Source organism: Candidatus Nitrotoga sp. 1052, assembly GCF_927312905.1.
GTDB lineage: Bacteria > Pseudomonadota > Gammaproteobacteria > Burkholderiales > Gallionellaceae > Nitrotoga.
In genome coordinates, this window is record NZ_CAKMHQ010000067.1 from 1 (window position 1) to 57,671 (window position 57,671).

Sequence of the window (57,671 nt, forward strand, 5' to 3'; positions counted from 1 at the left end):
GGATTTTTGGGTGGATTTGGGTTTTTCTACAGCCTCAACGTGGAGCTAAGGGGCTGCGCGCTTTTGCGCAGTCCCGCTTGAGCGCAGGGTTAGAGCTATAGCACCCCATGCTCAATCTCTTGTAGATAAATAAAGTCAGGAGATTTTACGCCAGCTTTTTTCCTGATTTCCACTAACTCCGGGGACTCGAAGAAGCGCCGGGCATTATCAAGCGAAGACCACTCAGAAAAGTGGACGATGTTGTTTGCGTCATTGTCGTAGCGCAGCAATTGGTAACTGATTTCTCCGGCACGTTTCCTAATGTCCACTGCTTGGTCAAAAACCGCCTTCCATGCCGGATAAGACTCGACTTCATGAATGATTAAAACGTGTGGCATGTAAACACCTTTGATGAATAGCTCTAACGTAAAGTAGACACCCTAAAAAATGCCGATAAAAGCACCTTCGAGGTGTATAATTTAAAAATATCCATGTAATGCGTTGTTTTAATTGGATGTGAAAATTTCGCACACCCTAATTTTTCTGATAAAAACGACATGGTTACATCCCCCAAGTTGCTTGATCAAGTACGCGATAAGTTGCGAGTAAAGCACTATGCTATCCGAACTGAGCAAAGCTATGTGGACTGGATTAAACGTTATATTTACTTCCACGGCAAGACCCACCCGAAAGATTTGGGTGCACAGGATGTCGAGGCGTTTCTGACGCATCTTGCCGTCGCGGGCAAGGTCTCTGCTTCAACCCAAAACCAAGCGAAATCGGCGTTGTTATTTTTATACCGCGAGGTGTTAGAAATCAAATTGCCGTGGCTGGATAACGTCACACAAGCCAAAGCCCCGAAAAAATTACCCATCGTCTTAACGGTGAGCGAGGTGCAGACAGTGTTGTCGCGGTTAAGTGGTTCACATTTGTTGATCGCTTCATTGTTGTATGGTGGCGGGATGCGCTTGATGGAGGCGATGCGGCTGCGGGTGAAGGATGTGGAATTTTCGCGGCATGAGATTATTGTTCGTGAGGGCAAGGGTTTTAAGGATAGGGTAACGATGCTGCCTGAATCAATTGCGGCAATTTTGCGAGCACATTTGGTTAAGGTTAAATCTTTGCATGAAGAAGATTTGGCAGCGGGATTGGGCGAGGTATATTTGCCTTTCGCGCTGGACAAAAAATATCCCAATGCGGGACGTGAGTGGGGCTGGCAATATATTTTTCCGTCCAAAAATTTATCGGTTGACCCGCGCTCTGGCAAAACACGCCGTCATCATCTGGATGAGAAGGGTGTTCAGCGTGCGATGAAGCAGGCGGTGCGCGATGCGGGGTTGGTTAAGCCCGCGACGCCACACACTTTGCGTCATTCGTTCGCCACGCATTTGTTGCAAGCGGGATATGACATTCGTACCGTGCAGGAGTTGCTCGGCCACTCGGATGTATCCACCACGATGATCTACACCCATGTTCTGAACAAAGGTGGCAAGGGTGTGGTGAGTCCGTTGGATAGGTGAAGGGAATTCGCTGCATAAGTGAAGTGCTGATTTATGAAACCGAAAAATGTAAATAGTGAGCAGTCATGAATCGATTTAACAGTATTTTTTTAGGGGTTTCCCTACTGTTGTTGCAAGCATGCGGGGAAACTCCGCCGCTGGGGGCGAGGCATCAGCCCTCTGGCCTCAACACTCAGTTCAATAGCGGCCAATTGTCGTTTTCGGATTACGTGGCAGATAGCCGCGCTATGATTAGAAAAGTGCGTTCCGGAAGTAATGTAGCCGAGCTGGAAAAGGTGGTCAATGGCAATGCTCCTTTTGAGTTGAAGCCGGCAGAGAGTTGCCCAAAAGGACGTGAAAAACCCTATCGACGCGGTGTTCTGCTTACCCATGCCTTGACCGATGCACCTTATTCCATGCACTCACTGGCATCCTTTTTTCAGGAAAATTGTTTCCGTGTCATGGCAATACTATTGCCCGGACATGGCACGCAGCCCGGGGACTTGCTTGATGTAACGTGGCAGGAGTGGGCAAAGGCTGAAGCCTATGGCACCGATAAGCTCGCCGCTGAGGCTGATGAAATCTATCTGGCTGGGTTTTCTACTGGCGGCACACTAAGTGTTTACCAGGCATTGGGAGACAAGCGAGTACGTGGATTGTTCCTTTTTTCTCCAGCGCTGAAAGTTACTCCCAAGGCTTCCTTGGCCACTGTTCATAAAATTTATAGTTGGTTGATGCCATCAGCAAAGTGGGTCAGTATCATGCCTGACAAGGCTATTTACAGATATGAATCGTTCCCCAAAAATGCCGCTGCCCAGATATATGCGTTGACCCAGGCAGTACAAGCTCAATTGAATGAGAACGTGATAAATATCCCCATATTTACCGCTGCAAGTCAGGACGATACTACCGTTTATACTTCGGCCACTTTAGATTTTATGGCCCAAGCGCGCCATGCATCCAATAAATTGGTGCTTTATACTACCGATACCAAAAAAGTTCCGCCAAATATTCCAGTAGGAAAATTGGAGTTAGTAAACAGCGTTTTTCCTGAACAGAAAATATTAAGTTCTGCACACACGTCGATGACCTTGCCTTTAGATGATGCGTACTATGGAATGATGGGAGAGTATTCAAGTTGCATACACTATTACCCAGATGATATTAAACAATATGATGCTTGTAACAAAAATCCAGAACAAGACTTGCAGGGCGAGTTAACTGAAGAAAACTTTAAAGCCGGTACGCTACGGCGTTTAATGGTTAACCCGAATTTTGCAACGCTTAAAATTTCCATGAAAAAGTTTATTGATAGTTTGCCATGATCATTTGTACCGCTGCCAAGTTTAGCAGCAGGTTTGCGGTAAATTAGCTCATGGTTTCCGAGTTCGAGTTGATCCGTCGTTTCTTCACCCGTGTTACGCCCGGCGCGGTGTTGGGCGTGGGCGACGATGCCGCGCTTCTGCACGTTGGGAGTGGTATGGAGCTGGCAGTGTCAACTGACATGCTAGTGAGTGGGACGCATTTTTTTCCGGATACTGATCCTTTTTTTCTTGGTTACAAGGCGCTTGCAGTAAACCTGTCCGACATGGCGGCGATGGCGGCGCAGCCGCGTTGGGCGACTTTGGCTTTGTCACTGCCCGAGGTGGATGAGACGTGGCTGGAAAAGTTCAGCGCGGGGTGGTTTGCGTTGGCAGATGAACATCATGTAGAGCTGATTGGCGGGGATACCACCCGAGGACCGCTTAATCTGTGCGTCACGATCATGGGTGAAGTGCCGCACGGTGCGGCGTTGCGTCGTTCGGGCGCACAGGTTGGTGACGATGTTTGGGTGTCCGGCGTATTGGGCGATGCTGCGCTGGCTTTGGCTCATATGCAAGGGCATGTGCAATTGGCGGCGAAGGATTTTGCGGCCTGTTCTTCGGCGTTGCACCGACCCATGCCGCGTGTGGCACTTGGGCTGGCACTCCGCGGCGTGGCGCATAGTGCAATCGATATTTCGGATGGACTGCTGGCAGATCTCGGTCACATCCTGGAATGCTCTAACGTTGGAGCCGAAATTTCATTCGCCGCTCTGCCTATTTCTGGCGCATTGCAAACTTATCTTGAGCAACCACTGGGCAAGCACTGTGTGCTGGCCGGGGGCGATGATTATGAACTTTGTTTTACCGTATCCGTTGCGCATCGTTCCGAGGTGGAAAAAATTGCCGTCAATCTCGATTTGTTGCTGACGCGCATTGGCTCTATCACGGCGGAAAAAAAGTGCGCAGTGCATGCTGCGGATGGCAGTGTTGTCAACATTGAGGAATCAGGCTATGACCACTTCCGCTGATTCTCGCGTGCAACCTTCATGGCGCTTTATCTTTAGTCACCCCGCACATTTCCTTTCCTTTGGTTTCGGCAGTGGCCTGTTTCCAAAAGCACCCGGCACGGCGGGCACATTGGTCGCTTTTCCGATTTATTGGGTTCTTGCAGAACGCCTAACTGATGCGCTGTTTATCTTGGTGCTGATCGGGGCCTTCGCTGTGGGTGTGTGGGTGTGCGAGAAGACCGGGAAGACGCTGGGCGTGGCGGACCACGGAGGGATGGTGTGGGATGAGATTGTAGCTTTCCTGCTGGTGCTGTTTTTTACACCCGAAGGTTTTTTTTGGCAACTGCTGGCGTTTTTGCTGTTCCGATTTTTCGACATCGTCAAGCCACCGCCCATCCGTCATTTTGACCGGACATGGCACGGTGGTCTCGGCGTGATGTTCGACGATATTCTCGCGGCGGGCTACACCCTACTGGTCTTGGCGCTGGTGAAAAGTGCGTTGCTGTGAAGAGCATTCTTAAAAATGGATTGGTAGTTGTTCTATTTCTACTCGGTACGCTCAATGCTGCTCACGCTGAAGAATTTTCAGCCAAGGTTATCGTCGTGATAGATGGCGATACAGTGCTTATATTGCGCGACAATATGCCGATTAAAGTGAGGCTGGCTGAGATCGATGCGCCGGAAAAAGCGCAGGCGTCCGGTGAAGAGTCCAAGCAATCGCTGGCCGAGTTGGTACTAAATAAACAGGTGCGTGTGGATAGCCGAGCAATAGATGATTATGGCCGATTGGTAGCACTAATCAAGGTAGATGAATTGAACGTTAACTACGAACAAGTGCAACGCGGAATGGCGTGGGTGTATTCTCGTTTTAACAAGAGTGAAGCATTGCTGGATTTGCAAAATGGGGCTAAAAAAGCTAAGCGCGGGTTATGGGCGCAGACCGATCCGATACCGCCGAATAAATGGCGCAAGGACAATACAACGTCTCAGCAACAATATGTTGCGCAGAATGCTATCTGTGGTAGTAAGCGATATTGTTCACAAATGAGCTCTTGCGACGAAGCAAATTTTTATCTGTCCCATTGTAATGTTAAATCCTTGGACAGAGATAATGATGGCGTGCCGTGCGAAAATTTGTGCGGTGCTAAAAAGTAATCGTTTCCCAGCTGCACCCCACGGCATCGCAGCGTAAGGCATTCCCTGTATCGTGCCAATCTCCTAGTACCCAGCGCTCGCAACTATGGCCATCTACCGTATGCAGGTGGCGCTTTAGCCGATGAGTGTGCCCATGGATCATGCGCGGATAATGATACTGACGTAGCATGCTTGCAACTGCATCCAGATTGACGTCCATGATATTTTCATTCTTGTGTTTTTTTGCATTCTCGCTACGTGCACGCAGTTGCGCAATGGCGGCCTTGCGCTGCGCCAGCGGCTGGGCAAGAAAGTTCTGCTGCCATATGGGTTCATGGACTTGTTTACGGAAATCTTGATAAGCAATATCGTCAGTGCACAGGAGGTCGCCATGGGTGAGCAAGGTTGGCGTGCCATATAGGTCGAGCAGCGTAGGGTCAGTTAGCAGTGTGGCACCGCTCGCTTGTGCGAGTTTTTGGCCCATTAGCAGATCGCGGTTGCCATGCATCATGCTGATGGCAGTGCCGCTAACGGAAAGTGTGTGCAAAGCATGGGTAATCTGGCGATTAAATGGGTCGTCGATGTCATCGTCGCCGGCCCAGTATTCGAATAAATCACCAAGTATGTAGAGTGCCTCGGCTCCAGGCGCAATCTGTTGAATGAAGTGCAGAAATACCTGCATGCTGTGCGGTTGTTCCGCGCAAAGATGCAGGTCAGAAATAATTAAACTGTAGGCCACGGAATGGATGGAGCCCTGAAGGACTTAAAGGAAATTTGTTATAAAGCGTTGGGTCGGCCCATGTTTCGCGTCTTTGGTCATTCAATTGAAACACGACGAAATTTGTTCCCGCCCGGCCATTTGTTTGCATCGATATCCCAAGTCCGGCAGGCTGGTTAGTCGCCATTCTTTAAGTTATTGCACAACTTCCGCTTTGGTGAGGATTACGTCCTCCAGCGGCACGTCCTGGTGCCCCGATTTATTGCCCGTCTTGACTTTGCGAATAGCATCCAGCACTTCTGTGCCTGACACCACTTTCCCGAATACGCAATAACCATAGCCCTGGCTATTGGGTGCAGTGTAGTCGAGAAACATGTTGTCCTTTAAGTTAATGAAAAACTGCGCTGTGGCAGAGTGCGGATCGGAGGTGCGAGCCATGGCGATTGTATACTTATCGTTCGTCAAGCCATTAGCTGCCTCGTTTCGAATTGTCGCTTTGGTGGGTTTTTCTTTCATGCCGGGCTCGAAGCCGCCGCCTTGGATCATGAAGCCATCGATTACGCGATGGAACAGCGTATTATCATAAAATCCGCTGTTCACGTAGTCGAGGAAGTTCTTGACGGTGACAGGCGCTTTTTCAGCATCCAGTTCGATAGTGATATTGCCGTGGTTGGTATGCAGTTTGACCATGCTAATTTTTCCTTTTTGTGCTAAATGTTGTTGAGAAATGGGGGCAGCTTGTGCCGAGCACAATAGCAGGCAACTAAGCAGCAGGGTAGCGAATATTTGTTGAAGTTTCATTATATAGTTTCCTCGTAAATGATTTGAAGCGGTTGCCGCACTTAACCCTTTATGGGTAATTCTCATGCGGTTTAAAGATGGTTGCCTATGATTTTGCTCGCAGTTTAATTCTGTAGGTTTCTATTTTTAAGACCGACAAGCTCCCCGGTACCATTTTTCATGGTTGCACTTCTTCCGCTTTTTTGAGGACGACATCCTCTAATGGGACGTTCTCGAGCCCGTAGCGATTGCCGGTCTTTACCTTGCTGATGGCGTCCACAACTTCTGTGCCTCCCACTACCTTGCCAAACACGCAATAGCCATAGCCTTGCTTATCGGGTGCAGTGTAATTTAGGGAATTATTATCCTTCAAGTTAATGAAAAATTGAGATGTGGCGGAATGAGGGGCGGATGAGCGCGCCATGGCGATAGTATATTTGTCGTTCTTCAGGCCATTGGCAGCCTCATTTTTTATGGGCGCATTAGTGGATTTTAGTGCCATTTTTGCAATGCTGCTCATCGAGACTGTTCCCAACGAGTAGTTATAGCCGCCGCCCTGGATTACGAATCCATCGATCACGCGATGGAATAAGGTCTTGTAGTAAAAACCACTGTTAACATATTCGAGGAAATTTTTAACAGTGGCGGGCGCTTTTTCGGCATCCAGTTCGAGAGTGATTATTCCATAATTGGTATGTAGTTTAACCATGCTAGATTCTCCATTTATTGTTGAAGGTTGGGAAGAGTGCCAGCTGGTGCGGTGCAGCATCGCACGCAACTGAGCAGCAGGGCGGGTGATATTTCTGGAGTTTCATTACGCTATTCCTTATATGCTTAATGATATATAACGGCATAGCGTTTCATTTTCCGGTATGTAGAGGATATGGAGTGAATATTGATATTAATGCTAGAGCCAAGGTCCAGTGACTGGGAGGCGCCGGCAGTTAGGCTGAGGAACATGTTAAATTATTTTGCGGCACGCTCTTCTTGGATTAGCCATTTATTGTTTGATTTTACCAGAAGCATGATTTTGTCGAAGGATGTGTTTAGGTAGTCGGAGCGATAGGACTGATGAAAGGTAACGGTGGCATGGTTTTCATCCGGGAAGCTGACCTTTTCATTGCTGACATTGATCTCGATATATTTGGGCGTGCTGATACGTGCCTTGCTTGCGGATTCCCACTGGTCGCGGCTTTCGCCGTTCGGGGTTTTGAAATCTATAGCATAGAAATCTAAATATTTTTTGGTGTTTTGGGACGACCATGCTTCGGCCCATTCATGCAATGTCTTTAGCACTTCAGCGCTATTGTTGGCAGCCAGTTTCTTAATAATTGCGGGCTTGGTGGACGAAGCAGATTCGGGCACGGCGGTGACTGCTTTGGACGGTGCAGGCGTTGTCCCGGGAGCGGCGGCTTGCGGCTTGGCTGCACTAACAATGGCGGCACTGGGTTTATTCTTGGGGAACAGATCATTGATCAGAGCAAGCTTGGTCTGTGTGGTGGCATTGCTCCGGTCCAATTGCAGCGCGCGCTCATAAGCCTGGCTCGCCATTTTAGCGTAGATATCGCCCAAATTTTCCTGTGCGGTGGCATAGTTCGGATGGTTGTGGATCGCCATTTCCAGTGCGACCTTGGCCTTGTCGTATTGGCCTAGCCCAGCGTATAGCACGGCGAGGTTGTTATATGGCTCCGGCAGTTCCGGGTAATCCTCAGTCAGCGATAAGAATATGCTGATAGCGTCATTGGTCTTGTGCTGTGCGGTGAGGATTAGCCCTTTCAAGAAGCGTGCCTGTGCATCCTTGGGCTTGTTGGTGAGATAGGTGTCGACCCGCTTCAGTGCCTGCGCATGCTGATTCTGCTTGTACAGCTTATTGATATCCTGGATTTCATCCGCGCCTGCGGTGAGGCTGAAGCACAGTAACAGCGCGCCTCCGTATAGTGCTGCGCGTAGGCCAAAAGGGTTGAAATTGTCCATTATGTGGTACTTTTCCGAAATGATTTTATGATCGACATGAAAGATTTTGTTCGCTTGGGCGTATAAATAATTACGCCACGTTTTACCAAAATTTCCCTATCAGTCAATTCTGCGTGATCACCACGCGAAATTTATGAAGCATTCAGAATAAATGGGTACCCAAGGGAACCGGATTCTATCAAATCTGCCCATTTTTTTCACAGCTTATCGTATCAGCTGACAAGGTCATCCGTGCTTCATCTGTTTGAGTAAGGAGATTTTCGGGTAAAATCATTGCTCTTGCCTTGAAAGAACCGTCTAATAATGAGCAGCCACACACAAGCACCCATTCCCCACTTCATCCGCAATATTATTGAGGCCGATCTGGCGAGTGGTAAGCATACAGATATTGTCACACGCTTCCCACCGGAGCCGAATGGATATCTGCATATTGGCCATGCCAAGTCTATTTGCCTGAATTTTGGTTTGGCACTCGACTATCGGGGCCACTGCAATTTGCGCTTTGACGACACTAATCCGGAAAAGGAAAGCGAGGAATATGCACGCGCTATTCAGGAGGACGTTCAATGGTTGGGCTTTCAATGGCAGGGTGAGGTGCGATGGGCATCTGATTACTTCGAACAGCTTTACGGCTTTGCGGTCGAGTTGATCAAACAGGGCAAGGCTTACGTGGATGATCTCAGTGCTGAGGAAATGCGCGAATATCGCGGCACGCTTACTCATCCGGGCAAACCCAGTCCGTACCGCGAGCGTTCTGTAGCTGAAAACCTCGACCTGTTTCAGCGCATGCGCGCAGGTGAGTTTGCCGATGGCGCCAAGGTACTTCGCGCTAAGATCGACATGGCTTCTGGCAATATCAACTTGCGCGACCCGGCGATTTATCGCATTCGTCGCGCGCATCACATTCGCACGGGTGATGTTTGGTGCATCTACCCGATGTATGACTACACTCACTGTATTTCCGATGCTCTGGAAGGTATTACTCACTCGCTATGTACGCTGGAGTTTGAAGACCACCGGCCCTTATATGACTGGGTACTGGATCAATTGGCCATACCGTCTCACCCCCGACAAATTGAATTCTCGCGCTTGGAATTACGCTACACCATAACCAGCAAGCGCAAGCTATTGCAACTTGTCACCGAGCGACATGTATCCGGCTGGGATGATCCACGTATGCCGACCATTATCGGTATGCGTAGACGCGGATACACACCGCAAGGCATCCGCGAATTTACTCGCAGGATCGGTATTTCCAAGAGCGAAAACGTGGTTGACATGGCTGTGCTGGAGGCCTGCATCCGCGAAGATTTAGAGGCGCGTGCGGCACGCGTGATGGCGGTGGTTAAACCGCTGAAGGTCACCATCAGCAATTTTGTAGCGGGCGAGAGCCAATCCCGCGAAGCTGGCTTTCATCCAGAACATCCAGAATTCGGTAGCCGCATGGTGCCGTTCAGCAAAGAGATTTGGATTGAGATCGACGACTTTACCGAGAACCCGCCTACTGGCTGGCAGCGTTTGACACCCGGTGGTGAAGTGCGCTTGCGCTACAGTTATGTGATGCGCTGTGATGAAGTAGTAAAAGATGTTGTCGGTAATGTAATCGAACTTCGCTGCTCTATTGATCAAGATACGCTGGGCAAGAACCCGGTAGGGCGCAAGGTGAAGGGCGTGATCCACTGGCTGTCCGCTGAACATGCACTGCCCGCGGAGATTCGTTTGTATGACCGCCTGTTCACCGTGCCGGAACCGGACAGCGACAAGGCGCGCGATTTCTGTGAATTCATCAACCCAGCGTCGTTGACCGTGGTGCAGGGCTGGGTCGAGCCTGTCGTGCGCGACGCGGCACCTGAAACACATTACCAGTTTGAGCGTCTCGGATATTTTTGCACCGATCGGCATGAGCACCAGCCCGGTGGAAAGCTAACGTTCAATCGCACCGTGACCCTCAAAGATTCGTGGACGAAAGACCAGGGTTAAGCAGGAGGAGGTATTAATGTATAAGCGTATTGTAGTGGCGGTGGATGGCAGCGAGACTTCCGGTAAGGCGTTAGACGAAGCAACCAAGCTGGCTCGAGAAATGAGCTCCATAATTTTGCTGCTGCATGTGTGTGAAGAAATGCCCATCATGTGGGAGCCCGACGGTATGAATATGATCCTGATGCAGAATAGCTTGAAAGCGGTTGCTGATGCAGGTAAGGAATTGCTGGATAAGCATAGAAGAAAGCTTGCAGAGCAAGGCATTACGGTCGAAACGAAACTGGTTGAGGCCTATGGTGGCCGCATCGGTAGCGCCATATCAGAGGAGGCTCAGAAATGGCATGCAGATTTGCTGGTAGTGGGCACGCACGGTCGCAAGGGCATTGCGCATTTTCTGATAGGTAGTGTGGCAGAAGATGTAACCCGTACTGCATCCATGCCGGTGCTGTTGGTGCGCAAATAGTTGAGAAAAGTTTGCTCTAAAGGTTTTTGATGCTGAAAATTTACAATACTTTCACCCGCGACAAGCAGGACTTTATTCCCATCGAACCCGGCAAAGTTCGAATGTATGTATGCGGCATGACGGTTTATGACTATTGCCATCTCGGTCATGCGCGGGTGATGGTGGTATTCGACATGGTATATCGCTGGCTTAAGGCGAGCGGGCTGGATGTAACCTATGTGCGTAATATCACCGACATTGACGATAAGATTATCAAGCGTGCGGTGGAGAATGATGAATCTATCCATGTGCTCACGCAGCGTTTCATTGATGCGATGCATGAGGATGAACGTGCACTAAGCATCCTGCCACCAGATTTTGAACCACGAGCTACTCAATACATACCGCAAATGCTGGACATGATCGCCAAGCTGAAAGCTAATGGATTAGCCTATCAAGCCGCTGATGGAGACATGAACTATGCGGTGCGCAAGTTTGCTAATTACGGCAAATTATCTGGCAAAACACTGGCGGATTTACGTGCCGGCGAGCGTGTGGAGGTAAATGATGGCAAGCTTGATCCACTCGATTTCGTACTGTGGAAACATGCCAAAGATAGCGAGCCCGACGAAGTGAAATTGGATTCTCCGTGGGGGAAAGGGCGACCTGGTTGGCATATTGAATGTTCGGCGATGAGCCTGGCAACGCTGGGTAAACATTTCGACATTCACGGTGGGGGTGCCGACTTGCAGTTTCCGCACCACGAAAACGAGATTGCTCAAAGTGAGGGCGCACATCAGTGCAAGTATGTAAATGTCTGGATGCACAATGGCTTCGTGCGCGTAGACAATGAGAAGATGTCGAAAAGCCTCGGTAATTTTTTCACCATCCGCGAGGTGCTGAATAAATATGATGCGGAAGTCGTGCGCTTCTTTATCCTGCGTGCGCACTACCGTAGCCAGCTGAATTATTCCGATGCACATCTGGACGATGCAAAACAGTCATTGAACCGCCTGTACACGGCATTAGGAAAAATTGCTGTGCCTATCGAAACGAGTTCAATCGATTGGAACGAGCCTTACTCACAACGTTTTAAAATGGCAATGGACGATGATTTCAACACGCCTGAAGCGATGGCAGTCCTGTTCGACCTGGCAAATGAGGTGAATCGCAGCCAATCGGTAGAAGCGGCAAAGAACCTTAAGATGTTAGGTGAAGTGCTTGGCTTGTTGCAGTGGAATCCTGACGCTTATCTGCAAGGGCGACATCGTGATGTAATAAATCATGTGGCCACCGGTGCACTGATTTCGGGTTCTGCAAATATCGAGGGTACAGCTGCAATCGACTTTACCCCACCGGGCCTTACTAAGAGTGTCCAGGCTTTAATTGCCGAACGAACTGCCGCCAAACAATCCAAAAATTTCGCTGAATCCGACCGCATCCGTAAGGAGCTATTAGAAGCGGGAATTGTGCTGGAAGACTATGCATCCGGTACCACTTGGCGACGCGCGTAGCCAGGGGTGGGGTGGATATGGCAATATATAAACGTGTCCTTCATAATTGTAAAGAGGCTTTCACAGTAGCTTCCAATGCAAAAATTGTTATGAATGAATGGCTTGTAATAATCAAAAAATATTTCGCCATGTCCAGAACAAACTATTTTGTAATTTATCTCCCTTCAAATTGAACCACTACCTGACTCGAAATAACTTGAAGTCGGAGAGATGATTCAGAGTGTGCGAAAGTGCTGAGCAGTTGCACCCTTCCATCGGGTAAGCCCCATCAAGTGCTATAATTTGCGCTTCTTGTGAAAGTGTTGTGTAATGTTTGCTGTCTTGAATTTCAAATCCCATCTTTCCGAATTGTTCGCGCAGGCTGTGCGAGTTGTTGCACCTGAAGCGACACATATCGACATTCTCATCGAACGGCCCAAGCAGGTGCTGCATGGCGATTACGCTTGTAACCTGGCGATGCAGCTGGCAAAGCCGCTGCGCAAATCCCCACGTGACATCGCGCAAGCACTGGTTGCGGCCTTGCCTGAATCTCTAGTAGTGGAAAAGGTAGAGATTGCGGGAGCGGGTTTCATTAATGTATTTATCACTACTGCAGCCAAACAGAATGTGGTGCGCAGCGTGCTGCAGGCAGGCGCGGGCTATGGTCATATTCATCTGGGCGCGGGTCGCAAGTTGCAGGTGGAATTCGTTTCCGCCAATCCAACGGGGCCGCTGCATGTAGGGCATGGTCGCGGTGCGGCAGTGGGCGATTGTTTGTGTCGAGTGTTGCAGACGGCAGGGTGGAATGTGACGCGGGAGTTTTACTATAACGATGCTGGCGCGCAGATCGACAATCTCACACTATCAGTACAATTGCGCTGTAAGGGTGTGACACCTGGCGATCCGTCGTGGCCTGAAAATGGTTATCGCGGTGATTACATCACCGATGTCGCCCGTGCATATCTGGCGCAAGAAGCGGTGGAAGCCGACGATCGGCACGTGCGGGCATCCGGTGATGTGAATGATGCCACTGCCATCCGAAATTTTGCGGTAGCTTATCTGCGCAGTGAGCAGGATCTCGACTTGCGCGCCTTCGGAGTAAATTTCGATGTGTATTCGCTGGAATCTTCACTCTACACCGAAGGTAAAGTGGAGGAAACTGTCAGCAAGCTTATTGCCAGCGGCCATACGTATGAGCAGGGCAATGCACTATGGCTGCGCACTACAGATTTTGGTGACGACAAAGACCGCGTAATGCGCAAGAGCGATGGCAGCTATACCTATTTTGTTCCGGATGTAGCCTACCACTTGGATAAGTGGCGGCGCGGCTTTACCCGTGTCATTAACGAACAGGGTGCGGATCATCACAGCACCATCACACGCGTGCGCGCGGGGCTGCAAGCTTTGGATGTTGGAATTCCGCAAGGTTGGCCGGATTATGTGCTGCACCAGATGGTGACGGTGCTGCGCAATGGCGAAGAGGTGAAAATATCCAAACGCGCGGGCAGTTACGTCACTCTGCGCGACTTGATTGATGAAGTGGGCTGCGATGCTACGCGCTTCTTCCTCGCGGCGCGCCATCCCGATTCTCAACTGGTGTTCGATATTGATTTGGCAAAATCGCAGAGTAATGAAAACCCTGTGTATTATATTCAGTATGCTCATGCGCGTATTTGTAGCGTGTTGGGGCAGTGGGGTGGCGAAGCTGCGACGCTACGCCAAGCCGATGTCAGTGTGCTGGAGAGTGACTACGAGCGAGCCTTGTTGCAACGCCTGATTGACTACCCGCAGGTGATCGAAAGCGCTGCGGAAGATTTGGCACCGCACCTGATCGCGTTCTACTTGAAAGATTTGGCCGCTGATTTTCACAGTTATTATAATGCTTCACGCTTCCTGGTTGAGGAGGAAGGCATTAAGCAGGCGCGGTTGGCGTTGATTGCTGCGGTGGCACAAGTAATGCACAACGGCTTAGCATTGTTGGGTGTTTCCGCACCGGAAAAAATGTAGGCTGGGTTCCTTTCACTGTAAGAGGAAAATCCGCGAGGTCGAAGCAAATGGAGTTACCAATTCTATTGGGTTGTGCGACGAACTTCACGAGAATGAATAAAATTTTTAAAGATTGATTATATGAGCAAAAACAGTAACACTCGATCCGCAGCACCGCGCCAAGGTAGTTCGCTACTGACCGGCATTTTGGTCGGTATGGTAGTGGGGCTGGTTATTGCGGGCGGAGTGGCATGGTACATTTTAAAGACGCCCAGCTCGTTCGTAAATAATGTACCGCATGAAACAGCTAAGCTTGCGGCGGACTCTGAGAAGCAATTTTCTGCATCTGCAGCAAAAACTGCTCAGCCATTGACTTCTCCGGCGGCTGTATCAGGCGTGGATGAAGGCAAACCGCGCTTTGAATTTTACAAGGTGTTAACCGACAAACAAGATGCAACGGTGCTTATACAAAAAAGCAGCGACAATACGGCAACGACAGAGAATAAAGCTGCATCTGCCCAGCCTGCTGGCAATGCTACTGCGAAAGAAACTTATTTTTTACAGGCGGGTTCGTTTTCCAATGCGGAAGATGCGGATAAATTAAAAGCCAAGTTGGCTATGCTCGGGATAGAAGCCAGTGTGCAAATCGCGACCATTCCTGATAAAGGGGTGTGGCATCGCGTGCACGTCGGCCCCTATAAGGGTAGAGAAGAAATGAATAATGCATTGGCCGTGTTGAAACAAAATGGCGTGACTGCTACTCCAATGCTTGCGAAATAGGCGAAGATATACTTACTGATTAGAAAAGCAGATGTCTCTATTCATTCATTTAGCTACTGAAAGTGTTTAAATTTAGCATTTAGTCAGAAAGTTCCACATTTGCAGGAAACCGTATTGGATCTTGTTTGTGAGGAAGTATTGTGAATAAGCAGTGTAGTGTAGTATTTCATACATCCGGATGCATAAAAATATGCATAACAAACAAATAGTAGAGAGTACGCAACGTCGCATAATGATACTTTATTGTTGGCAGTCCTAACTTTGCATGGAGATAGATATGAAATTCATCAAACAGATTTTTGTGGTTCTAGCTTTGTTATGTGTTAACCAAGCTTTTGCCGAGCCTGAACTGGGCAAGGATTACAAAGTGCTCAATACGGTGCAGCCGACACGTGCAGGCAATAAAATTGAGGTGTTGGAATTTTTCTTCTATGGCTGTTCACACTGTTTCAAGATGCACCCAGCGCTGACCGCGTGGGAAAAAAAGATGGCCAAAGATGTAGAGTTGATCTACGTACCGACCATTTTTAATAACTCGTGGGAGCCGATGGCACGTACTTATTACACGTTGGAATTGCTGGGACAGCAAAAGCGGCTGCACGATGACCTGTTCAACGCTTGGAACGTTAACAATATTGACCTGAGCGACGAGGCCAAGATCACTGAATTTGTTGGCCAGCGTGGCGTAGATCGCAAGAAATTCAGTGAGGCTTATAATTCATTCGCCATGCAAAGCAAGGTAACACGCAGCAAACAATTGGCGCAGATCTATGGCATCCGAGGTACACCGTCGCTGACTGTGGACGGCAAATATCTGATTAGCGGTCTGGGACCGGATGAAAGCATTAAAGTGTTGAACGCTTTGATCGACAAGGCACGCAAGGAGCGCGCGGGCAAGCATTAGTGGCCGTACAACGCGTCGTTATCAGCGGCGCATCCAGCGGCCTGGGTCTGGCGCTGGCGCACCATTATCTTGAGCAAGGCGCGATGGTTGGGGTGCTTGCCCGTCGCGCTGATTGTCTGCAAGGCCTCTCTAAGCAGTTTCCCCAACAAGTTTATTGTTACCCACTGGATGTGCGTGACTCGGCTGCCGTGCAAGCGGCGGCTCAGAGCTTCATTGCGCTCGCAGGTGTGCCGGATATCGTGATTGCTAATGCAGGTATTAGTGTCGGAACGCTTACTGAATATGCCGAGGACATTGATGTTTTCCAGCAGATGATGGATATCAATATGTTGGGTGTAATGAAAACTTTTCAGCCATTTCTTGTACCTATGCGTGAGGCCGGACATGGCTTACTGGTTGGCATCGCCAGTGTGGCAGGATTCCGGGGGTTGCCGGGGGCGGGTGCCTATTCCGCATCCAAGGCGGCGCTAATCTCTTATATGGAAAGTTTACGTGTGGAATTGCGTGGTAGCGGGATGCGTGTAGTTACCATCTGTCCTGGCTACATCAAAACGCCGATGACCGCCATCAATCCATACCCCATGCCTTTCATTTTGCCAGCCGACGAAGCAGCGCGCCGTATTGCGCGCGCGATTGCTTCCGGCAGGTCATTTGCGGTAGTGCCGTGGCAGATGGGATTCGTCGGGCAAGTGCTTAAGCTGCTGCCTAACTGGTTATATGATCTTGTGTTTTCAGGGGTTCCGCGCAAGCCGCGCAAGTTGCTTTAACTTTCCCGATTTTAATTCGGATTTTGGTTGGAATTCTGATGAGTGTTAATCAAGGCCTCACTACCTGTCCTGAAGAGCCATATCTTCGCGTACTCGTATGAAGCGGGCGAACCGAGGGATACCAGTTTTTTCATTCAGTCCGTTATAGCGGTAAGTTACCCATCTCCCCAGCTGGGGCGGATGGCGCCGATCTGCATCAGATAGACCAGTACCCAGACGAAAGCGCAATCCGCCAGCAGACTCCACCTCCAAAGCTCCCAGTGTGCTTGCATACTTACCTTTACCTGGCAGGTGAGCTATTACCTTGGCTTCAGCATCTTCGTAGGGTTTTAATTTTAATAGATCATCGCTGCGGACTGCCCGGTAAAGTGAAGCGCCGCGATGCAGCATGAGGCCTTCACCGCCTTGCTTGACCACCCGCTTAAGCATTGCTTTCAATGCGGCTTGATCGGCCACTTTAAGCTGCTCAATGTGATGCACCCATGGTTGCCCGATCTGCGCGATGACAGACCGTAGTGCGGCATTGCGTTCGGTGTAGCTACCTGGATGCGCTGGCAAATCGAATACCATGAAGTGCAGCGCGCGCCACTGGGTTTCGTCGGGAATTTTTTTCCTGACGGTGGAAACTGCGCGGGAAAACTGGCCGCGGCCAACCCATAATTCCCCGTCGAGAGGAGTTTTGGGCCAGCCGGCGGTGAACCATACTGGGGCTTCGACATTTTCGCCGCTCCGTGTTAATAGTTTTTCGCCATCCCAGTAACCGCGCATGCCATCAAATTTTTCACTCACCCAGTAATCTGCCAGCGTGATATCGCCTCGAAGGACGTTTGCCAGCATCACCTGAGGCGGCGCAAGCTCCGCTGCTCGTATGGGCAGGCAACAAAAAACAAGTGCTAGCGATAAAGTACAAAGCCGCACCAAACAGGAAAGGTTGATTCCTGACCAGCAGCGCATGATCACCTGAACAGGTGTCAAATGTGTCATGTGTCCATCCGAAAATGTATTGCTCGCGGCAAATTTTCAGGCCTTGCGTTCGAGACGTTTTGACGGAGATGGTTTGCTTGTTGCTCCAGAGGAGAGCGCGATTTCCAAGGCTGTTTCCAGCCGGATAATCCGTCCAGTAAGGCTTTCAATTTTTTCCTGTTGAGTTTTCATTGTACCGGCCATGCGCTCCACCTTATCGTTCATCTTGATGATGGTGGTGAGGGCGTCCCACATTTTCTCGGTAACGCCCATCAGATTTTTTTTCCGGAAGTTTCCATTTGAGCTATCCTTTGATTGGATTTTTCGACGAAAGCCAACGCATCATCAATGGCATTTTCTGCCTGAGTGGTTGATTTTTGCATCTGGATGATCATTCCTTCCAAAAGTGTATCGTTTTCTCGTGTTTGATAAGAAGCCGCGGCGCGGCGAAACAGCTCGCCAAGCGAGATGCCTGCCTGTTGCGCCTTTTCGGCAAACAGATTTTTTTCCATTGGAGACATCAGCACGGGAACACGTGCGGTTGCGGTAGCCATGTAAATTTCCTTTTGGTCATGTGCAGGACATGCACATTATAACGAGTGGCATTGAAAGTCAAACATTTGGATGTTGCATATGAGTAATGCAAAGGGGTTGAAATTTTAATTTTTTGCTCATATATTTTTACTGCGGATTCTTACTACAGTCCGTTTGAGCCATTATTTTTTTGTTAAATATAAATATACCGTGTTCATACACCTCCAGCTTTTTCTGTTTTTTGACAATCGTGTGAAAGCTGAGGCGTTATGTTCATTTTTCTAACAGGAGTCATAAATGAAATCGAGGAAATTTTCTGAATATATTAAACCTGCCACCACAGCTGGCATCATTATGGTCGTGCTGGCTATTGGTCATAAGACCTATTTCAATCGGTTCTACTTTCCTATCTCGAATGCCCAGGCTGCTTCTACCGAAATAGCAGCAGTGCAGCAGTCTGCCCGTAAGACAGCCCATGGCTTATATGATTTTTCCGAAATTGCCGCTCAGCAAGGACCAGCCGTGGTGAATATCAGTATCTCGGCTAAGATTAAATCCAGGTTTTCTGGTTTTTCGCAGATGAATCCGAGCGATCCATTTTATGAATTTTTCAGACGATTCAAAATTCCCGTGCCTCAAGGAGGAATTCCGGCTCATGATATGGGTTCTGGTTTTATTATTAGTCCGGATGGGGTGATTCTTACCAATGCACATGTAGTAGCGAACGCGGACGAAGTAACAGTAAAGCTTATCGACAAACGTGAGTTCAAGGCCAAGATATTAGGTCTTGATAAGCCTTCCGACGTTGCGGTATTGAAAATTGAGGCTCAAAACTTGCCCACAGTAAAGATTGGTGATTCCCGGCATGCTCGGGTAGGAGAGTGGGTAATAGCGATAGGCTCGCCCTACGGTCTTGAAAACAGCGTGACTGCAGGAATAATTTCGGCAAAATCCCGCTCCTTGTCCAAGGAAGGGCATGTGCCATTTCTGCAGACTGACGTTGCAGTAAACCCGGGAAATTCGGGCGGACCACTATTTAATATGGATGGAGAGGTGATCGGGATTAACTCTCAGATTTACAGCCATAGCGGCGGCTATCAAGGGCTTTCTTTCGCTATTCCAATAGATGTCGCAATGAACATAGAACGGCAGCTACGTGAGCATGGCAAGGTAAGTCGTGGCCGCCTTGGTATCGTGATTCAGGAGCTGAATCAGCAATTAGCTGATTCTTTCGGTCTGGATAAGCCCTCTGGAGCGTTGGTGAATTCGGTAGAAAAAGGTAGTGCGGCAGAGAAAGCGGGAATCGAGCCGGGTGATATTATTCTTAAGTTCAACGGCAAAGACATTGTCCACTCCGCAGAGTTACCAGCTTTGGTGGCTGATGTGGCCCCCGGGTCACTAGCAAAGATTGAGGTTTGGCATTCAGGCAAACTTAAAATAGTATCTCTGAATGTGGGAGAAATGAAAACTGCTGAGGCCAAAAATAAGGTTGGCAAACAGGGCAGTAATAAACCGGGATTGGCAGTTCGCGCCCTAACCGCAGATGAGCGAAGAAAGATTGAGATAACGGGAGGGCTTCTAGTAGAGAGCGTAGATGACGACGGACCTGTTTCTAGGGCGGGAATCCAGCCTGACGATGTAATTCTTTCCATAAACGGGGAAAAGATTGCCAGCGTTGAGCAGTTTCATTCTTTAGCTGCCAAACACAGCAAGCATATGGCATGGTTGATTTTGCGGGGAGATCAAAAGATATTTGTGCCAATCAACCTTGATTCAATTAACAAGGAATAGTTTTTTTATCGCAACTGCGAAGGGGAATGTGTCCATAATTCTCCTTCGCAGTTTTTAATTGTGGTGATCATCATGTGATTAAAGATGAGCTAATATTTTGTAGCTATACTTTAATACCAATTTTTGCCTGCGCTAGCGAAATACCCATAATTTACTGCCAATATAAGTAAAAAACGTTAAAGCCACTGTTGTTACAATTTGCGCCCTCCACACTGATAAACCAGAGGTCATCAAGGTGCCAAGCAACAGACTGTTTGCCACCATCTGAATAAACAATGCCAGGACAAAGCGAAACATCGCTTTTCTAACACCTGATGTCGGTGAAAAAACGTGAAAATATGATAAAAGAAAGCGGGTGATGGCTCCCGCGCAGAAACCGAGCGTACTAGCCTGAATATTGCATAAACTTTCCGCAGAGCATTTGCCTCGGTCTTGATGAGATTTTTTTGATTTTCAGTCGACACTCCCCCAACCCCCACTGGCAGGGTGAAGCGTGAAGTAGTTATAAAAAAGGGTGGGCGGCATCGTCTCGTGAGCCAAACGTGCCGGGTCATGGGGAAGCCAGCATGGTGCGCACCCTGCTGTTGGGTGGGTAGAGCCGCTTACAGACCGTCGCCAGCATCGCTTTGACCGGGCATGCCGTGGGCAGGTGCAGCAGCACCCGGTCTTTGTACTGTTTGACGCGCACGGCGATCTTGAACAGCGAGAGGATGACTGTCTTGGGCTGAGCGGTAGCCAGCGCGGTGCCTTGCAGACCCAGTTGGCGCAATTGCTGGTGCAACACATATGCCGCCGCCGCAAACAGCAGACGACCAAAGTTGGCGATGAAAGACTGAGCCGAAGTCCGGTCGGCTTTCAGATCGCACTTCACTTGCTTGATCCAGCCCTCCGCTTGCCCGCGCGCACAATATTCCTGCTGGTAGAGTGTGCGGGGTGATGGGCCGCGCATCGATGTCACCACGAAGCGCTCGTTGTCCTTGTCTGGCGCGCCAAAGCTACCCGGTAGGACTTCGGCCTTGAGCACCACGCGGAAGGCTTGCGGCCAAGACTTGGCCGCATACTCGAACTCACCGAACAGGCGCACTGCGGCGACGGCTGGCCCCAAGCCCTGAGCGGCCAGTGACCTGTGCAGGGCGAGATGTCCGCGCGCATTCCTCATCAGGCCCTCGGCGCGGCGCGACAGGACGGCGTTGCCGCCCAGGCCGAAGATGAAATCGGCATTGCCATCGGCAACGATCAACTCCATCAACTCGGGGTTGGCGAAGTGACCGTCGCCGCGCAGCACGATATGGGTCTGCGGCCAGTGCTGCCGCAACAAGCCCAGTACGCGCTTCATGATCATGGCGTTCTCGGCCCCGGTCGGGCGCTTGCCCGGACGCAGCACGGCGGTCACCAAGGCACCCTTGCCCGCTTTGAACACCAGCAAGGGCAGGTAGCAATAATGGCCGTAGTGGGCGTTATAAAAAGACAGCGGCTGTTGCCCGTAGGTGGCATCGTCTGTGTGATCAAGATCGAGTGTGATGCTGGCCGGGGCGCAACTGTAACCGGCGATGAACTGGAGAACCAAGGCACGGGCCATGCGGTAAATATCCCGGCTATTTAACGCACCTTCGAGCCGGGAGTGTGTCGCACCACAAGCCAGCAGGTTGTCGGTATCCAGCGGTGCTCTGTCCGCTGCCAGCTTGAACAGCGGGTCGCCGCGTAAGGTGTTCGCATCATTGCCGTCCTCATAACCCGAGGCGATCTGGAATACGCGCTGTGTCAGCAAATCGCGCAGGGGGTGGGTGATGTAACGAGTGTCACGGGAATCGGCAATGGCAGCCGTCAGGCGATCAATCAGGCCGATACGACGATCCACGGCACCAAGCACCAAGGCCCCCAAGTCAGAGGATATCTCCCCGCCCGTGAAGTCGCCGCGAATCGTGTAGCCCGCAGCAGGCGGAAATCGGAGTTGTTCTGGGGTAAAATCGGCAGCAGGGCGGGTACATGTAGGCATTTTTTACGAATCGGTGTCTAGATAACTCCAATTATATCAAATGCTTGTCGTGTTATTCGCCCTATTTATGCAAAATTCAGGCTAGCAAGCAGCCCTGTCATTCCAAGTCGGATCAACACAAACATTACGAAGTAGTGAGCTGCAGTTGCGATAAATCCCGCTATGACGTGTAAATAAAAACCATAGACCCAGAAAGGCATCTTGCCGGAAAGAAACGCCACTACCGATTTTTTCGAAGAAGCGTCTGGCATAGAGTTGTTTCAATCTGGCTTGCGGAATAAAACGTGACGATAAATTCCGAAGCGGGCTAAAAAACCTAGAGCAGATGTACCGAGAACGCCAAAACCATATCGAACCGAGCGAGAAAAATTAATTGAACTTGCTTCAGCGAAATATTTCGTAGGTACAGAGATTTCGCCGACAGCGAAATTATTGACAATTGCTTGGGCCAATAGCTCATTATCAAACACGAAATCATCAGAATTCTGTTGCCATGGTAAGGATTGCAATAATTTTAACGAATATGCACGATATCCTGTGTGGTACTCGGAGAGTTTTGCGCCTAAAAGCAGATTTTCAACTGCAGTAAGCACGCGATTAGCAATATATTTCCATGCGGGCATCCCTCCCTTGAGTGCACCACCACCAAGAATCCGAGAACCAATCACCATGTCATACACGCCTGACTCGATCATCGCTGCCATCGCGGTGACCAAGCGCGGTTCATATTGATAATCAGGATGCACCATTACAATAATATCTGCCCCATTCTTAATGGCCTCGGAATAGCAGGTTTTCTGATTGGCGCCATAACCTAGGTTGGATGCATGTAGCTTAAGTGGAATCCCCAGCTTCTGCGCAATCGAAATCGTATCATCATCGCTTGCATCATCTACTACCAAGATATGATCAACAATATCATGAGGGAGTCTGCGCCATGTGATTTCAAGCGTTTTACCTGCTCGAAACGCAGGCATAACCACCATTATTTTTTTGTTATTTAACATAGCCCTGCATCTTTGAAGTTGCATCAAAAGAAAAGATGATAATTTTATCATCTTCATACTGTGGCAATCCAAATCGGATGCGTAGGGCTGCTTCACAATTCAAGGTATCTTCACCTACCATATGTTGGGTGTTATTACCCTCCGTTACCATATATGGCTTCTGGTAAGCAATTAGGTCTATCTTGTGTGTAGCAAGACTTGCCTGATCACTCAGGAAAACAGCATTTTTAAACTTGAAACGCTCAATATTTGGAATCTCTCCCAAGCGCCAATCCACACATAGCCCAGTGAGATAAGCGGGAATTATAGTTTGTCCGCTAATGAGCTCCCAGCGTGGAGCATCCCAGTTGTAGCTCTCAAAATAAAAAGGTGCAACCGCAATATGCAAACTATCACGAGGCAGGGCAGCCAATTGCGACCAATAGGAAGAGAGAGGGATATCTTTAATGGATCTGTTCAGAATCAAGTTGTGGTCAGGACGAAAGTCAAAGTAATAAACTGGGTGCGTTAGATTGGTATTGGGGTGTCGTAACATATTAGCCAAAGGCGATTGAAGAGCAAGAAACAGTGGGGGCATGAAAAGGATCGCAGTCCCTATAACCTTACGCATTGGCCATATTTTTTGCTCAAGAGCGTCAGCAAGCCGGACAGAACCAGCGGCCACAAAAAGTAGGAGCAAGGGGATTGCTTGTAATAGATAACGTCCGAAAGTGACTGAGTGATAAACCCATGTTGGTTTTGTCACCAAAATTATCACCAGCGTTAATACCAATCCGAGCAATGCACTACGAATGACCATCATTTCACGCCAAAGTCTTGGCACTCCAATTACCGATAGCACGAGGAAGATCAAGATTGTCATACTCGATGGAGTGCCAAACCATACATACCATACGCCTACAATTGTCTGAAAGTTGGGGCCAATAACACCACTTTTCCCCCCAATTGCTGAAAAATTCGCCATGAGAGGAGGTAATATAAATAGCAACATGCCGATTGCTGTTGGCAACCCAAGCATCAATATCCGGCGAAAGCGGAATTGACGTTCAGAGGCTGGAGCTCGGAGTATTGCAATCCCTTCATAAAGAAATGGGGCAACAACAAACGGCCCTACAATCAAATGCATCCATGTTGCAAGTACAGCCGTTACTCCATATAAGGAGCCAAAAAAAAGCTGATGGGAGGTTTTGCCGAAGTAACGACAAAAAGCAAAATGCGCAACATAGCCAAGCAAAAGAGTAATAGAGTAAGGGCGCGCGGTTTGGCTATAAACAACCAGCATTGGCGATATAGCCAGCATCGAGGCAAACAAAATCGCTTCTCGCTGCCCGACTGTTCGCCAAACGTACCATGGTAACAACACTAACGTTGCAAGCCCGCACAACATCATTGGCCATCGCATACCCAGTTCGCTCAGGCCAATACACGATGCTTCCATCCAATAGAGCAAAGTCAAGGGAATGCTATGGTCGGCGTACCCAAACGACATTAGGATGTCACGAGGGCTATGTAATATTAGTTGATGTATTGCATGCCACTCGTCATCATTTAATGTTTGGACAAGAAACTGGTCAAGTCGTATCCAGACACCCAGAAATAGCACAACGACATAAAGAAATAGCGGGATACGAGCGAAAAAATGTTTATGCATCTTTTGGCTCTTCAACGAAATTTTATTCCCGGGATATCTCATTATCAGCATTCGCAAGTTATTTACTTCGTTGTCATCAATGCTGACAAAAATCACTCCGTCATCCCGCAACATGTTGCGTGAGAGAAAGAGAAGGGGTATTTAATATAGAGTCACTTGGAAGGTTAAGCTTGGCGGCTGCAATCGAGTTAGAAAGTCTGTCAAATGTTTCTCCGCCACCTTTAACCTAGATTGACCATTAGAGCAGCACATCATTGAAAAACAAGGGGAATTTCTAATTGATACCATTAGAAACCCCGTTGATTTTATTGGATTCGTGCTTCCAATGAACAATCCGGGTTTAATGCTCAGAGTTAGAGCATGGAGTCTTCAGGAGCGTGGCTGAACTGATCACCGCCATCGAGGAATACATAACCGTGCATAACAAGAATCCGAAGCCATTTGTCTAAAACGCCAAGGCAAATGATATTCTTTAAAAAGTCATCCGCGCCAACCGCCGCTTAAGTTCCACGAAGAACGAAGTACTACACTAACCCGCCAGTTTGCGCTTTAGAATTTCATTCATCTGTGCAGGGTTGGCTTTGCCTTTGCTGGCCTTCATTGCGAGGCCGACAAAAAAGCCAAACACTTTCTCCTTACCGCAGCGATATTCGGCGACTTGCACTGGGTTGGCGGTGATAATCTCGTCTACCATTGCCTCCATTGCGCCGACATCGGACATCTGTTTTAACCCTTTTGTTTCGATAATGGTATCGGGGTTGCCGCCATTACTCCAGAGTATCTTGAAAACTTCCTTGGCGGCAAAGTTGGAAATGGTTCCATCTGCAATACGTTTAAGCATACCGCCTAGCTGCTGGGGTGAGATCGGACATTGTGTAATATCGCGATCTTCACGGTTAAGTGAGGCGCTTACATCACCCATCAGCCAGTTGGCGCACAGCTTGGCTTCCTTGGGGGCTTCGTTTAGTGTCGCTTCGAAGAAATCCGCCATTTCTCGTGATGAGGTCAAAGTGTCGGCGTCGTAGACAGATAGGCCGAGATCGGCAATATAGCGTGCTTGCTTGGATAGTGGCAACTCGGGGAGCGTGCCGCGCACCTGCTCGATCCACTCATTATCAATCGCTAGCGGCAGCAGATCAGGATCCGGGAAATAACGGTAATCGTTCGCGTCTTCCTTGCTGCGCATGGCGCGGGTTTCACCCTTGTCGGAATCGAACAATACTGTCGCTTGATGGATAGTTCCGCCGTTTTCCAGTGTATCTATCTGCCACTGTGCTTCATATTCGATAGCCTGTTGCAGAAAGCGGAACGAGTTAAGGTTTTTGATCTCGCGGCGTGTGCCTAATTCGGCCCCCGGGCGACGCACGGAGACATTGGCATCGCAGCGGAACGACCCTTCCTGCATGTTGCCATCGCAGATGCCGATCCAGCGCACCAGGGTGTGCAGCATTTTGGCATAGGACACGGCCTCGGCGGCGGAGCGCATGTCCGGTTCCGAGACTATTTCCAGCAGAGGTGTTCCAGCGCGGTTAAGATCGATTCCTGTCATGCCATGAAAATCTTCGTGCAACGATTTTCCTGCATCTTCTTCAAGATGTGCACGGGTCAGGCGCACCACTTTTTTATACGTTTGCCCTGTGGTCGTTGTAGGGACCTGAATAGTCAACGAGCCTTGGCCAATTATTGGTAAATCAAACTGACTGATTTGGTACCCCTTGGGCAGGTCAGGATAGAAATAATTTTTACGTGAAAACACAGAGCGCTGCGCAATATGCGCCCCAACCGCAAGGCCAAACCTGATGGCGCGTTCAACTGCGCCACGGTTCAGCACCGGTAATACGCCAGGCAGCGCCAGATCTACCGCGCAGGCTTGGGTGTTGGGTTCTGCGCCAAATGCGGTCGAAGCGCCAGAAAAAATCTTGCTGCTGGTCGAGAGTTGAGCATGCACTTCCAGTCCGATAACGATTTCCCATTGCATGGTGCGGTTCCTTACACCTCGATATGTTGCGGAGTGCGGGTGTGCCAATCGGTCACCTGCTGATATTGATGTGCCACGTTTAGCATGCGCGCCTCGTCGAAATAATTGCCAATAATTTGCAAGCCAACGGGCAAGCCATTGCCGCCGAAACCTGCCGGGATAGACATGCCGGGCAGGCCTGCGAGATTCACAGCGATGGTATAGATGTCGGAAAGGTACATCTGCACCGGGTCATCGTTTTTCTCGCCCAGATTGAAGGCGGTGGTGGGAGTGGTTGGCCCCATGATGACGTCACATTGCTTGAATGCTTCGACAAAATCCTGCGCGATCAGGCGGCGAATTTTCTGTGCCTGCAAATAATAGGCGTCGTAGTAACCGTGCGATAGCACATAAGTGCCGATCATAATGCGCCGCTTCACTTCTTCACCGAAACCCTGCGCGCGGGATTTTTCATACATGTCCGCAAGATTGGTATATTCCGGCGCGCGGTAGCCGTAACGCACACCGTCGTATCGCGACAGATTGCTGGAAGCTTCCGCCGGAGCCAGCACGTAATACACTGGGATGGACAGGCGCGAGTTGGGCAGGTTGATGTCTACCACGCTGGCACCTAGTTTTTTATATTCGGCAATGGACGCTTCGATCGCTTGGGCGACATCTGCGCTCAAACCTGCGGCGAAGAATTCTTTGGGCAGACCGATGCGCAGACCATTTAGCGGCTTATTTAAATCTCGTGCGTAATCTTCGGTTTCACGTTGCAGGCTAGTGGAATCACGTTCGTCGAAGCCGGCCATTACATTCAACAGCAGCGCCAAATCTTCTGCGCTGTGCGCCATTGGCCCGGCTTGATCCAGACTGGAGGCAAAGGCGATCATGCCGTAGCGGGAGACTACGCCGTAAGTTGGTTTCAGGCCTGAGATGCCACATAGTGCGGCTGGTTGGCGGATAGAGCCGCCAGTGTCAGTGCCGGTGGCTGCTGCACATAAGTGGGCCGACACCGCTGCTGCACTACCGCCGGAGCTGCCGCCGGGTACGGCGTTGTGGCCCCAGGGGTTTTTTACAGTGCCAAAGTAAGAAGTTTCATTGCTGGAACCCATGGCGAACTCGTCCATGTTGGTCTTGCCCAGATTTACCGCGCCGACGCGGTTGAATTGCTCAATCACATGCGCATCGTAGGGAGCAATAAAATTAGACAGCATTTTCGAGCCGCAGGTGGTGCGCCAACCCATTGCACAGAATATATCTTTCTGGGCGATGGGAATGCCAGTGAGAGCGTGGGTTTCGGATTGCGCCAACTGGGCATCGGCTGCGCGTGCCTGTACCAAGCTCATCTCCTCATTTACCGTAATGTAGGCATTGAGTTTTGAGTTGAGTGCGGCAATGCGGTGGAGATACAGTTGCGTTAACTCAACGCTGGAAATTTTCTTGCTGCGCAATGCTGCGCCTAGCTGTAGCAAACTGGAATTAAGCATGGTCTTGGAACTGGATAGTTATTCGATGACTTGTGGTACTAGATACAATCCTTTTTTAATTTGTGGGGCTGCAGCCTGAAATAGCTCGCGTTGATTGTGTTCCGTGACCACATCCTCACGCAAGCGTTGGGTTATGTCCTGAGCGTGCGACATCGGTGCAATCCCATTAGTATCGACTGCCTGCATTTCGGCGATCAAGCTAAAGATAGTCAAAAGCTGGGCGTGCGCTGTTTGCGCTTCCTGCTCGGTCACTCCTAGCCGGGCCAGCCGGGCGACCTTATAGACATCATTAATACTGAGCGACATAGGTTGAATTCTTTATCTTTATTAAAAGTAGCTTAATAGGTTATCATTAAACAATGTTGCCAGACTAATTTTTTACGATATCGGGCGCATTTTTTTCTATTCCGGGATTCATCATGTTTGGATTTTTTGACAGCTATTTTGCTAATGATTTAGCGATAGATTTGGGCACTGCTAACACCCTGATCTGGGCACGCGGCAAAGGCATTGTGCTGGATGAACCTTCGGTGGTGGCAATTCGCCATGGGAGCGGCCCAAACGACAAGAAGGTGATTCAGCAGGTTGGGCTGGCAGCCAAGCAGATGCTTGGGCGCACGCCGGGCAATATTACTGTCATACGCCCGATGAGGGACGGCGTAATTGCTGATTTTACCGTCACCGAACAAATGCTCAAACAATTCATCAAGAGAGTGCATAAGTCTGGCATTTTCAGCCCTAGCCCGCGCATCGTGATTTGCGTGCCGTGCGGCTCCACTCAAGTGGAGCGGCGCGCTATCCGCGAATCCGCTTATGGTGCGGGGGCGCGCCGAGTGGAGTTGATTGAAGAGCCTATGGCAGCAGCAATAGGCGCTGATCTGCCAGTGGAAGAGCCAAACGGCTCGATGGTGGTGGACATCGGCGGTGGTACTACTGAAGTAGGTGTGATTTCGCTTGGCGGCGCGGTGTATTCCGGTTCCATACGCGTCGGTGGCGACAAGTTCGACGAGGCTATTATTAATTACATCCGCCGCAACTATGGCATGTTGATTGGCGAAACCACCGCGGAACAGATCAAGAAAGAAATCGGTTCGGCATTTCCTGGCAGTGAAGTGCGTGAAATGGAGGTGATGGGACGTAATCTAGCGGAAGGTGTGCCGCGTAGCTTTACCATTTCCAGTAATGAAATACTGGAGGCCCTCACTGATCCACTCAATAATATTGTCAGCGCGGTGAAGATCGCGCTAGAGCAGACCCCCCCAGAGCTGGGCTCGGATATTGCCAGAAAGGGTATGGTTCTGACTGGCGGCGGCGCATTGCTGCGTGATATCGACCGCTTATTGATGGAAGAGACTGGCTTACCCGTGTTGATTGCGGATGACCCGCTTACCTGCGTGGTGCGCGGTTCCGGCAAAGCTCTTGACCGGATGGATAAATACAGTGGAATTTTCACCAGCGATTAAGCATCATATTTAACAGTGTGTGGATAATTTTAAATTAATACAGTCCAGTAATTTCCTTCTCTTCCGACTTTACTTCCGTAAACGGAAGAGAGTAGCGTTGGTGTTGTAACTGAGAATTGTAAGCAGAAATGGCTGTTGAAATGCCCTAATGGAACAAAACCAGCCCCTTCGCTTCTTCAATCGAGGCCCCTCTCCTGCCGTCCGGCTGATATTTTTCGCGCTGCTCTCGTTGCTGCTATTGTTTGTGGATGTACGATATCGATATCTGGAATCCATACGTAGCGGCCTTTCAGTCTTGGTATACCCTTTGCAACGGTTAGTCACGGCACCAAGTAATTTATGGTATGAGGTTGATGCTTTTTTTGTCTCCCATAACAGCTTGATTCGCGACAACGCTGAATTACGCAATCAACACGCTTTAGATGCCGCGCAGTTGCTACAGCTAGAGGTACTGAAAGCGGAGAATCAGCACTTGCGTAACCTTCTTATGGTGCAGCAGCGTGCCGATTATCCAATGCAGCTAGCCGAAATCATGTATGTCGAACGCGACATATTTAATCGCAAAATATTATTGGACAAGGGCACGCAGGCCAATGTGCTGGCCGGACAGATAGTGATGGATGATAGCGGTATCGTCGGCCAGGTTACACGCGTTTATCCTTGGATGAGCGAGGTCACGTTAATTACTGATAAGGATCACGCGGTGCCGGTACAGGTGCTGCGCAATGGCTTGCGCGCAGTGGTGTTCGGTTCTGGTGACACTGGTGAGCTGGCGCTGCGCTATATGCCCATTAGTTCTGATATTCAGAATGGCGATGTGTTGGTGACTTCCGGCATTGATGGCACTTATCCGCCCGGTCTGCCGGTGGCCAAGGTAATCCGCGTTGAGCGTGATCCTGCCTATCCTTTTGCGCGCATTCTATGTGCCCCGATTGCGGGGGTGGATAAGCAGCGCCAACTGTTGATCTTGTCCGTGTTGCTGAAGTTACCGGAGCGCCCGGAGGTGGTTGTGGAAGCCGCGACCGGCAAGCCTAAAAATGGCAGACGGGGGAACCGGTGAGAGATCACATTCAGAAAGACCAGGAATTCCAGTTGCCCGTCAGCCGTTCTTTTATCGCAGCTAGCCTGCTTGTTGCGCTGATGCTCGATTGGTTGCCATGGCAAGGTGTCTGGCTTGTGTTCCGTCCAGATTTTGTCGCGCTGGTAGTACTCTACTGGTGCACGCACAAACCGTATCACGTCGGCATAAGCATTGCGTGGACGGTAGGCATACTTGCCGATGTTGCTGATGCAAGTCTCTTTGGGCAGCATGCACTGGCATACTCGGTATTGGCTTTCAGCGGCATCGTGTTGCATCGCCGGGTGCTGATGTTCAATTTGCGCCAGCAGACCCTGCAAATCTTCCCGTTGTTATTGCTTGCATATGCGATTTATGCCGCAGTGCATTGGCAGCTGCGCGGCAATATTTCATGGGAATACTTTATCGGCAGTGTAGTGACGGCCTTGCTGTGGGCACCATTGACCATATTGTTGCAGGCCTTGCGTCGTCCCCGTGCTGCATCTGATCAGTTATGAAGCGTCACATCGAGTTTAAAGACACTCAACGAGAAATACATAATTTTCGGCTGCGTCTGGGGCTAAGTTTAGGGTTTGTGCTGCTTCTGCTGTTAATACTGCTGGCGCGTTTTGTTTATTTGCAGGTAATACAACAGAGTCACTACCAAACTCTCGCGGAGAATAACCGCATTTCCATCGTGCCCATTGCGCCTAGTCGCGGCCTGATACTTGACCGCAATGGCGTGGTTCTGGCTCATAATTATTCTGCTTACACTTTAGAGATAACATTAAACAAGGTGATCGATCTGAAAGCGACGATTGATGAGCTTGCAAAGATAGTTGACATTCAGCCCGGAGATCGCAAGCGCTTTAAGAGACTGCTGGCCGATAACCGTAAATTTGAGAGCCTGCCAATACGCAACCGTCTAACTGATAATGAGGTGGCGCGCTTTTCTGCGCAGCGCTATCGCTTTCCCGGCGTGGAAATTAAGGCGCGCTTGTTCCGTGAATATCCATACCACGAGCAGATTTCTCATTTGGTCGGTTACATCGGTCGTATTAATGAGAGTGAAATTGCGCAGCTCGAGGAGGATGAAATGGCTGCTAATTATCGTGGCTCTGATTACATCGGCAAGACTGGCATCGAGCAGAAGTACGAGGGCGAATTGCATGGTAAAACCGGCTTCCAGCAAGTGGAAGTCGATGCAGGTGGGCGCGAGGTGCGAGTGCTGTCGCGCACCCCACCAGTCTCGGGCAACAACTTGGTATTAACGATAGATGCTAAGTTGCAGGGAATTGCCGAACAGGCGTTCGGTAATTATCGAGGTGCGTTAGTGGCTATAGACCCAAGCAATGGGGAGGTATTGGCCTTTGTCAGCAAGCCGGGCTACGATCCTAACCTGTTCATTGATGGTATTGATGAACAGAGCTGGAATGAGCTGAATAACTCGCCCGATGTGCCACTAAACAATCGTGCATTGCGTGGCCAATATTCACCAGGCTCCACCATCAAGCCGTTCATGGCATTGGCTGGGCTGCATTACAACAAGCGCGCACCCGGTCACACTATTAGTGACCCAGGTTACTTCAGCCTGCCTGGTAGTCGTCACCAATACCGTGATTGGAAAAAAGGTGGGCACGGCAGCGTTGACTTGTTTAAATCTATCGTAGTGTCTTGCGATACTTATTATTATGGATTGGCCACCGAATTGGGCATAGACAACATATTTAGCTTTTTTTCGGAGTTTGGATTCGGTAAGAAAACCGGCATTGATTTGGAAGGTGAGGTTTCCGGCTTGATGCCGTCACAGGAGTGGAAGCAGAAACGTCACAAACAAAAATGGTATGCAGGCGACACGGTTTCGGTTGGTATCGGTCAAGGCTACAATCTGGTTACCCCGCTGCAATTGGCTTACGCCACAGCGATATTGGCCAACGATGGGATAGCCTATCGCCCGCATTTGTTGAAGGAGGTGCAAAGTTCGCGCACTAGCGAAAAAAGCACCTTGAAGACGAATCTGGAATTTAATCTCAAACTCAATGCGGAGCATCTCGCGCTGGTGAAAAGCGCTATGGTGGCGGTGACGCAACCTGGAGGAACGGCTGCAATGGCGGGCGCAGGTGCACCCTATGCTTTTGCCGGTAAAACCGGCACGGCGCAGGTAATAGGCATGAAGCAGGGTGAGAAATACATCGAGAGCAAAATTCAGGAACGGTATCGCGACCACGCTTGGTTCATGGCCTTTGCACCTTCCGATCAGCCCAAGATCGCGCTGGCAGTGCTTGTCGAGAACGGCGGACATGGCAGCTCCACCGCTGCGCCGATTGCGCGTAAGGTGTTGGACTACTTCATTCTGGGTAAGGTCCCTCAGCCCTTGCTGACAGTGGATGAAGCAGAAGGGGTAGAAAATGACTAGACGACGTCTGTGGCAACGCTTCGTCGCGCATCTTGACCCCGTTCTGCTGGCTTCGCTTGGACTGCTTCTGTTGGTTAGTTTGGTGGTGCTATATAGCGCCAGCGGCGGCAATTGGTTCCGAGTGCTGGCGCAGATGACGAATATACTGGTGGCGTGCGCCGCACTATGGATTGTGGCCAACATGCCGCTTCATTATCTGATGCGGGCCGCCGTGCCAGTCTATCTGCTAGGTATGGTGCTGCTGATTGCCGTGGCGTTCTTTGGTGAAATCGCACACGGGGCACGGCGCTGGCTAAACGTCGGGGTGACGACCATTCAGCCTTCCGAGCTAATGAGGATAGCCGTGCCGTTGATGATGGCTTGGTATTTTGAAAAGCACGAAGCCATGTTGACCTTAAAAAATTATTTCGTCGCAACCTTGCTGTTGTTGCTGCCGGTGGCATTAATTGCACGCCAGCCAGATTTGGGTACAGCCATTCTGATCGCCGCTAGCGGATTTTATGTGCTATTTCTTGCCGGTATATCCTGGCGTGTCATGCTGTCCTTCTTGGTAATTTTAATGGCAAGTATGCCATTTGCGTGGTCCACGCTGCACGACTATCAGCGCCACCGCATTATGATGTTGCTTGATCCGGCGCAGGATGCGCTGGGCAGGGGCTATCATACTATCCAAGCCATTATTGCGGTGGGTTCCGGCGGGATATTTGGCAAGGGGTATCTCAATGGCACTCAGACCCACCTCGACTTTCTGCCGGAGCGCACCACTGACTTTATTTTTGCTGTGTACTCGGAAGAATTTGGCCTGATCGGTAATCTTATACTGTTAAGTTTGTACCTGTTCGTCATTGCACGTGGATTCGTTATTACCGCCAATGCTTCAACTTACTTCACACGTCTTATGGCCGGTAGCATTACACTCACTTTTTTCACCTATGCCTTCGTCAACATGGGCATGGTGAGCGGCATTCTGCCAGTTGTGGGCGTACCGTTACCGCTCATTAGCTACGGCGGCACGTCTATGGTCACATTACTGCTTGGTTTTGGCATGCTTATGAGTATTCATACCCATAAAAAGTTGGTCCAAACTTGATGAACCACGTTTGTAGTTAAAGCATAGTGAACTCATGGTTTGATTGGTTTTGTACCCGATCATTTATCAGAAATAACGGCTTTCTCGGTTGTGAAAACTTGAACTATATTATTTAATAAGAATTGTTTTTTTTGTGAAATTTTTCAGAAATAATGAGAATTATTTGTATTTGTCGATAGCAGTGTCATCATTTTATAACAATGAGTATTTAATATGATGAAACTGCCAAGTGGTGGTGACCTGAGCAAAGGGATGAAGATAAAAATGTTGAAATACTACGTTTCTATAGCGCTATGATTGAACTTGTCAAGATTGCTCTGCAGAGACCGTACACTTTTATTGTGTTAGCGCTGCTAATCATCTTGTTCGGCCCACTAGCGGTGCTGAAATCCCCTACCGATATTTTCCCCGATATCAAAATCCCCGTGATTGGCGCAGTATGGTCTTATACGGGGTTGCCGCCGGACGATATGGCCGGACGCGTGATATATAGGTATGAACGGGCGCTTAGCTCGACTGTAAATGACATCGATCATATTGAGTCCCAATCGTTACCTGGCTACGGCATCGTCAAAATATTTTTTCAGCCAAATGTCGATATTAGAACGGCTACGGCTCAGGTTACGTCTATCTCGCAAACAGTTTTAAAGCAGATGCCTCCCGGCATATCGCCGCCGCTAATTTTGAATTACAACGCGTCAACGGTACCGATTCTACAACTGGCACTATCAAGTCCATCAGTACCTGAGCAAAAATTATACGATTTGGCCCAGAATTTTATTCGGCCACAGCTGGCATCGGTTCCCGGCACGACTATTCCCTCTCCTTATGGCGGCAAATCTCGGCAAATTCAAATTGATTTGAACCAAAAGGCGATGCAGGCGAAGCGGATATCCGCCCAGGATGTGCAAAATGCGCTGGCATCGCAGACTCAAATGATTCCAGTTGGGACACAGAAAATCGGTAACTATGAATACAGTATCAGATTAAATAATAGCCCGGATGCAATTGAAGAACTTAACAATTTCCCCATCAAGGTTGTTGGCGATAGTGTAATAACTTTCCGGGATATTGCGAGTGTTCGAGATGGAAACCCGCCGCAGATCAATGTAGTGCGTGTGGATGGTGAACGTGCCGTACTGATGACCATTTTAAAAAATGGTGCTGCCTCGACATTGGATATTGTGGCAAAAGTGCGGCAACTATTGCCAAAGCTGTCTGAGAGTATCCCGTCAGCGGTACGGCTTGATGGCGTTGGAGATCAATCCGTGTTTGTAAAAGCAGCAATTGCAAGTGTAGCGGAAGAAGGGGTGATTGCCGCAGCGTTGACCAGTTTGATGATTTTGCTTTTTCTGGGGAGTTGGCGTTCTACTGTAATTATTGCTATTTCGATCCCGCTTGCAATCTTGAGCTCTATTGTAGGGCTATCAATTGTAGGAGAAACACTTAATATTATGACACTGGGTGGGCTGGCATTGGCGGTTGGGATATTGGTGGATGATGCGACGGTCACTATTGAGAACATTAACTGGCATCTGGAACACGGAAAAGATGTAAAAAGCGCCATCATGGATGGCGCTCACCAAATTGTAACGCCAGCTTTTGTCTCCCTGTTATGTATTTGTATTGTGTTTGTTCCAATGTTTTTCCTGGAAGGGGTGGCACATTACTTGTTTGTTCCCATGGCGGAAGCGGTTATGTTTGCGATGATCGCCTCATTTTTGTTATCCAGGACTTTGGTTCCAACATTGGCGATGTATTTACTGAAACCTCATGCATTGGGAATAGGTCATTCTTTTCATGTTAATCAGGCAGGGACGCACTCTAAAAATCCTCTTGTTAGATTTCAAGAGTGGTTTAATCGCGGATTTAATGAAGTTCGGGACAAATACTATGGGATTCTGGTCGCATTTATGTCCCATAGAAATAAATTCATCGCGGGATTTTTATTTGCGGTGGGCATTTCCTTCGCCTTGATTCCGTGGTTAGGGCGAGATTTTTTCCCCTTGGTGGATGCAGGACAAATAAAAATCCATGTCCGTGCGCCCGTTGGAACAAGGGTTGAAGAAACGGCAAGGTTGTTTGATCGGATTGAAGCAGATATTCGCCGGGCTATTCCGGCAAATGAGCTGGTAAGCGTTATCGATAATATTGGCCTTACCGTAAGCGGGATTAACCTTGTGTACAACAATACGGGAACGATAGGCCCGCAAGACGGGGATATTCTGATAGCCCTGCACAAGGGACATGCGCCGACCGATAGTTATGTGCGCCGCTTACGTGAATTTCTGCCGCAGCAGTATCCGGGATCGACATTTTCTTTCTTGCCCGCGGATATCATTAGTCAAATCTTGAATTTTGGTGCGCCAGCGCCAATTGACGTCCAAGTTATGGGTCCGAATAGTGAGCAAAATCTTATATATGCACAAATCCTTCAGCGTGATATCGCCAAAATTTCTGGAGTCGCAGATCTAAGAATTCAGCAAGCTTATAACTATCCTCAGTTTTTAGTCGATGTGGATCGCATTCGGGCAAAGAAAGTGGGCATTACCGAACGTGATGTCACAAACAGTCTGGTCGTTACCTTGGCCGGTAGCGGGCAGGTGTCCCCGTCATATTGGCTAAATAAATCGAACGGTGTTGCATACTCAATCGTAGCCCAAACCCCGAACTATAGAATTCAAAATTTATCGGATCTTGAAAACATACCGGTTGTGGGGAGCGAGGGACGCGACCCCCAAATTTTGGGAGGGCTCGCGACTATTACCCGAACCAAAACGGCGGCGGTGGCGTCGCATTATGCGGTGCAACCAGTTATCGATATTTATGCGACACCCGACAGGAGAGATTTGGGCGCAATTGCAAGTGATATTGAGAAGGTGCTGCAAGCCCACGAAAAAGAACGGCCAAAAGGCGCAACGATTACGCTCCGTGGGCAGGTGAAAACCATGAATACAGCATTTAGCGGGTTATTGTTTGGTCTGCTAGGGGCAATCGTTTTGATTTATTTGTTGATTGTAGTGAATTTTCAATCCTGGAGTGATCCATTTATCATCGTTGCCGCTCTGCCAGCTGCATTGGCGGGAATAGTATGGATGTTGTTTGCAACTCATACTACCCTATCTGTTCCGGCATTAACCGGTGCGATTATGTGCATGGGTGTGGCCACCGCCAACAGTATTCTGGTCGTGAGTTTTGCTCGCGAACGATTAGCACATACCGGTGATCCAATCAGAGCGGGACTGGAAGCGGGATTTGGCAGGTTTCGTCCGGTATTAATGACCGCGCTGGCCATGATCATTGGCATGGCACCAATGGCATTGGGGCTGGGAGACGGTGGCGAGCAAAATGCGCCTCTTGGCAGGGCAGTCGTTGGTGGGTTAATTACCGCGACTTGTGCCACCTTGTTTTTTGTTCCAGTTTTATTTGGCATGATTCACGGGCGGCAGCCGCGCATAATCAAAACTGAGGGAGCAGTTGTGCATGGATGATATTCATTCCCCGCTAACGGTTCGGCGACCGGCAAAACACCTGTTAACGATTATTATGGTGATAGCTGCTGTTGCTGTTGGGATCTTTGTGGGTGGATTCAAGCAACGTATGGATGATCAGAAAATTCTTGCAGCTGCGAAGACAGAAGGAGCCCTGATTACCGTTGCGACGGTAGCGCTAGAGGGCCAGAGAGATACTGAAAAATTGATATTGCCTGGCAGCTTGCAAGCTTATTATTCGGCGCCTATTTACGCGCGGGTAAGCGGGTATTTGAAGAGTTGGAAATTGGACATCGGAGATGATGTAAAGGCAGGGCAGGTTCTCGCTGAAATTGAAACACCTGATTTAGATCAGCAGCTAAAACAAGCAGTAGCAAACATGGAGTCCGCCAAGGCAAACGCAAAACTGGCTGAAACGACGGCGCATCGTTGGCGTAATTTATTGAAAACTGATTCAGTCTCTGCCCAGGAAGTGGATGAAAAAAATGGCGATTATGCTGCTAAGAGAGCTTTCGTGGTGGCAGCGCAAGCGAATGTGGATCGTTTGCTTGCTTTGGAAGCATTTAAACGGATCACCGCTCCTTTTGATGGGGTCATAACCAGTCGCCATACAGACATTGGTGCATTAATTAACGCAGGTCACCAGTCGGGAAAAGAATTGTTCATGATTTCAGATGTGCACAAATTAAGACTGTATGTCACGCTTCCGCAGAATTATGCAGCCCGCATTAAACCGGATATGGTAGTTCAGGTTGATGTACCAGAATACCCGGGGAAGCATTTTTCAGCGAAACTCTTGGGGACTTCCGAGTCGGTCAATGAAAGCTCTGGCACGATGTTGATGCAGTTCGAAGTGGAAAATTCGTCCCGTGAATTACTCCCGGGTGAATATGGCAGCGTGACCTTTATATTTCCTGCCAATGAAAAATCTTTACGGATTCCTGCGGGTGCGATTCTGTATAAAAAAGAAGGCCCGTTTATTGCTGTCGTAGCGGGCAACAGACGAGTGATGTTTAAGCGCGTTGAAATTCTTAGTGATTTGGGTACCTCGCTTGAAATTGCAGTGGCACTTAATGTAAATGAGCTAGTAATAAATAATCCTCCCGAGTCACTGATGGAAGGAGATCTGGTTAAATTAAAAATGACTAACAGCGCCGAGCAAAAAACGACGGCTTCATCGATGACTCCTAACGCAGCCTCCAAAACAAAGTCACAACCATGAGTTGCTCGGCTATCGTATATCGATTGTTGTTGCCATTGTCTATGCTACTCATGCACGGCTGCTCATTTGTCACACCCTATCAACCACCAATAGTCGTCCCGGTTAAAGACGCTTGGCGAGATAGTTTATGGAAGGAGGCACAACCTTCCGATGAATTACCAAGAGGATCTTGGTGGCGATTATTTGGTGATAAAACACTGAATGAACTTCAAGAAAAAATGGAGCGAAACAATCCTACCCTTGCAATTGCAGTTGCGCGATTTGATCAATCAACTGCCTATGTCAGGCAATTAGGAGCGGCCCAACTTCCATCGCTTGATGCCGATGCAGGCATCACACGAAACAGGCAATCTGATCATAGACCGCTGAGGAACCCTAATCAGCCTGGATTCTATAACTCAAATACGGTTAGTATGTTGTTAAACTACGAACTGGATCTTTGGGGGCGGATAAGAAATTCTATCGCCGCGGGTCAGGCGACTGCCCAAGCTTCAGCGGCAGACCTTGAAAGTACTCGCTTAAGTTTGCACGCTTTACTTGCCGAATATTACATCAGGTTGCGAAATGTTGACGCGCAATCAAATTTACTTGGTGAAAGTATCCAGGTTTTTGAAAAAAACCTTACTTTTGTAGAAAATCGACATTCTGGAGGCATAGCATCCGGACTTGATGTCGCAAGAGCTGAAACGCAGGTAAATATTGTAAAAGTCGAGCTTTCCGAGTTGAAAATACAGCGTGCAGTATATGAGCATGCTATCGCAAGTGTGGTCGGGGAGTCGGCTACGGCATTTAAGATTCCGCCGGTATCAGATTTAGATTTGATTAAGCCACCTCGAATCCCGGTCGGATTGCCCTCAACGTTATTGCAGCGGCGACCTGACATCGCATCGGCTGAGCGCAAGGCGGAAGCGGCTAATGCCAGAGTGGGCGTTGCCCAAGCTGCTTTTTTTCCAAGTATCTCGCTTAGTGGCAGCTCGATCGGATTCCAGAATACGGGGGGATCTGACTGGCTTACTGCGCCGAATCTTTTTTGGTCCATTGGACCCAGGGTAATTTTCAATATTTTTGATGGGAATTTAAGGCAGTCGCAGGTTGACCAGGCTAAAGCAGTTTTGGATCAGGCGGGACAGGAGTACCGCGCGGTAGTTCTGCAGGCATTTCAACAAGTTGAAGATGAATTGGTACGCCTGAAATACTTGAAGCAGCAAATTATGGAGCAAAATGCGGCTGCAATTTCTGCGCACAAGGCCGAAACGCTTGCCAACTACCGATACAAGAATGGTGCAGTGACCTATCTGGAAGTATCGACCGCGCAAACCGTAGCTTTGCAGGCAGATCGAGGATTGTTAGCGCTCAGAGCCCAATCATTGGTCGCTAGCGTGGGACTCATTCGTGGGTTGGGGGGCGGATGGAGCAAACAAGCGTAATTCAATGGATTGTTCAATAATCCATAAAAAATTAGTTATCAATCGCCATTTTTAATCCACCGGATAAGTGTTGAAACCTTTTAACAGGTTTGACAAACAGGCTAGGCGTCCATCAAGCCATGGGAAACCTAGGATGATGTCCAATGCTTTCGCTGCCGAAAGTAGCCATAGGCATTAACTGCAAGGCTGCCACTTGAAAATGGTGAAACACTTTCCAATCAGGTGGATCCGCCTCTGTGTTCAAGCCGATTTAGACCCGGGGTAATGGTGGCTTGAGCTAAAACCCATTTGCTATTATCGTCATCGCCCTGCTGTCAATCGTTTGCTCCATTCTTTATTTGGCACTCCTGTTTTAAGTTTAACCAAATGTTGGTGCCCTTTTTTTAGCGTGGGTTACGCATCCGCAGTCTGCCGTTGAATAGATTTGGAAAGATTACGCTATACTTCATTTATTCAATATCCTTCATCGAATAAAAATGTATTTAATAATGGAATGATAAATAGGGAGCTATGCAAGTGAATAAACAAACTGGACTGATACTGTTTGCAGCAATCATTCTTACGGCATGTAGCGGCGTACCTACGCGCAAGGAGGACACACGCAGCACACCGGCTCCCGTAATCGAATCGCACGTTGTTCTGCCCCCCTCGGTTGTGCAACCAAAACGTGGCGGTTATTTGGAAGGCGACAGCCCTGGTGTCGATGTGCCCATCAATTTGGCCGCCATCCCGGATGCTGTCCCGCGCGTTGAACCTTTGCACCGTTTTGCGAACACCCAATATTCCGCTTTAGGAAAGACATACACGCCTTTAATTTCGCCGGGTAAATTCAAGGAGCGAGGTGTTGCTTCCTGGTATGGAAAAAAATTCCATGGTAAGCGCACCGCAAGCGGAGAAATATATGATATGTATGGCATGACAGCCGCTCATCCTATATTACCTGTACCCAGTTACGCGCGCGTAACGAATCTTGCGAACAAAAAATCGGTAGTGGTTCGTATCAATGACCGCGGTCCATTTTTGCGTGAGCGCATTATTGATCTTTCATATGCCGCCGCGTACAAACTTGGCATTGTAAATGATGGCAGTGCCGAAGTTGTGGTGGAGGTGGAGAGCCTTGCGGCAGACAATTATGTCCAGCCTCTAGGGGTAACGGATTCAGTGGTGATGACTCCCTTAAAATCGACAACGGATTCGGTGGTGGTTACCCCATTAAAGTCTACAACAGCACCATCAGCTTCAGGCGAAGCGGCGGCGAGTGGAAATGTGTATCTGCAATTGGGTGCCTTCCGCTCACAGCAGGGTGCTGAAAGCTTTCTTTCGCGCATGAGCGTTGAATTTGAGGGAAGCGGCAAACGAGTCGAGTTGTATCAGAAAGAGGATGACATGGTGCGCGTGCATGTTGGCCCCTATTCAACACAGGATGAGGCGCGCGCTACCGCAGAAAAATTGGAGCCGCGCCTGGGATTCAAGCCTTTGGTGAAACTGCATTAATTGAAGAGTCCAAATTTTATTTGGGGGCATTACTCTTTAGTCAGTAATTGAGCGTGAATTTTTGATTCTGAATGCTTAAACTCGTGCGGGTACCAAAAATGTATTTTATGGTACCCCTGTCAAGTATGTTTCGACCTTTAATCTAGTGTAATTATTTCGATGACAGTGCCACCCAAAATTCATGTTGGGAACTTCAGTACATCCTTGTCGCTCGATTTTGATGGCGGTAAGGTTTCCGCACGAAGACTGGAGTTACTGGTTGCGATAAGTCGGGAAAATTCGATAAATGGAGCCGCAAAGGCTGTCGGGATGACCTATAAGGGAGCCTGGGAAGCGGTTGAGGGCATGAACAATCTTGCTGGGGTATCGCTGGTAACGGCTTGGCAAGGAGGCCGTGGCGGTGGCAGGGCAGAGCTAACCGAGGTGGGACAGCGTTTGGTAGATGAACTGGGACGCATCGCGGCATTACAGGCCCAATTTTTCGCGGCACTCGATAAAGAGGTAACGCTGGGAAATAGTTTTCAGCTTCTGAAAAGGATTGGAATAAATACGAGTGCGCGCAATGCCTTCAGGGGAATGGTTGAAAGCGTGCAAAAGGGCGCAGTAAATGCAGAGGTGGTGCTTAGACTGGCCAGTGGTGAAGCTCTGTACGCTATGGTTACCCAGGAAAGCGTCCGCTCACTGGATCTCGTGCCGGGTAAAGCGGTATATGCATTAATCAATGCATCGTGGATTATTCTGACTTTGATGGACGAGAAGATCAAAACATCAGCGCGTAACCGGTTGTGCGGGGTGGTCAATCATATTGAGCAAGGTTCGGTGAATACTGAAGTGCTGCTTGATCTGGGGAATGGCGTTACCCTTGCTGCAATTATTACTAACGAGTCGCACAAAGTGCTCGGGCTTGCTGTTGGTGGTCGTGCATGTGCTTTGATCAAGGCGTCCCACATTATTATCGGGGTAGACTAACGAAATAAACACAGCCAATGTGAGTTTTTAACTACCGTTATATATTTTGTATTTGGCATGTTGTGGACGTATAACTAAAATAAATTTTTCAGTCCATTGAATTAATGGCAATGTTCAAGTTTTTTGATTCGTACGCCAAGTTCATGGCGGCATGAAAATAATTTCATTTAAATGCTAGAGAATATTGGTTAGATCAGTATTGCTTGATATGCGTAATATACTGAAGTATATTACGCATATCCCGAAAATAGGATTGGCTACTATAAGAGGGTTTCCTGTCACTATTTCTTAAATAGAAGCAGGAAAAGATGAATAACATAAGGTGGGCGCCCGTCAAGAAAGCTGGATGGGTGTGCCATAGTGCAAATATTTTTGTTCACGGCATCCATGAACAAGATTGTTGGCCATTTTCATAAATATAGGTATAGGGGTGCTTAACTTGAAAACAAGTGCCAGAAATATGTTGCAAGGCAAGATTGAATCCGTTGTTGGCGGGGCAGTTAATTCAGAAGTGACTCTGAGACTGGATGATGGCGTGGCAGTGTACGCTATCGTTACCAATGAAAGTGTGCAGACATTGGGCCTTGCGCCAGGCAAAGTTGCAAGCGCGTTGATCAAGTCATCGTGGGTGATTTTGACTTCGGCGGATGAAAAGATAGTAACGTCGGCACGAAATCGGCTGTGCGGAGTGGTCAGTCGAATAGAAAAAGGGGTGGTGAATACCGAGATAGTATTGGACATAGGTTTCGACACTAGCTTTGTTGCGATGATTACCAATGAATCGCAAAATTTGCTCAAATTTTCCGTGGGAAGCCCGGCCTGTGCGCTAGTTAAGGCATCGCATGTGATACTTGCCGTAGAAGAATAAGGATAGGTATCAATAAAACCGCAGCCCATGCGGTTTTTTAATAATAAGCGTTATATAGTTGTGTATATTTTGCTTCGGAATTATTTACCTAAGGCCAAATTTGTGAACAAAATTTCAAATTTCCCATTAGTCGGGATTGTTAATAAACTTGCCTATTTTAAGAAGGTTGCAAGCCTAATAGGGCTGGTTCTTCTCAAGATTAAAAGATCTGAATCGGCGGTAAAAGCCGGAATTCTGGCGGGCAGTCTATTAATGGCATCTCCCTATGCAAATGCGAAGGAAAATATGCAGCTGAATCCGCTTGGCAACGAATTGGGCCAGGAACTCAGTGTAAATGAAAAATCTCAGGAAATTACCCTGGAAAACACCTCGTTAAAAATCGAAAAACCGTCTCAACCAGAAGCATCCGCTGTTACAACAGCAAACCGTGCTTACTATGTTCCAATCCGTAGTTATTCGTTAGAGCTTCAAACCGAACCTCCCCGTTATGTCAAGCAAGTCAACAAGACATGGTTAAAAGATATTGAAGGTTTGCAAGATGTGGATTGGCTTGACCTGGGTGTGGAAGCCCGGCTTCGCTATGAATATCGTGACAATGATTTTCGCCGCAAAACAGATGTACTGGATCAACCATATTATTTGCGAACACGTCTTTTTGCGGCGGTTAAAAATAAATTTGACCCATTACGCGCCACGATTGAACTTCAAGACTCTCGGCGATATAACAGCCAATTTGCGAATACCAATTTGGAGGTAAATGCAGCCGAAATAATTCAAGGCTATGGTGAGCTGTATTTTAAAGATGCGCTGGGTACAGATGATCTGGGTAACGATAGACCCCTGAGTGTGAAAGCTGGACGTTTGGCCTTTGAGATGACAGATAAACGCCTGGTCGCACGAAATGAGTTCCGCAATACCACGAATACATTTCAGGGTTTACGGGTGACTTTAGGGCAAAAATATAGTGATTGGCAAGCGGACATGTTTGCTCTTAATCCAGTAAGTCGCTTTATGGATCCGGAGGATAAAGCCGATCAAGCCAACAGGTTCTATGGCGCTGTAGGAGATTGGCGCAAATGGTCGAAAGTGATCACGCTACAGCCTTATTACTATTTGCTGCAACAAAATGGCAGCAAGGTTCTATATGCTTCGGATGGAACCATTGCACCGGCAAGTGCCCATAAAAATCGTGAGATTAATACCGCAGGTTTGCGTGGATATGGTTCGGTAGGCAAGACCGGACTGGATTATGACTTTAATTATGCCAAGCAATGGGGCAAGGATGGCGGGTTGGATCACGACGCATATACGTATAGCCTGGAAGCAGGCTATACCACCGAACATCCATGGAAACCGCGTTTTAGCGCGAATACCACTTATGTCACCGGCGATAAAAACCCAAACGACAATACAAGTCAGCGTTTTGAGCGCTTATTTGGTTTCAATAGGCCGCTGTCCAATAATGATTATGCACTACTGACAAACATCCAAGTTTTTAAGCTTCGCTCGGAGCTTAACCCCACGGATAAATTAAAAATGGACTTTGGCTATACTTGGATTAAATTAGCCAGTGCCACTGATTCCTGGGTTCCTGGAGCTAACTTACGTGATCCCACTGGTAAAAGTGGTAAAGACGTTGGCCAAGAGTTCGATATCCGGGTGCGGTATCCAATAAGGAAAAACATGGCGCTTACAGTAGGCTACGCATATTTCATGGCAGGTGACTTTACTAAAAAAACGTCCAACCTGGTAGAGCCGGGACGTAACGCAAATTCAAATTTTCTTTACGTAGAAACCACGGTAACTGCATTCTAGTTACACAAAGGCAAGGGGCTTAATAATGATTATTTTTTTGCGCACCATCGTTATCGCATTAGCATTGAGTGCTTGCACCGCAATGGCTGAGAATATAACCATCGTCGCCGCTTCCAGTATAAAATTTGCCATGGCCGATATCGTGAGTAAGTTTAATACCGAAAATCGTAATGACGCGGTAACGGCTATGTATGGCTCCTCAGGGAAATTCACTACGCAAATTCAGAATGGTGCGCCTTTTGATATGTTGTTCGCGGCCGACGTTAATTTTCCGCAGATGTTGAAAAAAGAGGGGCTAACGAGTTCGGACCCGGTAGTTTATGCGATCGGTCGTCTGGTAATCTGGTCCTCAACGACTGATGCCACCAAACTGACGCTACAAAAATTGTCTAATGCGAATATTCGTAAAGTGTCCATTGCCAACCCGGATGTAGCCCCCTATGGCATGCGTGCCAAAGAAGCGCTGAAATCGGTCGGAATGTGGGAAAAAATACAGTATAAGCTGGTCTTTGGAGAAAATATTGAACATGCTACCCAGATGGTGAGAACCGGCGCAGCCGATGCCGGTATTATTGCCCTTTCGCTGGCGCGTAATCCTGAAATGTCCAAACAGGGCGGATACAGCTTAATTGACAGCAGTCTTCATGGATCATTGGCACAAGCCTTTGTAATAACCAAGCGCGCGAAGGACAGTGCGCTTGCGCGGCGGTTTGCGGCTTATGTTCAGACACTCGAATCGCGTAACACGATAGAAAAATATGGCTTTGTGCTACCTGAAAATATTAGGTCGGAAAAATAGATTTTGGAGTATTTCAGGCAAAGCTTGAGTTTTACAGCAGAGGACTGGACAGCGATCGGGCTTACGCTGCGCCTATGTTTGTTCACTACAATAATTTTGTTGGCCATTGCAACACCTGTGGCTTGGTGGTTGGCTAGCGGACGCTCAGCCTGTCGAACCATTGTACAGGCGGTGGTAGCATTGCCACTGGTGTTGCCGCCTACCGTGATTGGGTTTTATCTGTTGATCTCACTTGGTCCGCGCGGCTTCATCGGCGGAACATTAGAAAATATGGGGCTGCATCACCTTGCTTTTACTTTTGAGGGAATCCTGATCGGCTCCGTGTTGTATTCCCTGCCATTTGCCGTGCATCCATTGGAGCAGGCTTTTTCCAGTCTGGGGCGGCGTCCGGTCGAGGTGGCTGCCTCATTTGGCGCTGGCGCGATAGATCAGTTCGTTAGCGTAATTTTACCGATGACCAAACGTGGCTTCATTGTCGCCATTACGCTTACTTTCGCACACACCATAGGTGAATTCGGAGTAGTCCTAATGGTGGGCGGCAATATTCCGGGGGTAACCCACGTATTATCAACCACTATCTATGGCTATACCGAGGGTATGCAGTACGATGCTGCGGGCAGGCTTAGCCTGATGTTGTTGATTTTTTCCTTTATGGTGCTGTGTATGGTGTATTGGCTTAATCGACGTTTTGAGATGGTCAAGCCATGACCTTGTCCGTATGTGCCCGGATTACTCATTCAGATTTTGTTTTTGACGTTGATGTCGCTTGGCCCGCGGAAGGTGTCACCGTTCTGTTTGGACGTTCTGGCTCGGGCAAGACTACATTGCTGCGCTTGATTGCTGGTCTGGAGCGTCCGAGCCATGCGCGCGTACACTTTCGTGATGAAAATTGGCAGGATGGAGGGCGCTGGGTGCCACTGCATCGGCGCCGGATTGGCATGGTTTTTCAGGAGGCAAGCTTATTTCCACATTTATTGGTACGCGAAAATCTTCTCTACGGTTACCAGCGCATCCCGGCTACGGAACGAAAAGTACATTTGGACGAAGTGGTGGGAATGCTGGACATCGGAAATTTGATCGGGCGTAGTGTGAACCAGCTTTCTGGTGGGGAGCGTCAACGTGTTGCCTTGGGGCGTGCTTTGCTGGCAAGCCCGCGCTTGCTGTTGATGGATGAGCCACTTTCTGCGCTCGATACACAGACCAAGCGCGATATCCTTCCATACCTAGAGCGCTTGGTGGAGCAAGCGGGTGTCCCGATTGTGTATGTTACCCATGCACCAGCTGAAGTGGAACGCTTGGCCGACCGGGTTGTATTTTTGCGGGATGGGCACATCGATCGCGTAGAAACACTCAAACACACCTTGTCGCGACCGGATTCCCCGTTATTTAATGATGAAGGAGTGGTTTCGGTCATTGAGGGAAAGTTGGGGCAGAAAGAACATGGGTTAACTCCTTTTCATGTTGGGGAAGATTGTTTTTGGTTGAGTGCCCCTGTTTATTCAGAAGGTGCTGGCAGGCCGCAACGTTTGCGTATTCTTGCTAAGGATGTCGGTATAGCTCTCTTTAAACCGGAGAGTACAAGTCTTCTGAATATATTGCAGGTGACAATAGAACGTATAGACCTCGCTCGTGAGGGGCACGTACTGCTCGGATTACGTTTAAGCGGAGGACAAAATTTGTTTACGGAAATCACTGCATGGTCACGTGATCGACTAGATTTACGCAAGGGACTTGTCGTATATGCCATGATCAAAACGGTTGCGTTGGCGGAGTAAATATCAACAAGACACATTGAAATTTATAAGCGTAAGATGCCCATCTGCCCAGAGGATTTTTACGCTTCATAGAGCATCAACGCATAATGGTAAAACCGCGTGAATTGGAGCAAACTCCTCGTTTATTTGACCTCTGAATCAATGGTAATGACTATGTCTTTTTGACCTGTTTTCACCGGTTTCGAAAAACCCTCCAGATCTTTTGGGCTAGAAGTTACATTCCCCGACTTTGATATACGCGCTCCGACAATAAAATTAGACACAGAAGATAAGTTCAAACCTGGCACCATCGACATGCTGTCATCCAGCGTGAAATTAAACGGCAATTCCTTCACTGTCTTGCGCATAACGGCCAGCGGCGGTTTGCGTCCACCATCCGCAGCCCGGGCGAAGATAAATACCGTGTCGGTATCTGCGATTCGCGACTTGAAGGCAGGATCAATGCGTACCGTTCCACTCACTGATCCATTCGCAACTTTTGACTGGGTTGAGGCTCTGTCACCGGCCGGAGCGGCAGCTGCCGGGGGCAGTCCGGCCAATCCACGTGCCTCATTGATGCTGGCGCTGACCGAGGCCACCATAGGAGAGTCCGCCGGCAACAAATCAAGAATCCTTTGCCACCGTTTAATGGCGTCCTGGTAGTCCTTGCGTTCGAAAGCTGCAGAACCCGCCAGAGACAACGCCTTAAGGTTGTTCGGATCGATTTTCAGCGCCTGCTGGATTATTTTTTCTGGCTCGCCCTGCAGGGTCTGTTTGAGCATGGCCAGCATATCGGCATGATCGGTCAGCACAAAGGCGTTGTTCGGTTGCAGTGCTACAGCGCGAGCGTATGCAGCACTGGCATCCTGATAGCGATTGAGGGCGGTGTAGGAGCGGGCAAGCATCACCCAGCCATCGGCGTTGTCCGGTTCCGACTTAAGCCGTTCCGCTAGCCACGTCACCATTGCCTCAAATTGTTCAGGTGTGGCCGGATGTGCTTCGTCAACGGCCGCTGTCGGGATTTGCGGCTTTAATCCGGCTGGCGTACCCAGCATGAAATATAAAGCAATCGCCAACAAAGGTACTGAAATTACCAACGCCGCGATCGAAGCGTTACCCCAGCGGCTATCAGTCGATGACGCAGTGGCGATTTCAGCGGCTCCTGAATCTTCCAGCACGCGACTCTCCAGATCGCTCCGCGCGTTTTGATATTGAACCTCATTCAGAGTCCCGGCTGCCAGATCTGCGTCTAATTCGCGTAACTGATCACGATAAACAGACAGATTCACCTCTGAAGGCGTGGTGGATATTGAGCTATTACCTCGTCTCAGTAATGGTGGCAGCAGAACAAGCAAAGTAACAACAATCAGAACTCCCACTATAAGCCAAAACGTTATCATGAGTGTCCCTCGCCTCCTTTTCCAGACAACAGCGATGCCGCGCGGGCATGCTCATCTGCGCTCAGGGCGGGCGCCTGCTGCATCATCTTGCGGCGCTGGCGCAGAATGACAAAGAGCACGCCCAACCCCACAACCAGCAGTAAAAGTGGACCGAACCAGAGCAACCAGGTGGTTGATTTTACCAGCGGGCTGAACAGAACGAATTCACCATAGCGCTTTACCATGTAATCCAATATTTCCTGCTCTGATTGTCCTTGCCGCAGTTTCTCGCGCACTTGATTTTTGAGGTCAACCGCGAGCTCGGCATTGGAATCGGCAATCGTTTGGTTCTGACAGACCAGGCAGCGAAGATGTGCAGACAGATCCATAACGCGTTTTTCCAGTACAGGATCGTCCTTCGTAATAGCCGCCTGATCAGCATGAGCCAGTGGCATTAAAAGCAACAGTACAAGAAAGAGAAGTTTGCTATGCACCGTTCAACTCCTTAACTAGAGGAATTAGTTTCTTCTGTATGAGTTCAGGCGTGAGCGCTCCGATAAATTTGTGACGGATGAGACCTGATTTATCGATGACGAAAGTTTCCGGGACACCATAGACACCCCAGTCGATGCCAACGTTGCCCTCTCGGTCGTAGGCTGACAGGACATATGGGTCACCCGAGTTTCTTAATAAAGCCAGACCGTCATCGCGATTATCCTTGTAATTCAGCCCATAAATCGGCACCAAATTTTGCCGTCCCAACTCTACCAACAGAGGATGCTCTTGGCGACAAGTCACACACCACGAGGACCAAACGTTAAGCAACCAAACCTTGCCGCGCAAGTCCTCCGGTCCAATAGTTTTAGCGGAGTCGTGAAGTTGTGGTAGCCGAAATGTCGGTGCTACCTTGTTGATTAAGGGCGATGGAACTTCCCTGGGATTGAGTGTGAGCCCGATCCACAAGAAAATAACGAGAACAATAAAAGCCCCCAGCGGAAGAAGAAAGCGGTTCATCGGATTCCCTTTCAGCGCTGCGTGGGTGACTTTAATGGCAGTCTATAGCGACGATCGCTCACCGCCAGCAAACCGCCAAGCGCCATGAGTAAGCAGCCGCCCCAGATCCAGTTAACCATCGGTTTGTGCTGGATGCGCATAACCCACTCGTCCCTGCTGATTTGTTCGCCAAGCGCAACATAAAGATCGCGGAACAGGCTCGTGTAAATGGCCCCTTCGGTCATGGCTGAATCCTGCATGGTATAAAGGCGCTTTTCAGGATAGAGCGTGTCTATCTTCGCTCCGTTCTGTGTTACCTCCAGAGTGCCGCGAATTCCGCTGTAATTCGGCCCTTTCATTTTCTCCATGGCAAGCAAGCGAAAGGCGTATCCATCCAGCGTGGTCACGTCACCCACACGCAGACGCATTTCACTGCTGGTTTCATAGCCCTTGACCAAAGTCACGCCGAGAATAAACACGCCAATTCCAGCGTGGGCGAGCAGCATGCCGTAAGTGGAGCGAGACGTGCCGCGCAGCGTTGCCCAAGCGCTCCCACTAGTGGATCCTCGCACTCGAGCGACTAGGTAGGCCATGCTTGTGAGTAATGCCCACATTCCCAGGGACGTCCCGGCTACCACCGGCGCCGTCCAGCGTCCGAACCAGAATGGCACAAGTATGCCTAATGCCACACTGACGATAAACCACGGCAGCAGATGTTTAAATACTTTCGCCAGGCTGGCCTGCTGCCATGGTGTGCGTGGCCCGATGCCCATCAAGAAAACGGCAATCGCCATGATAGGCGCAAACACTGCTTCAAAATAAGGTGGCCCGACTGAAATTTTACCCATATTCAATGCATCCAAGAATAAAGGATAGAGCGTGCCAAGGAATACTGCGCCAGCGGCAGCGACCAGAAGCACATTGTTCAAAAGTAGCATCGACTCACGTGAAATTAATCCGAATCCGCTGCCCAACCCCACTTTCGGCGCGCGCCACGCAAATAGCACAAGCGAACCGCCAACCACGACACTCAGGAATGCCAAAATAAAAAGTCCGCGCGCCGGATCTGTAGCAAAAGAATGCACGGAAGTCAGCACTCCAGAGCGCACTAGGAAGGTTCCGAGCAGGCTTAAGGAAAAAGCGATAATGGCCAGCAATACGGTCCAGTTTTTGAACGCACCGCGTTTTTCCGTTACTGCCAGGGAGTGGATTAGTGCAGTGCCCACCAGCCAAGGCATGAACGAAGCATTCTCGACCGGATCCCAAAACCACCAGCCGCCCCAGCCCAACTCATAATAGGCCCACCAGCTACCGAGCATGATGCCAAGCGTAAGAAACATCCACGCCACTGTGGTCCATGGCCGTGACCAGCGCGCCCAAGTTGCATCAAGCTTGCCCCCGATCAAGGCCGCGATGGCGAAAGAAAAGGCCACCGAAAAGCCTACATAACCCATATACAGTAAGGGCGGGTGGAATATCATGCCGGGATCTTGCAACAAAGGATTCAGGTCGCGGCCATCCATTGCGGCTGGTAGCAAGCGTTCAAAGGGGTTGGAGGTGAACAATGTAAAAGAAAGAAAGCCAACACTGATTAGCCCCATTACGCCCAATACGCGTGCCAGCATCTCTTCCGGCAAACGCTTGCTGAACAGCGTCACCGCCAGCATCCACCCGCCGAGCATCAGCATCCATAAAAGCAGCGAGCCTTCATGCCCGCCCCACACCGCAGCGATGCGGTACTGAACCGGCAACAACGAGTTTGAGTGGGCGGCAACGTATTTAACCGAGAAATCGTTGGTCACAAAGGTGTAAACGAGACAACCGAAGGCGATAGCGATGAAGGCAAGTTGTCCACGAGCTGCCGGGCGGGCGAGTGCCATCAGCCGCCGATTGCCGCGCATGCTGCCCGCTATAGGTAGTACGCCCAGCATTAGCGCCAGCACGAGCGCCAGCATGAGGGAAAAATTACCGATCTCGGGTATCATTTTCCGCCCCCTTGTCCGCTATAAACACAACCAACCGCTATCCACGTATTTGATTCGGTCTTGCCCGGTGTTGGTAGTTTGTTCATTAGCTTCATTTTTCCAAATTTTAAGAATTTAATTTAAACAGATGCGTCTTTAAAGTTTCGCATCATATGCCTCTCATGACGTGGCACAATTTTTAATTTTAACATGGACATTCTAGTTTTTTTAAAACAACTTCGAGTAAGACCACTGTTCGTGCCAAAGGTGCAAGTATCTCTTGTGCCATTGCCTCCTGAAATATTCAAGGAGACCCGTTTTCCTTAAGATTAATATCGTAATCAACCGTCAGCGGTGCATGGTCACTAAAGCGCTGATCCATATAGATGCTGGCTGATCGGGCGGACTGTGCAATACCCGGCGTGGCAATGTGGTAGTCAATACGCCAGCCCACATTTTTTGCCCAAGCCTGGCCTCGATTTGACCACCATGTGTAAGCTTCCAGTTCGGGATGAAGATGACGGAACACGTCTACGAACCCAACTTCATTAAATAGTTCAGTAAGCCAGGCACGTTCTTCTGGCAGAAAGCCGGAGTTCTTGCGGTTGCCGCGCCAATTTCTCAAATCCTTTTCGGTGTGGGCTACGTTCCAGTCGCCGCATAACAACACCTCACGTCCACTGGCATGAAGTTCACGCAGATGCGGCATGAAGGCAGCCATAAACTGAAATTTTACCGTCTGGCGCACCTCACCGCTGGAACCGGAAGGAAGGTAAAGCGACACGACACTTAAGTTGCCGAACCGCGTTTCAATATAACGCCCTTCGCTGTCGAATTCAGGTATGCCCAGCCCTTCAATTACTGTTTGCGGCTTTTGCCTGCAATAGATACCCACGCCGCTATAACCCTTTTTTTCGGCATAGTGGAAATAGCCGTGGTAACCGGATGGAGCTAACATTTCCGGCGTCATGTCAGCGGCTTGCGCTTTGAGTTCCTGCACACAGACAATGTCGGCATCCTGCTGCGCCAGCCATGGAAACAACCCCTTGCTGCAGGCAGAACGAATTCCGTTGAGGTTAATGCTGATGACGCGCACTAAAATTCTCCATAAGCAAAGCTTGTAATTATAATGGCGGCACGTCTAAATTTTTGATCTATCTGCCATGTCTAATTTCCGCCAGGACTTCATCCGTTTCGCCATCCAACAAGAGGTATTGTGTTTCGGTGAATTCAAAACCAAGGCTGGCCGCTTATCGCCCTATTTTTTTAATGCGGGTCTGTTTAACGATGGGGAATCGTTGAAACAAGTTACACAGTTTTACGCGCAGGCCATCCTGTTCTCAGCAATCCCCTTCGACATGTTGTACGGCCCTGCTTATAAAGGTATTCCGCTCGCCGCGGGAACAGCCATTGCTCTAGCAGAAAAAGGCCGCAATGTACCTTACTGCTTTAACCGCAAGGAAGCCAAAGACCATGGTGAAGGCGGTAGCACGGTGGGGGCGAAACTGCAGGGACGTGTGCTGATTATCGATGATGTTATTTCCGCTGGAACCTCGGTCCGGGAATCCATAGCCTTGATCCGTGCAGCGGGCGCAACGCCCTGCGGGGTGGTCATTGCATTGGATCGCATGGAACTGGGACAACAAACAGAGCGGAATGAAGATGAACTTTCCGCAGCACAGGAAGTACAGCGCACCTATGGTATTCCGGTGGTGTCAATTGCTACATTGGATGATTTGCTTGGTTATTTGCAGGATAATCCAGCGATGGTGCAAAATCTTCAAGCAGTACAATCCTACCGTGATCGTTATGGGATAGCGTAAATAAGATGAAAATTTTTAGTGCATGTCTAGTGTTGATTGTTGTGGCCTTCAGTACAACAGCCGAAGCAAAACTATATAAATGGGTGGACGACAAGGGCGTGACCCATTACGGCGAAGTCATTCCTCCAGAATATACCAACAAAAGTAATGCGCAATTAAGCGATAAGGGCCGTGTGATCAAACGAACCGAGGAAATAAATAATAAAGAGCGGCGCGCCAATGAGGAGGATGAGGCCAAAAAACGTATTGACAATGAAGCCAAGCTTGAACAAAGCCGCAAAGACAAAGCGTTGCAGAACACTTTCAGTAGCGAGAAGGAAATTGACCTGGCTCGCGATCGCAACTTGCATCAAGTAGAGTCACTTATCAGCAGCATACAGTCACTGCAAAAAACAGCTCGGGAGAACTTAAAAAACTATCAGCAGGAAGCAGAAGAAAGAAAACGCGCTGGCAAAAAGCTCCATGCTTCATTGCAAGCCGACATTACTGAGAGCGAGAATAAATTAGCTAAATTGCAACTGGATTTGGTCAAGGCTCAAGAAAAGGCGGCCGCAGTTAAAGCGAGTTATGAAGCCGACAAGATGCGCTTCCGCGAGCTGAGCGGGGGCGCCAAGAAATAAGCAAAGGGCGCCTGAAATTCCCAATTCTCTTCCCCTGTTTGTTTCTTTGTTTCAAAACTGGCATCGCAATGGGGTTCACTATGGATTCGTTAGGCAGCCGAGCGCATTTTTCAATGGAATCTAAGCTTTTTGAGGTAGCTCTGGAACGAGTAGTAAAAACATGGAAAACCTACATTACGGCAATTTGCATTCTTCACCTCACGCTGATAATCGACGCACTAAGTGGATTTTCATTCCTACGGGGAGGGGAGCCAATCGACCTTGCCGGATTCAAAGTCGTTCGTGAAGCTCTCTCTGCAACGTATGGCATACTCTTCTCTCTATTCGTGGCGAATGCATTTCTCGAATCCCGCCTGCTCAAATCCCGCTCATCCACTACCGACCTTTCCACGGCAAACAGGTTTTCTGCGCTAGATCTATGGTTCATCTCGCCATTTTCGGACTCGCAGATTCTGCGCAAAGCGTTCTGGTTTTTGTTTATTGTCGGATACCTTTTACTTGCGCAATTAAGCTTTGTTCATCTTCTTTTTTCGGAGAAGCTTTCTGATCCAACCCGAATGTCACCAGGAATATTCGCGGCGATTGGAGCAATCGATTTCATCCTACTCGTTATTTGCATACCATTCGGATATCGGATCTATCAGAACTTTCAGCACGTCCGATCTATGCTTCACAAGGGTGACCAAGCCCGGTTGGGCTTAATGAAATGAAGCCCAACCGGGCTCTCTAGTTTGACGAATAGATGCCGTAATATTAACAAATTCCTTTTACGTAAAACCTCAAAATATTTCCAATGTAGGCATCCATGACAAACAACACAAAGTACTTCGCTGTAATTTTTGCATCAATTATTTCAATGTGCGGATGCGCAACGGTTGACACTTTTCAAAAAATGAATTCAGCCGAAAGAGCGCACTATGTCTGCTCCAGAGATACTTACTATGAACGCTTGAACAATGATGAGTTAAGCCAACGAGCCAGAATTGACGATATCAGCAGTACTTTAGCGCGCGGCTATCGAGTGCATAAATCCTGCAGAACCGTAAAAGTGGAAAAGCCTGACACTGTCTCCTGCACATCTAGTGGCGCAGGAGGAACTTACATCAATACCGATTGCAGGCAAAACACAAAAATAACTTATGAGAATGTTTGTACTGAAACACCGGTAGCTATCGACGCAAATTTGGAAAGAGGGAATCTTAAAGTATCCAGAGATCTGATGGAAAGAGCCATGATCGAAAAGAATAATGTATATAGCCATTGCTATTCATTGGTTGAGCCGATGTCCGCTGAGCAAGCCTTTAGTTATTACAAAAACAGATGAATGAATCCTAGGGAAGAGCTTGACGTTAAAGACGGTATCTACCGCGCTCATTTCATATTGGAAGAGGCTCACACATGACAGATTGCGTCAAATGAGCTATAGTAAAAACTTATATGAGCGGGATATATTTTATGGTAAAGCAAGTACACTCAGTAAAACAACGTACGAAAGTCCGCGAACGCGGCCATTCTGGCGATAAGCTTTCTAAAGTCATATCTGTATCAAAAAAACAAGGCCAGATCAGACGACCGAGATCGCCGAATACATGCATAGCCGTTTCCGAGGCAGAGTGTCTGACAGCCACAATTGCAACCACAATTAATTTTAACCAACCCGACACTTTTTATTTCGCTAGCGGGATTGAGTACGTGCAAGTGATTCGCAAAGGTGTGCCAGCAGCCTTGTTGGATTTTATTATTCAAAAAATGCATATCCCGAAGGATCGTTTGTACACTTCGTTGCATCTTCCTCGTTCAACCGTTGATCGCAAAATCCGAAACAAAGAAACACTAACCCCTGAACAATCGGAACGTGTGCTTGGGCTTGAGCGTCTTGTTGGTCAGGTCGAGGTCATGGTTAACCAATCAGGAAATCCAGAAGGTTTCGATGCGAATCGCTGGGTCGGTGAATGGCTCGATAGCCCATTGCCTGCGCTCGGCGGAAAAAAGCCGGCAGACTACATGGATACAATGGAGGGACAGAAGCTTGTATCCAATTTACTTGCTCAATCGCAATCGGGAGCCTATGCATAATGATTGTTTGGCGGATTGCAACTGACACCCCAGACTATACCGCCGACGACCTTTCAGGAACCGGAGCTAAAAACACTGGTGGTAGATGGAACCGTCCGAAGCTTCTTGCTGTCCTTTATTGCGCCAATACGCCATCGCTGGCCTGCCTAGAAACATTAGCCCATCTCGGCGCAAGCAGCTTGCCTTTGAACCGTTGTCTGGTCGAAATCGATATTCCTGATCCGGTATGGAAAATTCGCCAAACCCATATGCAGTATTCAATGCCAGTCGGTTGGGATGCCATTCCAGCTGGGAAAGTGAGTCTAGATTTTGGAGATGCATGGCTGAGGGCGTGTAAAACTGCAGTTATGGTTGTGCCGTCAGCAATAGTGCCCGAAGATTCAGTAATCCTCATCAATCCGCAACATCCCGATTCGGTAAAAATCACATCTAGGAAGGTCCGGAAATGGTCGTACGATCCGAGGTTGCGCTAAATTAATCAAATAGGTAAAGCCCGGTTGGGCTGAATCACGCGCGCATCACCGCACGCTGCACACGTGGATGTTTTTTCTTCGATGCTTGCCACAAATCATAAGACGCCTGCCCACGCAACCAGCTTTCTGCACTGGGGCCGCCTTCCGGTGTTGCCAGCCATGCTTCCAAGCGCAAAGCTAGATCGGCGGAGATTCCTGCCCGCTCGTTAATTACGCGCGACAACTGCACTCTGGACATGCCTAACTGTCGTGCAGCCTCTGCCACTGAAATCCCCAGCGCGGGCAATACGTCTTCACGCAAGGTTGCCGCCGGATGCGGCGGATTAAACATCTTTGCCA

At 49.0% G+C, this 57,671-nt stretch carries 56 protein-coding genes (1 of these 56 running past the window's edge); 34 read left to right on the top strand and 22 right to left on the bottom strand.

The annotated features are described in order from the left end of the window. Positions 1–95: 95 nt before the first annotated feature. A complete protein-coding gene (locus MJ768_RS12655) occupies positions 96–377 on the bottom strand; it encodes an antibiotic biosynthesis monooxygenase (protein ID WP_239292246.1) in 282 nt (93 codons plus the stop codon). Positions 378–536: 159 nt separating this feature from the next. On the opposite strand from MJ768_RS12655, the gene MJ768_RS12660 reads away from it, so the two are divergent. The 5 genes from MJ768_RS12660 to MJ768_RS12680 all read left to right on the top strand — a co-directional run bounded on the left by MJ768_RS12660 (position 537) and on the right by MJ768_RS12680 (position 4,944). Next, positions 537–1,499, top strand: a complete 963-nt coding sequence (locus MJ768_RS12660) for an integron integrase (protein ID WP_239292247.1) — start codon at positions 537–539, stop codon at positions 1,497–1,499. Positions 1,500–1,726: 227 nt separating this feature from the next. Further along, the gene (locus MJ768_RS12665; protein WP_239292248.1) at positions 1,727–2,803 is read left to right on the top strand and encodes an alpha/beta hydrolase; all 1,077 of its coding nucleotides are present in this window, start codon (positions 1,727–1,729) and stop codon (positions 2,801–2,803) included. A gap of 50 nt (positions 2,804–2,853) precedes the next feature. Then, positions 2,854–3,810: a thiamine-phosphate kinase gene (thiL, locus tag MJ768_RS12670; protein WP_239292249.1), complete on the top strand. Its 957-nt coding sequence runs from the start codon at positions 2,854–2,856 to the stop codon at positions 3,808–3,810. Next, complete coding sequence (locus MJ768_RS12675; protein WP_239292250.1) at positions 3,794–4,297, top strand: phosphatidylglycerophosphatase A family protein; 504 nt, start codon at positions 3,794–3,796, stop codon at positions 4,295–4,297. Before thiL ends, MJ768_RS12675 begins: the two co-directional genes overlap by 17 nt. Beyond that, positions 4,294–4,944 carry a thermonuclease family protein gene (locus MJ768_RS12680; protein ID WP_239292251.1) on the top strand — a complete coding sequence of 217 codons (651 nt, stop codon included), beginning with the start codon at positions 4,294–4,296 and terminating at the stop codon, positions 4,942–4,944. The genes MJ768_RS12675 and MJ768_RS12680 overlap by 4 nt, the downstream gene beginning before the upstream one ends. Here MJ768_RS12680 and MJ768_RS12685 read toward each other — a convergent pair. From MJ768_RS12685 to MJ768_RS12700, 4 genes are all read right to left on the bottom strand, one after another. Further along, a complete protein-coding gene (locus MJ768_RS12685; protein ID WP_239292252.1) occupies positions 4,934–5,662 on the bottom strand; it encodes a UDP-2,3-diacylglucosamine diphosphatase in 729 nt (242 codons plus the stop codon). The two genes, MJ768_RS12680 and MJ768_RS12685, sit on opposite strands and share 11 nt — an antisense overlap. 174 nt (positions 5,663–5,836) lie before the next feature. Further along, positions 5,837–6,331, bottom strand: coding sequence for a peptidylprolyl isomerase (locus tag MJ768_RS12690; protein WP_239292324.1), 495 nt, complete (start codon positions 6,329–6,331; stop codon positions 5,837–5,839). A 268-nt stretch (positions 6,332–6,599) separates the two neighbouring features. Further along, on the bottom strand, positions 6,600–7,130 hold the full coding sequence (locus tag MJ768_RS12695; RefSeq protein WP_239292254.1) for a peptidylprolyl isomerase: 531 nt from the start codon (positions 7,128–7,130) through the stop codon (positions 6,600–6,602). Between the two features lie 257 nt (positions 7,131–7,387). Beyond that, positions 7,388–8,395, bottom strand: a complete 1,008-nt coding sequence (locus MJ768_RS12700; protein ID WP_239292256.1) for a nuclear transport factor 2 family protein — start codon at positions 8,393–8,395, stop codon at positions 7,388–7,390. Between the two features lie 303 nt (positions 8,396–8,698). On the opposite strand from MJ768_RS12700, the gene MJ768_RS12705 reads away from it, so the two are divergent. The 7 genes from MJ768_RS12705 to MJ768_RS12735 all read left to right on the top strand — a co-directional run bounded on the left by MJ768_RS12705 (position 8,699) and on the right by MJ768_RS12735 (position 16,747). Beyond that, positions 8,699–10,375 carry a glutamine--tRNA ligase/YqeY domain fusion protein gene (locus MJ768_RS12705; RefSeq protein ID WP_239292258.1) on the top strand — a complete coding sequence of 559 codons (1,677 nt, stop codon included), beginning with the start codon at positions 8,699–8,701 and terminating at the stop codon, positions 10,373–10,375. A 16-nt stretch (positions 10,376–10,391) separates the two neighbouring features. Further along, entirely contained in the window at positions 10,392–10,838 is a 447-nt protein-coding gene (locus MJ768_RS12710) for a universal stress protein (protein ID WP_239292260.1), read from the top strand. Between the two features lie 29 nt (positions 10,839–10,867). Next, entirely contained in the window at positions 10,868–12,331 is a 1,464-nt protein-coding gene (gene cysS, locus MJ768_RS12715; RefSeq protein ID WP_239292261.1) for a cysteine--tRNA ligase, read from the top strand. 309 nt (positions 12,332–12,640) lie between these two features. Continuing rightward, the gene (gene argS, locus MJ768_RS12720; RefSeq protein WP_239292262.1) at positions 12,641–14,317 is read left to right on the top strand and encodes an arginine--tRNA ligase; all 1,677 of its coding nucleotides are present in this window, start codon (positions 12,641–12,643) and stop codon (positions 14,315–14,317) included. Between the two features lie 201 nt (positions 14,318–14,518). Continuing rightward, positions 14,519–15,076: an SPOR domain-containing protein gene (locus tag MJ768_RS12725; protein WP_239292263.1), complete on the top strand. Its 558-nt coding sequence runs from the start codon at positions 14,519–14,521 to the stop codon at positions 15,074–15,076. A 277-nt stretch (positions 15,077–15,353) separates the two neighbouring features. Further along, a complete protein-coding gene (locus MJ768_RS12730; protein WP_239292264.1) occupies positions 15,354–15,980 on the top strand; it encodes a thiol:disulfide interchange protein DsbA/DsbL in 627 nt (208 codons plus the stop codon). After that, entirely contained in the window at positions 15,980–16,747 is a 768-nt protein-coding gene (locus MJ768_RS12735; RefSeq protein ID WP_239292265.1) for an SDR family oxidoreductase, read from the top strand. Before MJ768_RS12730 ends, MJ768_RS12735 begins: the two co-directional genes overlap by 1 nt. A 60-nt stretch (positions 16,748–16,807) precedes the next feature. On the opposite strand, the gene MJ768_RS12740 is transcribed toward MJ768_RS12735, so the two are convergent. Genes MJ768_RS12740 through MJ768_RS12750 form a run of 3 tightly spaced genes read right to left on the bottom strand, consistent with a single transcriptional unit; the run spans position 16,808 to position 18,264 of the window. Continuing rightward, entirely contained in the window at positions 16,808–17,731 is a 924-nt protein-coding gene (locus MJ768_RS12740; protein ID WP_239292266.1) for a DNA ligase, read from the bottom strand. Positions 17,732–17,767: 36 nt separating this feature from the next. Beyond that, positions 17,768–17,983, bottom strand: a complete 216-nt coding sequence (locus tag MJ768_RS12745) for a hypothetical protein (RefSeq protein WP_239292267.1) — start codon at positions 17,981–17,983, stop codon at positions 17,768–17,770. Continuing rightward, positions 17,983–18,264 carry a plasmid mobilization protein gene (locus MJ768_RS12750; RefSeq protein WP_239292268.1) on the bottom strand — a complete coding sequence of 94 codons (282 nt, stop codon included), beginning with the start codon at positions 18,262–18,264 and terminating at the stop codon, positions 17,983–17,985. Before MJ768_RS12750 ends, MJ768_RS12745 begins: the two co-directional genes overlap by 1 nt. Before the next feature lie 334 nt (positions 18,265–18,598). Here MJ768_RS12750 and MJ768_RS12755 point away from each other — a divergent pair, with 334 nt between their 5' ends. Beyond that, entirely contained in the window at positions 18,599–20,035 is a 1,437-nt protein-coding gene (locus MJ768_RS12755; protein ID WP_239292270.1) for a DegQ family serine endoprotease, read from the top strand. Between the two features lie 132 nt (positions 20,036–20,167). On the opposite strand, the gene MJ768_RS15505 is transcribed toward MJ768_RS12755, so the two are convergent. From MJ768_RS15505 to gatC, 8 genes are all read right to left on the bottom strand, one after another. Continuing rightward, positions 20,168–20,431, bottom strand: coding sequence for a GtrA family protein (locus MJ768_RS15505; RefSeq protein WP_445083002.1), 264 nt, complete (start codon positions 20,429–20,431; stop codon positions 20,168–20,170). 154 nt (positions 20,432–20,585) lie between these two features. Next, positions 20,586–22,031 (bottom strand): IS1380 family transposase, encoded by a 1,446-nt coding sequence (locus MJ768_RS12760; protein ID WP_239292272.1) that lies wholly within the window; start codon positions 22,029–22,031, stop codon positions 20,586–20,588. Positions 22,032–22,096: 65 nt separating this feature from the next. Then, positions 22,097–22,282 carry a hypothetical protein gene (locus tag MJ768_RS12765; RefSeq protein ID WP_239292274.1) on the bottom strand — a complete coding sequence of 62 codons (186 nt, stop codon included), beginning with the start codon at positions 22,280–22,282 and terminating at the stop codon, positions 22,097–22,099. Positions 22,283–22,291: 9 nt separating this feature from the next. Next, the gene (locus MJ768_RS12770) at positions 22,292–23,038 is read right to left on the bottom strand and encodes a glycosyltransferase family 2 protein (protein WP_239292276.1); all 747 of its coding nucleotides are present in this window, start codon (positions 23,036–23,038) and stop codon (positions 22,292–22,294) included. Next, the gene (locus tag MJ768_RS12775; protein ID WP_239292278.1) at positions 23,028–24,785 is read right to left on the bottom strand and encodes a glycosyltransferase family 39 protein; all 1,758 of its coding nucleotides are present in this window, start codon (positions 24,783–24,785) and stop codon (positions 23,028–23,030) included. The genes MJ768_RS12770 and MJ768_RS12775 overlap by 11 nt, the downstream gene beginning before the upstream one ends. Before the next feature lie 433 nt (positions 24,786–25,218). Beyond that, a complete protein-coding gene (gatB, locus tag MJ768_RS12780) occupies positions 25,219–26,667 on the bottom strand; it encodes an Asp-tRNA(Asn)/Glu-tRNA(Gln) amidotransferase subunit GatB (protein WP_239292280.1) in 1,449 nt (482 codons plus the stop codon). A gap of 11 nt (positions 26,668–26,678) precedes the next feature. Next, positions 26,679–28,139 carry an Asp-tRNA(Asn)/Glu-tRNA(Gln) amidotransferase subunit GatA gene (gene gatA / locus MJ768_RS12785; RefSeq protein ID WP_239292281.1) on the bottom strand — a complete coding sequence of 487 codons (1,461 nt, stop codon included), beginning with the start codon at positions 28,137–28,139 and terminating at the stop codon, positions 26,679–26,681. 18 nt (positions 28,140–28,157) lie between these two features. Continuing rightward, positions 28,158–28,445 carry an Asp-tRNA(Asn)/Glu-tRNA(Gln) amidotransferase subunit GatC gene (gene gatC / locus MJ768_RS12790; protein WP_239292282.1) on the bottom strand — a complete coding sequence of 96 codons (288 nt, stop codon included), beginning with the start codon at positions 28,443–28,445 and terminating at the stop codon, positions 28,158–28,160. A gap of 113 nt (positions 28,446–28,558) precedes the next feature. On the opposite strand from gatC, the gene MJ768_RS12795 reads away from it, so the two are divergent. The 15 genes from MJ768_RS12795 (at position 28,559) to modC (ending at position 48,025) form a co-directional block, all read left to right on the top strand. Further along, a complete protein-coding gene (locus MJ768_RS12795) occupies positions 28,559–29,602 on the top strand; it encodes a rod shape-determining protein (protein ID WP_239292283.1) in 1,044 nt (347 codons plus the stop codon). 148 nt (positions 29,603–29,750) lie between these two features. Beyond that, positions 29,751–30,662 (top strand): rod shape-determining protein MreC, encoded by a 912-nt coding sequence (mreC, locus tag MJ768_RS12800; protein WP_239292284.1) that lies wholly within the window; start codon positions 29,751–29,753, stop codon positions 30,660–30,662. Further along, positions 30,659–31,177, top strand: a complete 519-nt coding sequence (gene mreD / locus MJ768_RS12805; RefSeq protein ID WP_239292285.1) for a rod shape-determining protein MreD — start codon at positions 30,659–30,661, stop codon at positions 31,175–31,177. Before mreC ends, mreD begins: the two co-directional genes overlap by 4 nt. Then, the gene (gene mrdA, locus MJ768_RS12810; RefSeq protein ID WP_239292286.1) at positions 31,174–33,075 is read left to right on the top strand and encodes a penicillin-binding protein 2; all 1,902 of its coding nucleotides are present in this window, start codon (positions 31,174–31,176) and stop codon (positions 33,073–33,075) included. Before mreD ends, mrdA begins: the two co-directional genes overlap by 4 nt. Continuing rightward, entirely contained in the window at positions 33,068–34,165 is a 1,098-nt protein-coding gene (gene rodA / locus MJ768_RS12815; protein ID WP_239292287.1) for a rod shape-determining protein RodA, read from the top strand. Before mrdA ends, rodA begins: the two co-directional genes overlap by 8 nt. Before the next feature lie 293 nt (positions 34,166–34,458). Then, the gene (locus MJ768_RS12820) at positions 34,459–37,656 is read left to right on the top strand and encodes an efflux RND transporter permease subunit (protein WP_239292288.1); all 3,198 of its coding nucleotides are present in this window, start codon (positions 34,459–34,461) and stop codon (positions 37,654–37,656) included. Then, on the top strand, positions 37,649–38,878 hold the full coding sequence (locus MJ768_RS12825) for an efflux RND transporter periplasmic adaptor subunit (protein ID WP_239292289.1): 1,230 nt from the start codon (positions 37,649–37,651) through the stop codon (positions 38,876–38,878). Before MJ768_RS12820 ends, MJ768_RS12825 begins: the two co-directional genes overlap by 8 nt. 41 nt (positions 38,879–38,919) lie before the next feature. Then, positions 38,920–40,305 carry an efflux transporter outer membrane subunit gene (locus MJ768_RS12830; RefSeq protein WP_239292291.1) on the top strand — a complete coding sequence of 462 codons (1,386 nt, stop codon included), beginning with the start codon at positions 38,920–38,922 and terminating at the stop codon, positions 40,303–40,305. Between the two features lie 510 nt (positions 40,306–40,815). After that, positions 40,816–41,799 carry a septal ring lytic transglycosylase RlpA family protein gene (locus MJ768_RS12835; RefSeq protein ID WP_239292293.1) on the top strand — a complete coding sequence of 328 codons (984 nt, stop codon included), beginning with the start codon at positions 40,816–40,818 and terminating at the stop codon, positions 41,797–41,799. 159 nt (positions 41,800–41,958) lie between these two features. Then, positions 41,959–42,768 carry a TOBE domain-containing protein gene (locus tag MJ768_RS12840; RefSeq protein WP_239292295.1) on the top strand — a complete coding sequence of 270 codons (810 nt, stop codon included), beginning with the start codon at positions 41,959–41,961 and terminating at the stop codon, positions 42,766–42,768. Between the two features lie 439 nt (positions 42,769–43,207). Continuing rightward, on the top strand, positions 43,208–43,636 hold the full coding sequence (locus tag MJ768_RS12845) for a TOBE domain-containing protein (protein WP_239292296.1): 429 nt from the start codon (positions 43,208–43,210) through the stop codon (positions 43,634–43,636). A 102-nt stretch (positions 43,637–43,738) separates the two neighbouring features. After that, complete coding sequence (locus MJ768_RS12850) at positions 43,739–45,451, top strand: alginate export family protein (RefSeq protein WP_239292297.1); 1,713 nt, start codon at positions 43,739–43,741, stop codon at positions 45,449–45,451. A gap of 25 nt (positions 45,452–45,476) precedes the next feature. Beyond that, complete coding sequence (gene modA, locus MJ768_RS12855) at positions 45,477–46,250, top strand: molybdate ABC transporter substrate-binding protein (protein WP_239292298.1); 774 nt, start codon at positions 45,477–45,479, stop codon at positions 46,248–46,250. 24 nt (positions 46,251–46,274) lie between these two features. Continuing rightward, positions 46,275–46,958, top strand: a complete 684-nt coding sequence (gene modB / locus MJ768_RS12860) for a molybdate ABC transporter permease subunit (protein ID WP_239292299.1) — start codon at positions 46,275–46,277, stop codon at positions 46,956–46,958. Further along, the gene (gene modC, locus MJ768_RS12865) at positions 46,955–48,025 is read left to right on the top strand and encodes a molybdenum ABC transporter ATP-binding protein (protein WP_239292300.1); all 1,071 of its coding nucleotides are present in this window, start codon (positions 46,955–46,957) and stop codon (positions 48,023–48,025) included. The genes modB and modC overlap by 4 nt, the downstream gene beginning before the upstream one ends. A gap of 122 nt (positions 48,026–48,147) precedes the next feature. Here modC and ccmI read toward each other — a convergent pair whose 3' ends face one another. The 5 genes from ccmI to MJ768_RS12890 all read right to left on the bottom strand — a co-directional run bounded on the left by ccmI (position 48,148) and on the right by MJ768_RS12890 (position 53,436). Further along, the gene (gene ccmI, locus MJ768_RS12870; protein WP_239292301.1) at positions 48,148–49,404 is read right to left on the bottom strand and encodes a c-type cytochrome biogenesis protein CcmI; all 1,257 of its coding nucleotides are present in this window, start codon (positions 49,402–49,404) and stop codon (positions 48,148–48,150) included. Further along, the gene (locus MJ768_RS12875; protein WP_239292302.1) at positions 49,401–49,877 is read right to left on the bottom strand and encodes a cytochrome c-type biogenesis protein; all 477 of its coding nucleotides are present in this window, start codon (positions 49,875–49,877) and stop codon (positions 49,401–49,403) included. The genes ccmI and MJ768_RS12875 overlap by 4 nt, the downstream gene beginning before the upstream one ends. Further along, a complete protein-coding gene (locus MJ768_RS12880; RefSeq protein ID WP_239292303.1) occupies positions 49,870–50,397 on the bottom strand; it encodes a DsbE family thiol:disulfide interchange protein in 528 nt (175 codons plus the stop codon). The genes MJ768_RS12875 and MJ768_RS12880 overlap by 8 nt, the downstream gene beginning before the upstream one ends. Positions 50,398–50,408: 11 nt before the next feature. Then, positions 50,409–52,361: a heme lyase CcmF/NrfE family subunit gene (locus tag MJ768_RS12885; protein ID WP_239292304.1), complete on the bottom strand. Its 1,953-nt coding sequence runs from the start codon at positions 52,359–52,361 to the stop codon at positions 50,409–50,411. Positions 52,362–52,644: 283 nt separating this feature from the next. After that, entirely contained in the window at positions 52,645–53,436 is a 792-nt protein-coding gene (locus MJ768_RS12890) for an exodeoxyribonuclease III (RefSeq protein WP_239292306.1), read from the bottom strand. Positions 53,437–53,503: 67 nt separating this feature from the next. On the opposite strand from MJ768_RS12890, the gene pyrE reads away from it, so the two are divergent. The 6 genes from pyrE to MJ768_RS12920 all read left to right on the top strand — a co-directional run bounded on the left by pyrE (position 53,504) and on the right by MJ768_RS12920 (position 57,332). Then, entirely contained in the window at positions 53,504–54,163 is a 660-nt protein-coding gene (pyrE, locus tag MJ768_RS12895; protein ID WP_239292308.1) for an orotate phosphoribosyltransferase, read from the top strand. A 5-nt stretch (positions 54,164–54,168) separates the two neighbouring features. After that, positions 54,169–54,783, top strand: coding sequence for a DUF4124 domain-containing protein (locus MJ768_RS12900; protein ID WP_239292310.1), 615 nt, complete (start codon positions 54,169–54,171; stop codon positions 54,781–54,783). An 80-nt stretch (positions 54,784–54,863) separates the two neighbouring features. Then, positions 54,864–55,493 carry a hypothetical protein gene (locus MJ768_RS12905; RefSeq protein WP_239292312.1) on the top strand — a complete coding sequence of 210 codons (630 nt, stop codon included), beginning with the start codon at positions 54,864–54,866 and terminating at the stop codon, positions 55,491–55,493. 95 nt (positions 55,494–55,588) lie between these two features. Next, on the top strand, positions 55,589–56,107 hold the full coding sequence (locus tag MJ768_RS12910) for a hypothetical protein (RefSeq protein WP_239292314.1): 519 nt from the start codon (positions 55,589–55,591) through the stop codon (positions 56,105–56,107). Positions 56,108–56,238: 131 nt separating this feature from the next. Continuing rightward, a complete protein-coding gene (gene parS, locus MJ768_RS12915) occupies positions 56,239–56,859 on the top strand; it encodes a type II RES/Xre toxin-antitoxin system antitoxin (protein WP_239292315.1) in 621 nt (206 codons plus the stop codon). Further along, entirely contained in the window at positions 56,859–57,332 is a 474-nt protein-coding gene (locus MJ768_RS12920; RefSeq protein ID WP_239292316.1) for an RES family NAD+ phosphorylase, read from the top strand. The genes parS and MJ768_RS12920 overlap by 1 nt, the downstream gene beginning before the upstream one ends. A gap of 34 nt (positions 57,333–57,366) precedes the next feature. On the opposite strand, the gene MJ768_RS12925 is transcribed toward MJ768_RS12920, so the two are convergent. After that, positions 57,367–57,671 carry the 3' portion of a HigA family addiction module antitoxin gene (locus MJ768_RS12925; RefSeq protein ID WP_239292317.1) on the bottom strand. 1 nt of this gene lie beyond the right edge of the window, so 305 of the gene's 306 nt are visible here — the last part of the coding sequence; the start codon is cut by the window's right edge — 2 of its three bases fall inside, at positions 57,670–57,671; it ends in the stop codon at positions 57,367–57,369.

Coding starts and splice junctions, on each gene's coding strand:
- MJ768_RS12840 (WP_239292295.1), top strand. CDS start 41,959: ATGACAGTGCCACCCAAAATTCATGTTGGGAACTTCAGTACATCCTTG.
- MJ768_RS12695 (WP_239292254.1), bottom strand. CDS start 7,130: ATGGTTAAACTACATACCAATTATGGAATAATCACTCTCGAACTGGAT.
- MJ768_RS12830 (WP_239292291.1), top strand. CDS start 38,920: ATGCTACTCATGCACGGCTGCTCATTTGTCACACCCTATCAACCACCA.
- MJ768_RS12765 (WP_239292274.1), bottom strand. CDS start 22,282: ATGCCAGACGCTTCTTCGAAAAAATCGGTAGTGGCGTTTCTTTCCGGC.
- cysS (WP_239292261.1), top strand. CDS start 10,868: ATGCTGAAAATTTACAATACTTTCACCCGCGACAAGCAGGACTTTATT.
- gatC (WP_239292282.1), bottom strand. CDS start 28,445: ATGTCGCTCAGTATTAATGATGTCTATAAGGTCGCCCGGCTGGCCCGG.
- MJ768_RS12700 (WP_239292256.1), bottom strand. CDS start 8,395: ATGGACAATTTCAACCCTTTTGGCCTACGCGCAGCACTATACGGAGGC.
- MJ768_RS12770 (WP_239292276.1), bottom strand. CDS start 23,038: ATGTTAAATAACAAAAAAATAATGGTGGTTATGCCTGCGTTTCGAGCA.
- MJ768_RS12660 (WP_239292247.1), top strand. CDS start 537: ATGGTTACATCCCCCAAGTTGCTTGATCAAGTACGCGATAAGTTGCGA.
- MJ768_RS12885 (WP_239292304.1), bottom strand. CDS start 52,361: ATGATACCCGAGATCGGTAATTTTTCCCTCATGCTGGCGCTCGTGCTG.
- MJ768_RS12675 (WP_239292250.1), top strand. CDS start 3,794: ATGACCACTTCCGCTGATTCTCGCGTGCAACCTTCATGGCGCTTTATC.
- gatA (WP_239292281.1), bottom strand. CDS start 28,139: ATGCTTAATTCCAGTTTGCTACAGCTAGGCGCAGCATTGCGCAGCAAG.
- MJ768_RS12905 (WP_239292312.1), top strand. CDS start 54,864: ATGGATTCGTTAGGCAGCCGAGCGCATTTTTCAATGGAATCTAAGCTT.
- MJ768_RS12705 (WP_239292258.1), top strand. CDS start 8,699: ATGAGCAGCCACACACAAGCACCCATTCCCCACTTCATCCGCAATATT.
- thiL (WP_239292249.1), top strand. CDS start 2,854: ATGGTTTCCGAGTTCGAGTTGATCCGTCGTTTCTTCACCCGTGTTACG.
- MJ768_RS12740 (WP_239292266.1), bottom strand. CDS start 17,731: ATGACACATTTGACACCTGTTCAGGTGATCATGCGCTGCTGGTCAGGA.
- mrdA (WP_239292286.1), top strand. CDS start 31,174: ATGAAGCGTCACATCGAGTTTAAAGACACTCAACGAGAAATACATAAT.
- MJ768_RS12755 (WP_239292270.1), top strand. CDS start 18,599: ATGGTCGTGCTGGCTATTGGTCATAAGACCTATTTCAATCGGTTCTAC.
- MJ768_RS12910 (WP_239292314.1), top strand. CDS start 55,589: ATGACAAACAACACAAAGTACTTCGCTGTAATTTTTGCATCAATTATT.
- MJ768_RS12760 (WP_239292272.1), bottom strand. CDS start 22,031: ATGCCTACATGTACCCGCCCTGCTGCCGATTTTACCCCAGAACAACTC.
- argS (WP_239292262.1), top strand. CDS start 12,641: ATGTTTGCTGTCTTGAATTTCAAATCCCATCTTTCCGAATTGTTCGCG.
- parS (WP_239292315.1), top strand. CDS start 56,239: ATGGTAAAGCAAGTACACTCAGTAAAACAACGTACGAAAGTCCGCGAA.
- MJ768_RS12710 (WP_239292260.1), top strand. CDS start 10,392: ATGTATAAGCGTATTGTAGTGGCGGTGGATGGCAGCGAGACTTCCGGT.
- MJ768_RS12655 (WP_239292246.1), bottom strand. CDS start 377: ATGCCACACGTTTTAATCATTCATGAAGTCGAGTCTTATCCGGCATGG.
- mreC (WP_239292284.1), top strand. CDS start 29,751: ATGGAACAAAACCAGCCCCTTCGCTTCTTCAATCGAGGCCCCTCTCCT.
- gatB (WP_239292280.1), bottom strand. CDS start 26,667: ATGCAATGGGAAATCGTTATCGGACTGGAAGTGCATGCTCAACTCTCG.
- MJ768_RS12690 (WP_239292324.1), bottom strand. CDS start 6,331: ATGGTCAAACTGCATACCAACCACGGCAATATCACTATCGAACTGGAT.
- MJ768_RS12825 (WP_239292289.1), top strand. CDS start 37,649: ATGGATGATATTCATTCCCCGCTAACGGTTCGGCGACCGGCAAAACAC.
- MJ768_RS12820 (WP_239292288.1), top strand. CDS start 34,459: ATGATTGAACTTGTCAAGATTGCTCTGCAGAGACCGTACACTTTTATT.
- MJ768_RS12750 (WP_239292268.1), bottom strand. CDS start 18,264: ATGGCTACCGCAACCGCACGTGTTCCCGTGCTGATGTCTCCAATGGAA.
- rodA (WP_239292287.1), top strand. CDS start 33,068: ATGACTAGACGACGTCTGTGGCAACGCTTCGTCGCGCATCTTGACCCC.
- modA (WP_239292298.1), top strand. CDS start 45,477: ATGATTATTTTTTTGCGCACCATCGTTATCGCATTAGCATTGAGTGCT.
- MJ768_RS12665 (WP_239292248.1), top strand. CDS start 1,727: ATGATTAGAAAAGTGCGTTCCGGAAGTAATGTAGCCGAGCTGGAAAAG.
- MJ768_RS12900 (WP_239292310.1), top strand. CDS start 54,169: ATGAAAATTTTTAGTGCATGTCTAGTGTTGATTGTTGTGGCCTTCAGT.
- MJ768_RS12745 (WP_239292267.1), bottom strand. CDS start 17,983: ATGGGCGTTACCGAGAAAATGTGGGACGCCCTCACCACCATCATCAAG.
- MJ768_RS12880 (WP_239292303.1), bottom strand. CDS start 50,397: ATGAACCGCTTTCTTCTTCCGCTGGGGGCTTTTATTGTTCTCGTTATT.
- MJ768_RS12730 (WP_239292264.1), top strand. CDS start 15,354: ATGAAATTCATCAAACAGATTTTTGTGGTTCTAGCTTTGTTATGTGTT.
- MJ768_RS12795 (WP_239292283.1), top strand. CDS start 28,559: ATGTTTGGATTTTTTGACAGCTATTTTGCTAATGATTTAGCGATAGAT.
- pyrE (WP_239292308.1), top strand. CDS start 53,504: ATGTCTAATTTCCGCCAGGACTTCATCCGTTTCGCCATCCAACAAGAG.
- MJ768_RS12920 (WP_239292316.1), top strand. CDS start 56,859: ATGATTGTTTGGCGGATTGCAACTGACACCCCAGACTATACCGCCGAC.
- ccmI (WP_239292301.1), bottom strand. CDS start 49,404: ATGATAACGTTTTGGCTTATAGTGGGAGTTCTGATTGTTGTTACTTTG.
- modC (WP_239292300.1), top strand. CDS start 46,955: ATGACCTTGTCCGTATGTGCCCGGATTACTCATTCAGATTTTGTTTTT.
- MJ768_RS12835 (WP_239292293.1), top strand. CDS start 40,816: ATGCAAGTGAATAAACAAACTGGACTGATACTGTTTGCAGCAATCATT.